This is a genomic window from Waltera intestinalis (genome assembly GCF_009695995.1).
GTDB lineage: Bacteria > Bacillota > Clostridia > Lachnospirales > Lachnospiraceae > Acetatifactor > Acetatifactor intestinalis.
Window position 1 is genome coordinate 1 of the sequence record NZ_VUMU01000006.1, and the last position, 55653, is coordinate 55653.

Consider the following 55653-nt stretch of genomic DNA (forward strand, 5'->3'; position numbering starts at 1 on the left):
AGTGACATTGCAACAATATTAGTATTAATATTTGACGTGACTTGCTTAACAACTCTATATATGTTGCTACCATCAATCCATTTACCGCATATTGTTTCTTCCGTTGAATAAGTTAAATTGCCATTTAACTCAGCAAAACCTGCATCAATTCTCTCTTCCAGATTATTCATTGTGTCTGCATCAAAAGCATCACCTTCCTCGGATACTGTTCCCTCGTTTCTGGTAACTGTAACGATTTCTGAGGATCCATCCTCTTTCATCAGCGTTCTCCTGGTCGGGAATTCCGTGGTCCTGTTTTTCCATATCTTTTTAACCCACTTTGTAATCTCTGCCATAATCTGTCCTCCTATAAAAGTAATCCGATTGTGTCTCCGGCATATATCTCATTGCCGGCGTAGTAACTAAATTGTGCGCTTACAACCTCATACACATCATTTAAGATCTGTTCGATTGCATTGTATGCCTGCCATGTGTTATACGGCAGTGCCGGTACCTGCGGTGTATCTGCATGTACACAATATGCTTCTCTTATTGCTGTTACGTTTGATGATAGATTGCCAAAATAGCTTGCTGTCGGTAGTGCAGGTACATTATTAACATAACTGGTTCCATCCAGTTCCAGCACATCTAATAGTATCTGTATATCGTTTTCAATTCGTAACAGATCAGATGTGTTCAAGCACCCTTTCAGACCCGCCAGATATTCTTTCTGTTCTTCTGGTGTCAGATTAGTCCATCCAGTTTCTCGCAATCTCTGTGCATACTCTACATCCGCCTGTGTCCTGTCCGTCACCGGAGTTATCCACTCATATGGGTAACTATATGCTGATGCATTACTGGTGTACTTTGCTCGCGCCTTTCTTTTTTGTGTCCTTTTGTTGTAATAAGGATTTATAGGCCTCAGGTCCATCAGATCAGCCCCCTCTCGCCTGCATAAATTTCTCCTGTGTATGCCGGATCCGTCACCACAGTGCTATATCCTCGACACTTGGCTACCGCTATGTATCCTCCAGTGAGATCAACATTCTGGCTCTCAATCAGTGTTGTGGATGTGCTGCCATTCATAGATTCAATATTTACCCAATTTCCTACCTGTTCTTGTTGTTCCAGGTACTTCATGTCCACCTTTTTCCTTAGTGCATAATAGCTCAATAAGCTATCTGCTATTGCAGGCAGTTTCTCCGCATTATACAGCGTACAGTCCGTAAATTTCTTCAGGCTTTCCGTTTCCCCAGCTTCCAACAGTGGTACATTTTTCTGATATGTAAACGCTGTATTTGCATATTTCCGTCCGGAGATCACGCACTCACCTGCTGCCTCCATATGGATTATCAGATAATTTGTCTTTACCATCCGGATGGTTCCCGCTGTGGCTGTAATGCTCTCCGGCTTATACGGTTCCGAAAATGTTATCCTGGTATCTCCCGCCTGCAGGCTGCCCTTATAAATGTCCGTAGTTTTATCTTCGATTGCATAGCTTTTGCACTCTATAGATACTCCTGAGATATATTGGTCCAATGATACCTTGGTATGTCCGTTCAGTTTGCGGTTGGTTCCAACCGTAGATGACACATAGCGGTCTGGTTTATATACCTTAATGGTATCGCTCCGGCTGTCATCCGCCACTGCCCCGCAAGCAAAGCATATTCTCTGCAATGCCTTCCGGCACGTCTGTATCCCTAAATAACCAGTCAGCTGTATCTTTGCCACATCATCGTCTATGCTATACTTCGTAATCCCTGCTGCCGCAAATACCTCCTGCAGGATGTTTCCCGCCAGCTCATTTATGTATATCCGTCCATCATAAAAGGTGTATTTATCCATCAGGCCTACACCGTCGATGAGTTTAAATGTTGCCACATTTTTTGCAAAAGAAAAATCATCCACATAAAATGCCCCGATAGGAATCCATTCTCCGCCGCGGTACTCCGTGAGGTTTACTTCTTGTGTCTTCTGGATGGACTTCCATGCTCCCTCTTCGTTACCGATGTCAAAATCATTATTCACATCTACGATAGACAAATCTGCCTTATTGATAGGTATCGTAGCAGAAGTAACATCTATATCCTCCTGCACCTTCCCTGTCTTGATCATATCCTTATCCCATACGATATATTTGCCATAAAGAATATACTGCAGTTTAACATATCGCTTCGGATATGCAGTCCGAATAAACTCTATCTCGATTCTGCCGTAATTCTGTACCGGATTGTTACATACATAAACCAGGCTATCCGGATAGAATGTCTTACTGATCAGTTTTGTGCCGGAAAGTGTATACCAGATAACCACCAGTTCTGCCGGAGGCACATCTATAAAATACAGCGTGATTGCCGCCGATGTATGCTGTGCAGTAAACTGGATCCGCAATTTAGGGTTACTCTCAAATGTGCAGTCGTCCCGTGATTGTTCTTCACTCCAGAATGCAATGTCTTCCGGCGCATCCGGCAGGATGCTTTTCTCCCCGGACAGCACAAACTGATTTAACTCTGTTGTTCCATAGTCTTCCTGCAGATGCTCTGCTTCAAACAGTTCGATATTTCCTATGGACTGGTTATCATCCGTAGAAGGAGACGCATCTGACAATGCCGTGACGTCTATAAATTTCATTTCTGCCTTGCAATATGTCCTCATGTCTCCCCCCTACGGTGTCTTATATGGCTTCTTTGATGTCATCCGCCAAGATAATCCTTTATACTGTGCCCCAGTCTCCAACACCATTTCCACCTCATCCTGAATGCTGGAAAAATATCCGCAAAAATCGAATTGCTTACTGGCATCCGGAAGAGTAACATGATGGAATCTATTCTCACAATCTGTAATGTGCTCAATCAAAGCATCATACAGTTCCGGATCCTCAATCGTACCAATGGATATCCTATAATTCTTGTACAGTCCGATGGTCTCAATATGCGTATCTCCATCTTCTGTTCTCTCTGCAAAATTTTCCAAAAAGTCCAATGTCCTCTTGATAGATATTAAAGGGATGTTATATGTAATTCCATCTATGATCAGACCCTGCGTATATTTCCTTTCCATATTTCATCCCTTCCTATCCTTCTGCGATTCCTAACCGTACTTCTTCGTTCTGCAGGTATGGTAAAAATAGTCTGCCGCATGTCTCTCCGTCCAGGATCAAGGATGCATCTACTGTGCCTCCACTCGTCGGCATGCGATCCGCAATCTTATCAGCAAGTGCATCCATCCAGCCAGTATTCTTTTCCAAAGGCAATACTGCTTCGCGTCCAGCTTCTCCAATCTCCGCCAGTGTAGCCCCCGTGGTAATTCCTCCGTTAGCCAGTCTGGGCAATGTAACACGAGGCACCTCCGGAATATTAAAACCTCCGAATGATTTTCCACCAAGACCAGGTATCCAATCAGGTACATCAAACTTGATACTATTGATCGACTGCACCATTCTGTTAATTGCATCTACCAAGCCATTTGCCATTGTTTCTGCTATGGACAGAATTCCATTAACTATATCCTTAAAGATCTGCTTTGCATCTTCCCAGAGTTTTTTCCAGTCTCCACGAATCAGATCTCCCAGAATTGCGAATACTCCTTTGATCACTTTAATCATTGTCGTAATTACATCTGCTATGATATCAACTGCCAATTTGACCTGTTTCCCAAGATCCTCCAAAATCGGTTGTAACATCGGAAGCACATTTTCTATAATCCACTGCAAAGGAGCCTTCAGATAATTGTCCCAAAACAGCTGTATATATTCTATCAGTACTCCCAGTAGCTCCATAAATGCGTCAATCATCGGCTTAAGGTGACTCTGATAGGTGTCATCAAACATCGTCGCCCATTCTGCCAAGACAGGTTGCATATTGTTATTCCAAAATTCCAAAAATGCTCCCAGCAAATCCGATACTCCATCTGTAAAGTTGCTAACAAATGGTGATATGTAATTACTATAGAGTGCATTGAATCCGCTTCCAACCTGCCCGACGATATCTGATACGGTCCCGGAGAATACTGCCAACACATCTATGATACCTTGTACTGCCGTTGCAATATCATCCTGGTTATTTACAAACGGATCCAACAGCAGGTGTAAAATATCATCTGCAAACTGTGCTGCGATAGCAGATACCGATAAAAAGACATCCGAGAACATCTGGATCAGATTTGCGGTCAGCTGTTGTCCGGAATCACTTCCAAACGCTGAAAAAATCAGTGCGAACGCTGCTGCCGCAGATGCAGCCAATAACAAAATATCTGCTCCGATATCAAACATCTGCGTGAGATGCTTCTTGATATCGTCTTTGTTGTCATCCAGGTACTTCTTAATTCCCCCGGTAAGGTTCTGCGCGATGGTCGCACCTATGCTGACAAAGGATGCCGCAATTGTCCCCAGGCTGGTGACGAATGTAACAGCAAAATTCCCTGCCGCATTCTTCACAGAATCCGCACTGAAGATATCTATAAAGCTGTCCTTTATGGATGCCAGGTTGCTACGAATATTCTGAACCTGTCCATCAATTCCAAGCTTTTCAAAGGCTTTCTTCCAGCCTACCGAAAACTCTTCTTTGATCTGCTTTGCAAGATCTTTGACTTTTCCAAGTTTGGAAGCCATCTTATCGCTGACCTGTACTTCTTCGTACATACCAGCGGTACTGCTGCCGCTTCCCCCGGAATCGTTTTTCTGTAATACATTCAGGTCATCGAAAGCTGCCAGTGCTCCTGCTGCCTTTTTGGCAACACCGGATGTCTTTTCCAAGGATTTTGCATAATCGACCTGCTGCTGTTTCGCTCTGGTCCATGTACTCTGCCCACTGAGCAGAGCAATAAACTGATTCATGGTGTTGATTGCTTTTGTCAGCCAGTCACACAGCCTTGCCAGCGCCGGTGTCACCATCGATACGATAGGTGCCGCAAGCGTTCCTAGCGCCGCATTCAGAGTGGCGATAGAACTTTTCAAGGAGGACATTCTCTCGTTGAAACTCCCGGAATACTTTGCCATGTTCTGGATGCCTGTCTTAAAAGATTCCACCATTGCATTAAATGCTTTTGTAATCCAGTTGAAAATCAACAGAGAAAGTGCAATCCCCTTTAGACGACTGAGCAGCGTAGACATAAGTCCCGCAGATTTCTTAGCTGACTTTCCGACTTTCTCAATCTGCTTTGCTCCGGATCCTACCTTTTTCTGCTTATCAATAATCTCATCATGTTTTTTACTCAGAATAGCCATTTCGCGGTTGGTGTCACCCAACTGGTCTGACAATTTTCGATATTCTTCCGTAGCTTTGACATCTTTAAATGCAGTACCGTCTTCCTCCATTGCTTCCAGTTCACCTTTGGCATAAGCAATAGTATTCTCGAGATCCGCCATGTCATACTGCATATTCTTAAAAGTTGTACTGCTTTTCTTGCCACCAAGTTCCAGGAATTTCTCCATACGATCGTTCAGGCCGGATAGCTTGTCCTGCGCTTTCTGAATCTGCGTCTGAACTTCTTTATATTCCTCTGTGGGTATCTTTCGGCTTTCCATTTCCCGCATGGCATTCTCTAACTGCTGCGCCCTGCGGGCAGTCTTTTCCATCCGGTTTTCAAGCTGCATCAGCTGACTGGACATATCCGCATTTTCAATTTTCGTTTTAATCCTGATCTCTCCATCATATCCGCCAGCCATTTATACAGCCTCACTTTCTAAAGATTCCCAATGCTTCCTGTTCTGCTTTTTTCTTTGCTCTTATCTGTTCCATCATGGTATCATAGTCGTCGATCTTCTCTTTTTGCTCTATTGTGTACTCCGGTTCCGGCTGATCCAGCGCATAGATCTGCTGTGCATCCTGGATAGCCTTCTTCTCCGCATCCGTCTTGGCTTCATCTTTTTTCTTTCTCCGGATCTCTATCACCTGAAGAAAAGATGACTGCTTATGAGGCATATTCCAGAGCAACCCGCAGAACTTCCACCAGTGCATATCTTCTGTTGCGAGATCAATCCCGTAGATTGCCCGGAAGTCCGCATAAATGCGCCACTGGTCAATGTCGTAATCTATCAACCGACGCTTTTCCTCACTGGTCCCATGCCCGTCATGGTGCCAGCCGTTTGTGAACCACTGAATGCATTCGTTCGCGCTATTCCCCTGTGGCATAGGTCGTTCTGACTGCGTTTCCTCATCATAAAACATAAGTCCAAGGATAGCCGCCACCCGGTCATACTCCGTAAGATCAGGATCATATTGTGCCAATGATATCTGAATTCCTATGCGGTAATCACAGTTAACGTGGTATACATCTCCGGTTGATGGATCTTCCCATTCTTCCGGGAGCGGATCAAGCATGACGTTCGTCATTTTCTTCCACCTTTTCTTCCGGTGTTATACCGTTTTTTCACCTGTTCAAATCTGCGGCCAAACAAATTATTCATAACCGGAATGACCTGCTCCACAAACTCAAACAGCGCCGTCTCATCCGGTACGATATCACCATAGATGTTCTGAATCGTGCCTTCACCAAACAATTCATCCAGTGCAGCAATAATCTCTTTTAGATACTTTACGCGGATGTTGTTAATATCCAGTGCCACCTTGATAACATCACCGGTATCTTCTGTCGTAAGCTGATCTTCTGTGTGACTATCCTTCCAGTTCTGCATTTCTGCATCACATCTGGCAGAGATGCTGTTGAGCTGGTCAATGATATGTGCAAATCTGTCTGCTGTCTGTGCATCTGCCACATTTATCCGAAGCACGGCCACTACCTGATCATCGTCCTCATCTCTGATTGCAATACTTTTATAGCCTGTGCTTAACTTTACCTGTTCCATAATTACCATCCTTTCAGAAATGGGGCAGGACTGAAAGGAACCTGCCCCATTATGCTAATTGTTCATTAACACCTACTTTATTTTACTGCGTATCTACACTGGCTTCCTTCGGTGCCCAGGTGAATGTACCATCCTCGGATATAGTAATAGTACCCTGTTCCACATCCCCATTGCCATTGATCTGTATGGTAGAAGTAAGGTTGTCCCCACCGGCTCCACCTACGCTGGAAGGGCACACTGTTACCGGTACTCTGATACAGTCTCCGGTTTTATTGGTAATGTCCGTCTTGAAGTACCTGTAATAATAGGTATTACACTCTTCTCCAGTCGGAAATTTCTTCAACAGATCATCAATTGCCTTCTGCATATCATCAGACAGGTAATCTCTCTGTGGAGACATGGATAAAGCATATCCCTTAACAGAGTTGCTGGCACTCTTCATGTTGACATACTGGGTAGACTCTGTATTCGGTCCCCAGTCCTCAGTGATCTCCTTGTAACCGTCACCCATCTCTACAATTTTGGGAGTTTTTCCACCCATGAGAGATCCGATATCCATCAGAGAGACCATGTTGGTTCTATCTTTTGCCATCTCGCTTTTCCTCCTTATTTTTTATAAAAATACCGCAGCTGCATATTCACTGCGTACGTCACTGTATTATCATCCTTTGCCGCTGCAAACACCGGGGATGTTCTATCGATGTATTCCAGTTGCATTCTGGAATCACTGAACGTGATCCCGCTCTCCTCCAGCCATCCTGCCAGCTGCTCCAGCATCGTCTGATCATCTATGTTTGCCCGGTTGGTATCCGCAGAACATTTGTAAGCTATCTGGAACGGGTACTGTGCCTCATAACTGCCGCTCACATACCGTTTGAGGTATACGGCACCCTGCATCGGGAACAGTCCGATAGATCTGTCCTCATTGAGATTGCTCCATTTCACGGTGCTGTTGTCGGCGGTAAAGCTTTCCGGATAATCCGGATACCCAAGGACCAGTTCCAATATGCCTTTCTGCACGCTGGTCGCATCCTTAACCGTCAGTAATTCCTGCTTTTCTTCCATCATTTTCCTCCTATTTCAAAGTGAGGTAATATATCTTCGTAGCTGTCCACAGACGTGATCCGGTATGTGCCATAATAGTGATCTCTGAAATACTCATACACCCTGCTGTCCGGCAGAGTTGCACCGGTGCAATTTCCCTTTACGAAGAAATCTTTCTCCGGGGAAAATGTCAGGTACCGTTCTTTTTCCTTCGCAGAGAGCAGTTCCCATTCCTTCGGATCCTTGTACGGCTTCGGCAGGTTCTGATAGGACATGTACAGGGTGACCGCTGCCGCTTTGTCCTGTCCACTTTTCGACGCTGTCACACTGTTCTTTTCCACAAGATCTGCTTTTTCAAGTACCGTAAGATAATATTTTTCTTCCTCTGTTTTGGGATCAAATGCCCGGTTAAACAGAGTAACTACTTTGTTATCCCAGAACATCATCCCACCCCCGCATACAGCAGTCCTGTTCCTGCCAGGTACTCACAAACCGTATCATAGAAGAGATGGTTCTGTGCTGTCTTGTCTCCCAACACCTTATCTATCAGAGTTTCATTGCTTCCGAAGCTGACAGATCTTCCGCCGGAAGACATGGACTTAATATTTGCCACAGTCTCGTCGTTGGCATGTGAGTTCTTGTAATCGATCTGATACATAAGATCTGCCAGGGCGCAGGTAGCCTTTTGGATTTTCTCTCCGTATTCGGCGACTGCATCCGCATCAATGTTTCCAAAAGTCAGCTGATCCAGCTTTGTGCTGGCACGGTCATTCCATTTTGGAAAAAGGGACTCCCCAATGGAATTCCCATAGTATTTTTTTGAGTAAAAATCATACGTAGTATATCCCACCAGCAAGTCCCTCCTTGTTTATGCGAAGTCAACCAGTAAATTGCTGTCCAGTTCCTTAATACCGTAGATAATATCGAAGGATACCTTATCCTGTTTATGGTCGGAATCGTAGTCCATTACCACACGAATACCCAGTCCATCAGCAGATGCGATATATGCATTCTTGTTGCCAAGAGGTAATTCCAGATTACGGGTTACCAATGCAAGGCCATTTCTGTGGAATCCCAGCGCATGTGCCTTGTTTACGACGAATGCATCCGCATCATTTACTGCAGCAGGGATATTCTGATCTACTTTCAGCGTTCCGGCTCCAGCAGATAAAGTGCAATCCTCGGTAACAGTATAAAGATATCCATCTACAATCAGCTGATCACCCTTTAAGATGGTTCCGGCTGCTGCCTTTCCATCAGATACTGTAAACTGTGTTGCATTTTTAACTCCAGTCACCTTGTAGGCAGTTGCTGTACCTGCTGTTGTGTTCTGATTTTCGGGGCAGTTCTGAGACATATAGGTCTCACAGGTATACACTTTTCCGATTTCCGCTTCTTTCAGTGCCTGGGAATCCCCCTTGTAACACTGCTTCGCAAAATTGTCCAAAGTGTTGTACTTGTACAGTGTGGTGGGCGGCAGTACCAGTCTCCGGTTTGCTCTGGGTGCTTTTGCCTGATCCAGTTCTTTACCTACTCCTGCTATATCATCAATCTTGGGTGTCGCAGAAACGCTTGCTTTTCTTGCTGCCTTGGAAATACCAACAGCCAGCAGATCCATATCTACCTGCTGTGCCAGTGCTTCCATTGCCGGAGTAATCACCTGTGTGCTGAAGTCCTTAATGTCTAAGGTCAGTTCTTTCGCTCCCACATTGACTGTGATGTCGCGGAATCTGTCCATCTTTACGGTTACAGACCCTTCTGTGATGTCCTGTGCCTCCGTCTGTCCCGTGAAGTTCTTTGCGACGAATGTTGCCGGTTTCCTTACGGTGATAGTATCACCTACTTTTACAAATTCCTTGGAATAATCTCTGTGTACGAGATTTGCCATTGTCAAATTGCTCTGCAGCACCAGGAGTGCTTCATTCGCAATGATCTGTGGTGTTAAAATTTTGTTCGGCATTATTTTTTCCTCCTATTGATTCTGATTCCTCCACTTTTTATAAGTTTCGAAATCCATCTTTTCAGGGTCTCCTGTGATCTTTTCTGTATCACTTCCACCCATCGGTTGTGTAAACTGGGCCTGATTGTCTTCATCCTGCTCTTTCTGCTCATCCACAAATGCTCCGGAATCATTTTTCTTTGCTTCTTCGAGCAGATCACTAAATCCGATCAGTTTACCGTTCTTAACTGAAACACTTGCGGTAATCTCAGCCATAATGGACTTTCTCGCAGATTCTGATGTGAATTTCACATCTTTCATTGCTTCAGTCAGCAGATCTTCTTTCTCTCGCGCTGCAATCTTCGCATTATAGTCCTTCTCTGCCTTTTCTGCTTTCTCCTTCCACTCATCCCGTTCCTTTTTGATGGCATCCATGTCCTTTCCATCAAATCCTTTCAGAGTTTCCTCTGCTGTTTCTGCTCTGGTTTTCCATTCGTCACGATCAGTTTCCGCTGCTTTTACCTTCTTTTCGAGCTCAGCCTTAGAAAATAGTTCCTCACCCATGCTCTTTTTTACAGCCTCTTTCTGTTCGTCTGTCAGTTCCAGACCGAGTTTTTCCAGTTCGCTGATTACCTTTACCATGTTTCTACCTCTCTCTTTCTCTGTTTTTACTCCGGTCAGCCCGGCGCGATCGAGTTGCTATTTACCCCATAGCTGGCATTTTTCAAATTAAAAAGGCACGCCCAAAACAGGACGCACCTTAGCGGTCATCCTATAATTTTTGTAGGTTAGCGAGCAGACCTCTTGTCTGCCCGGTTGTGCTCTTTTTAATTGTCAATATAATTCTAACACGTTGCACTGCAAATTTTGTACCAATTTTTACACAAAATAAGAGAGCCTATTACTAAGCCCTCTTCTAAATTCAACATCCTATTTATCTATACGTTCCTCACGGATGGCTGTGCAAATCATAGACAATGATTCTGCATAACTGATAACTGTTTGTTTGTCCTCCTGTGAAGCATTTGATTTCAAAAAAGCCTGTACCTCTTCCTCCAGTTTAACACACTCTTCTGCACTCTTCTTAGGTGCCATAATTTCGTGACACAACCGTTCCGCCTCCGTCCAATTCTCCGGATGGCTGTTCTTCTCATTTGTCTCCCGTACTATTTTCATAAATTCATCAAATGTCATTGTATCACTCCTTTTAATGCTTGCAAAAATAACATGACATCATTGTACTCTGAGAATGTTACTCCCATAGTTCTCAAACTGTCATCTACTTTGTCTTCAAGCCACTGGTATCTCTCCGGCAATGGAATATTAAACAGTTCCTGTGCAAACTCCATATCTGTTCCATATTCAAATTTGCCGTTTATCGCCCTCAATATTGAAACCTGATCTGCATAACCTTCCACAGATGCTATTTTCATTTTTTCACAGATCGTCTGTTTCAGAAATTCTACCGATGCTTCCTCTATTGCCTGATTCTGGAAATACACATTTGCATCATAATAGCTTTCGGAGCAAGAATGTAACATTTCATGCCATAAAATACCATCATCTGCGGTGGCAACAAGTGCTATATTGCACGACCACTCTTTCATTCCTATTGCTTCACCGTCAATTAAAGAATCATGAACAGAAATAGTGCCACTCCACATTGACGCTCTATCAGAATATTGTGTAATTTCTCTCCTGATCTGTTGTGCTGTACTCTTAAATTCCTCTTCTGTTCTTTTAGTATACCCCACATTTTCTGCCTTTTCCATAGGTTCTTTTATGGAATTGCTGTAAGCTGTTGCCCGACCATTTGCAACAGATGCCTGCTTTTTCTTGAATCCTGCCACTTTCAGCCGCTCTGCCTGAGTCTGCAGATCATGTTCTGCACAGAAATGCTCATATGCCTGGTTCTGTGTCCGCAGCTTATATGCCAGCTTATCATACTGCGGCTGTAACATCTCTTTTACATCCGTTTCTGCCACTCCATCGATTTCCGCCTTTTTCATCAGTAATTCCCGCTTGGTCTTCCGGATGGCGCGTTCCATTCGACGCTGTTCCTGCTGCCGCTGGTAAAGTTCCTGGCTCTCGTGGATGTCAATCTTCGGCTTACCATCTGCATCCACGTAAGGATTCCGGAGTGACGGATCCCACGGCTTATGCGAATGTCTGCAGTTATACCCATGCAGGCCTAAAGGATTCACAACGGTTCCCTGTCCGCTGTCAGGATCTATGGTATACCCTGTCGCTTCCAGCAGATTTTCTATTCCATCATCCCTCCCAACAATTTTATAGACCTTGCCCTGCCAGTGATCATGCGATCTCAGATCTTCCGGATGCTTATCATCGTGTCTGGCACCCATATGAGCCGATACCAGGACATATTCTATCCCGCCCTCTGCTATGTACTGATTCGTTACCTGTGCCGCCGTCTGATTCATCGATGTCACAATGCAACACCGGACTGCTGCCTCCAGTGACCTGGTTGCTCCTGTCGGATAATCAATCGTCACTCCTTTTTGTGCATACCGATCCAGCACCTCGCACACTGCACTGCTATATGACTGAAAACCGGTTGCCACTCGCAGGTCCACCTCATTCAGCAGATTCAGTAGATCTTTCTGCGACTGCAGCATGGTTGTCCTGGTCAGATTATTCAATTCTCCGAACGTTTTCTGCATCTCTGCATTCATGGCAGCTATCACAGCATTGTTTTGCAATGGTGGTGTCACAGTCCCCAATTTACTCAGCACCTCTTCATCATCAGAAAATGATGTCATTACACTCTCTCGCAGGATCCTGCGGACCTCTTTTTGACTCAGGCCGGACAATTTTGCAATTTTCTTTACTATCTCATCATTATGCAGTCCCAGCTGCTGTAATCTCCACAGTTCTCTGTCTGCTGTCCCGGAGATCTCACCATTTTTCAGTAAACGCATAGCTATGTCCTGCAGAATCCAATCTTCCAATTCCTGGTACAATTCCACAAGTTTATCTGATTTTCCATAAAAATAATCCGGTGTCAGCATTAACCTTTTCCTGCCTCTCTCTTTACAAGATCCACCCATTCTGATCCGTGCGCCTGCTTTGCCCGCTCAAACCAGTGATCTCCGGTTCCCTCTGTATGATATTGTAAAGGTCTACCCGTCGGCTCCTTTTTCTCATACTTGTCTGCAAAAGATCTACCATCTGATGTGAGATACAACTCTCCTGTATACTGGTAGTGCGCATATGGTGTGTTGTACGCTATCTCGCCACCATAAATCCCTTCCGGGTAGTTCACACTTCCGCGCAGTGCCCCCTGGGAAAATGGAATATATTCATCACAGTCAGCCACCACCTGCATATTCAACAACTTCTGTGCATTTGCAATGTTCTGGTCCAATCTGTCGGTATTTATTCGGATATCAATGCATCCGATAGTTTTTCCATACTGCATGTTTTATCATCCCTTATCCTTATAAACAATTCCTGCGGTCCTATCAAATCTTTTTCATCACAGTTCGGTCCTACTGGATGCCCTTCTAAAGGGATAAATCCTCCCTTTGCAAATTTAGGTAACTGTAACCTAATTGCTTCCTCTATAATCTCATTCGGTATTTCATTCATTCCCTATCACTCCTCGTCAAATAACCCTTTTTTGTCGTCTCCGCTTGCCTCTGCCACTGCTGCCTTAGCTTCCACCTCTGAATATCCCTCAAATCTCACAAGATACTGCCATTTCGGTATATAACCACTGTTTGCAAGCTGGAGGTTTCTCTTTCTATCCTCTTCTTCGTTATAGGTGATATCCCCGAAGTCATACTGTGTCTCATAATCTCCTGCCGGTTCCAGATTGTACAGATCTGCAAATACTGCCTGCGCATAGAACAGATCATCAAGTCCTGCCTGCATGGCATCCCGGACATCTTTGATCAGCTGGATGGTTCTTCTGTCATCCGACTCCACCTGTGTTGCTGTCACCATCCCTGTTTTTTCATCAATTACAAAATACCCATTGGAAAATCCACACTTTACCCCGATAATAGATAATTGCTGATTGATTCCTGCTTTTCTGATCTCTGTATTCAGCTGAGGAATAATCTCATGATAATAATCTGAATTTTCCCCGTTAATTGTTCTCACATATTTAGGCAGATTTAATTTCTGTCTGATTACATTTCCTTTTTCATCCTTTTTGGCCGGGAGCTGCACCACTCTCTCATCCAGCAAAACCATCTTACTACTGTCTTCGATCTCTTCTGCATTCCTACTGTAGGCGATATCAAGGTCTCTTAACTCTTCTAATGCCTTTGAAAATGCTGACATTCCCAGCGGACTTCTCCGATCAATCCTGTTTACAGACGGCATTCTGAGCACACCAAAAAGCATAGAGTTGATTTTTCCACCGTTCTTTTTGGAAATATGCACATCAGGCTGCAGTGAAGACCATTTTGTATACTTCAGTTCTATCTCTTTCCCCAGCTCTCCGGCATTTTTACTTATGAACGCTCTGTTTGATACAACGTAGTACATTGTATCTGTATATTTTTCTGCCTCTGGCATCTTTACCCTGGCAGAAAGGAAACGGTGATACTCCAGTTTTGTATAATAATCTTCTCCGCTCTGGTACTCATCCTGGAATACAATACCGTAAATTTTTCTGTTTCCATCTATTGCCGTGATTTCCATCTGATCCGGTGTTACAAGATCCACTCCCGTTCCATTCGGCTTCAGAATAACCGTTCCAAAAGCACACATTGATTCCGTCCACTCCCTGATATGATCTTTCACACAGGTGTCCCAGAAATCTTTCATGTATTTTGCCCGTCTGCCATCAAAGTTGACATCAATTGCCAGCGTTGCGAGCCTCGCTATTTCTTCACATATAAACCCTGCAAAATTTATTGTTCTGATCCCGTTTTCCGGATCCAGCCATTCCGGTTCTCCATTATAAATATTCATCCATTTCTGGATTGCATCCTGCATCGCTCCCGATGTGATACCTGTTACCTGAAACTTGTCCTTGATTTCTGATTTGAACATACTATTCCACCATCCTTTGATTGCTGATATGATTCCCATTTTTGTTCCACCGCCTTAAATTAATCCTCTGTTATATCTTCGTGCCACTGTATAGATAAAATATCTGATCAGGTCCATGTGATGATCATTCTCTTTTATTACACGATCCTCTCCCACAGCTTTGTCATCCCAGGCATACGCTCCAAATTCTTTTTTCGTTTCCACGCAGCTATCATGAATCTGTAGCATCCCCAGATTCAGATACTTAGTTACCTCCTGGATGCCGTTAAGGACATCGTTATTTCCGTCCGTACAGGTATATTCTCCGTATTTCTGTATGGTTGCCTTCATGGCTGCTGCCGATGGATCAATTACTATGGATGTTATCGGGAAATCCCCGGCAACATCTTTTATGATCTGATAATACGCCTCATTGTCCAATGTGACTTTTTTCTCCCGCCCGGAATAATGTCCCTCTCGCAGCATCCTTACTCTGCCACTGTCCTGCAGTTCCATGAGACCCACTGCAAAAGGATTCATTGTGCCATAATCGATTGACAGATAGTACGATGCCTGTCCAGAATACTCACATTCTCCGTGGAAAACGTTGCGCTCCTCGTTAAACATTCCGTACACGAGTCCCTCAGCAATTACCCACAGTCCAAGAATGTATCGTGAGTAGAATACCCCGCTGTACATTGCCTTATATCTGTCCTTGATTTCCTTTGTAAGAGACAGATTATCGTCCATCGTAAAATGGAGATAGATCAGCTTTTTCTTTTCTATGTCATCAATCCAGTTTGTTTTAAACCAATGGCTGGGAGAATCCGGGTTACAGTTAAACCAAAACTTCGATCCACTCACGGAGCATCGACCGGTCGCCTGATTGACGAATGATTCCGGCATTAGTGCCACCTCGTCGAAGAACATTCCGGCAAGAGTAATACCCTGTATCAGATCCTGTGATCTCTCATCTTTACCACCGAATATGTAGAAAAAATTTGTCACATCCCCTTTTGATATGACGATCATGTTGTCAGATCTGTGATCTGATACCTGATATCCTCTACTCTTCAGCATTAGTTTCAGCCAAAACAGCACATTTCTCCGGAAGGATCCTATGGTCTTTCCTGCCATTCCAAGGTTTTGCATATTGAAGGTGGACATTGCCCATATTACAAAACTCAGTGACATGCACAATGTTTTACCTGATCGAATAGCTCCGTCTGCAATAATTCCCTCTTTTTCCCGGACAGGAGAATCTTTACACCACCATGTAAGTACCTTCTTCTGCTTTTCTGAAAATGGTTTGAACTCGAATCCCTTCTGGCGATACCGTACCAGCATTTTTGTGGCATTCTTCCATGCATTTTCCCTTACTTTTTTGACTCTCCTGTCAAAATCCGTCCAATCAACCATCTTCCGACCACACTTCCTTTGCAGATGCATTCAGCATATCAAGGAAATTATCCTGTTCTGATTCATTCTCCTGCTCTTTTCCTTTTGTCTGCATTTCCAGTCTTATGAGTTCCAGTTCGAGCTTACGCTTATCAAATTCTTTCCGATGCTTGTCATCCGGATTCATCTCAAAGAATTTCGTCAACCAGTTTATAGCCTTCTGACGATCCTCTATCTCAATCGAAACTCCATCTTTTGTCTCTTTCACTTTCTTTATCAGCTGTGTGTCCACAAATCTGGAGTCTCTTGGATACACTCTCATTTCATCGTATCTCGCAATATCTCCAAAATCCGCAAAAGCAATTCTCATCTGTAATTCAACGATGTCGCTTTCATCTGCCACGATCTGCTTTCGCTTGATTTCTTTCAATCTACCAATTTCTTTTTTTATACAAGGTTTTACAAGGAGCTTATAGCCCTCTGCATTGGCTACATCATAACTGCTGGCGTATGCTTTTAGATAACTCTGCGTTGCATTAAACGTCCTGGCATAATATACGCAGAACAACTGCTGTTCCGCGGTAAGCTCCTCGTTCTGAAAAGTCTCTTTCGTCCCATCATCTGCTTCCTGTTTTTTCTTCCCCTTTTGACAATCCGAACGTTCGCTTTTTGATGCCGAACGTTCGCCATCCCAGTTATGAGTACTTTTCCACCTTCTGACAGTCCCAGGAGGTACCTGCAGATTGGCAGCAATGTCTACCAGTTTCATCCCCTGCATGTACATCTCATATGCTTTTTCACTTATCGGATTCCTTTTTGCTGCCAACAGATCACTCCCTTTCTAGGTAATCCCTATACCATGATTATAATTCACCTTTTCTTTTAATTTGTACCATTTTACAGTAACGAAAAAGAGAGGATCACTCCTCTCCTTTTTCCTGCTGCCTCAATATCCTCTCTGCTTTTCTTCTTTTTCGGTAAAAGCAGTTACGGCTTATGGCAATAACTCCATATTTTGCTTCCAGTTTGTCATATGATCTGTTGTATTCAATGGATTCTGCCAGAAGATCTGCCAGGTATCCATCCACAGATACACACACTTCATGGATTTTTTCCCTGTTCTGTGGTCTTTTATCCATTGCTCTCCTTTCTGATGACTGCTGCCTCGTATGATCTTATGCCAACCTGGTTGCACCGGTGCAACTTGTCATGCTACTCTATTGTATTTGTGCTGCATTTCTTCAATATCGTCGATCAAATAATACTGTACTGTCATATCAGGCTTTGCATGGCCCAGTAATTTACTCACCAGCAATACATCACCCGTCTTACGATATAACACGCTGGCAAATGTCTTACGATACACATGCACGGTTGCTGTTATCCTGGTTACTCCTCCCCTGACTGCCATCTCCTTGGCCAGCTTTTCTATGCCATACTCTCGCATCCGATTGTACGGTGCTCGGTCTGCCAAAAATAACGGATCCGTCCCAGGCCTGTCCCCGATATAATTTCTCAGCGCCATCACAGCTACCGGAGTGAGCATTCCTGTGCGATATGTGTCCGTTTTTTCTGCGTAAATTGATACCTGCTTATTTGTCAGATCAATATCTGACACGTTGAGGTAAGAGATTTCACCTACACGCATGCCGGTACAAATCATCAATTCAAACAATGCCTTCTCCTTTGGCGTTTGCAGCGCATAGCGGATAGTTTCAACTTCCTCATCTGTCAATCGTACCTTCTTTTTCTTGATCTGCTTAACCTTATCTACTCCGTCAACAATATTATCCTGGATATGTCGCTTCTTAAATGCTCAGGAAAAGAATGTGCATAAGTACCGGTATATTGTGGATTTATAATTGTGGCTGATGTGATCACGATAGGATCTAACAGCAAGGTAATCTGTGATATCCTGCGCTGTCACATATTTATAATTCTTGTTCACAAAGTCAAAGAATTTCTTTATGATTCCAATATAACTCCTGATAGTTCCGGCATGGAGTCCTGCTGCCACGCCGTCTACGCAATACCTTTGCATTAACCATTCATTGTCATGCTCCATAGTCATAGGCAGCTGTTTGATTTCTGCCAACTCGAAATCCTGCATTTTAACATAAAGAGTGATTTTCATGCGGTCAATCTGCTCCTTAGTCATAAAACTGTCCAGTTCATACGCAACTTCATTAATCAGGTCTGTCTTTGTCATAGGCTGTACCTCATTTTCTAATTGCCTGCCAGCTGATCATATGGTATGATACTGGTAAGCAGTTGAGCGGTAGATGATATCTTTGGACGGATGGTCTACCGCTATTTTATTGGCATCGATTGCAGGCCCCTCTGCAGCTGGAATTTCAAACGGTGTATTATGTACTTATTACACTTTTACAAAATTATCTTTTCTATCACTCCTTTCATCTCCCTGGAATGTCCCGGGAATGCCGCACAGATATGTACGACACTCCCAGATCTTCCGTAGTACGTTATGTACTACATTCCGAAATACTTCCGAAACCAGAAACAGTCATTCCAGTTATGGAGCCGGTCGCAAACAGGATCATTAGTATCAGCGTAATTTTTCACTGTTACTCCCTCTGCCATTTCATCTTCCCAGATATCCGCTTCGCGCTCGTAGTTGTCCAGGTCTACATTGCTGTCATCGTAATTAGGATCCAGGTCTTCCATTCCGTGTCTGTAGTACTCTTCTTTTTTCATTTGCATTTCCTCCCATAGGTTTTCATTTTTGCAAGACGTATTTGTCTTACATATGGATATGTCAAAAAAAACCGTAAAGAAAAGCATTTTTTGAAAAATATTTTTATTTTTTCAACTTTTTCGTATTTTTCTTACATAAATATTTTTTGGGTTAAATTTCAGTTTAGTTATTTACTTCTTACTGGTAATCCTGTTTTCAAATCAAACTTATAACACGCTTCAAAACATCTACATTTATCATCCATATCGTGTAATTTCTTATCAATATTGCAACCGAGCATTGCATTTCTCCCCTCTATTCTTTCTGAATGTTTGCAATGGCAACAAGTATTTTGTTTATTATTCATCTATGTTCACTCCTTCTCTAAATCCTAAGTTACACATATTTCTTATGTGCCTGTTCCAATTCCTGCTCCGATATATCCAGATAGATCTGTGTGGTCTCTATGCTCTCATGTCCCAGGATCTTAGATACCTGCTCTATCGGCATTCCTCTGCGCAGGGCAAATGTGGCTCCCGTTCGACGGAATCTATGCGGATGCACCTTTTTCACATTACTTTTATTTCCAAGTACCCGCAATCTGCTACCCAGTGTGCTCTTTTCAGCGTGACCGCTTCCTACCAGCTCCGGTACTTTCCACCAGTCATACAGTTTTACATGATATTTCTTACATTCCGCTGTGAAACCACTTCCCGGTCCTACTTGGATGCAACAGTTGGGGAAAAGATACTCATTATTGTCGTTCCTCATGCTGAGATATCTTTCCAGGTGTATCTTTGCCCTTGCATTGATGTAGCAGATTCGATCCTTGTTACCTTTTCCATGCACCAGCACACTCTCATGATCCGGTGATATGTCCTCAATTTTCATCTTTGCCAGTTCCTCTATTCTGCACCATGTGGAGGACAGCATTTCAAAAATGCACATTAACCTGACATCGTCGCCAATGTTCAATCTCAACTGCTCAATCTCAGCCTCTGTAAATGCTGACTTTTTTATCTTAGGAGTCTTGATCTCATCTACCTTGTTCATCGGATTTTTCAATAGATATTCTTCTTTTACCATCCACTGGTAGAATGAAGATATTACCCGGAGCATATTCTTTTGATATACCTTACTGACATGATCTCTGACCTCTTTCGTTGCCAGATACAATTTGATATCATCCGAAGTTATCTCCATAGGTGATTTCTGTGTCTCACGGAAAAATCGCCCGAGCTCATCTCTGTAGTGTCTGATGGTATTGTCCGTCCTGCCTGCCACCCGCTTATTGATCAAGAATAGGCGGACATATTTTTCAATGTCATTCTCATTTACCACCGCCACTTCTGTGCATCTCTCTGTGACTTCGTATTTATCCAGTATAATAATCAGTCTGCTCTTAAGTGCATCCGCATCTACGCCATTGCCGATCAGCAGCATCATGATATCATTCATCAATTTGTCTCTCATATCAATACTCCCATCTGCCCCGGCGTAATAAGCATATGTGATTTTTCTGTTGTCCGCGGATCATAAGGAGCATGCAAAGTGTCTCCCTGGACACATATGGCTTTAATTCCTAACAGACTCAGCTGGAGGTAACACATATACACGCCCTTCCAGTCAAGGTCCTGAGCTACCACCTGTAGCTTTCTCTGATAATCAATGCCCTGATCTCTCATTCTTTCTGCCACAGCTATGATCATTCCACCGCCGCCACAGCTCGGCTCACTAACGCGATAAATACCATGTTCGTCTGGTTCCAGCAGTGCCAGGTTGGCACATGCCTGGCTTAAATGGTATGGTGTAAAAAATTGCCCTGCCGCCTTACTTCCCATGCCTGATTCCATGTAAATCTGTCCCAGTACATCTGCCATAGTTCCTTCTAATGTTTCCACCAGTAAGTCAAACATTTCTACCAGCTTCTCTCTCTCTTTATCGTTGTATTTCTGTATGGTGGCTCTGTATTCATCTTCTCTTCTCTGCCATACTTTATCATGGATCATTGCAAGAGAGTTGCTGATTGCCAGTGCACTGCACTTTGTCCAGTCCGTAAATACCTCATATGCGGAGTATCTTCCTGCCATACTGTCTATAATTTTGATAATATCTTTCTTACGATCCATAGCATCGCCACTTCCTTTTCCGCAATAGTTTAACTAATGTCTGATATCTCCTGGATTGTCAAAACATAATACTGTTTTCCCGGTTCTGCTCCCCATTCCACTTTTCCGGTGCCAGTCCTCAGAGAGCACTTTGCTACAAAAGAGGGGCTGTTGCCAGAGTAGCCGTTCCGGAACCGGATCTCCCGGATGGCGGAGCCATTAAACGGTTCTGCTTTCCACAGATTTGCAAATCGCACCTGATAATATGGCGTCATTTCCCGGTATTCTTCCTGCTTCTCGCCAGATAAGATCATATCAAACCATTTTTTCTTGATCGGTAGTGTCAGCATGACTGCTTCCTCCTTCCCTTCCATTCCAGTCCCATCGTTGTGAGTTCTCCGTAAGAAAAGCACCTCTTAAGTCCTGTTTTGCAATCGCGTGTCTGGACCATGTATGGATAAATTGCGGTTACCTCGTATTCTCTGACCTCGCTGATAAATCGGTGTTGTCCCCGTCCGCGTGTCTCCAGCGGCTCCTCTATGATCTTGTGTTCTGTTTTGATGATAGTGCCTATATGTATGTTGCGGATGCGCGGCGCAGGATCCGGCAGAAGATTGCCGTCCCAGTCCTTATACTGCATTGTAGTCTCCTTCCTGGACGACTGCTGCCTCTTGGTATCAGCGGCCGCCCCGTGGCTTCGTTTACAGTGTCTATTGTGATTCACTTTATCCAAAAGGCTTATTGATTTTTCTGGGCTGCCAGTGCTTTCTGTACGGCAGCATAGTAATTATTCACTCCGGCGATCAGGATCTCCGTCTCGGTCTTTGCCATTTTTTCGGCGCAGTATTCCAGTCGCCGCTTTTCCTCCGGCGTCATCCGGATGATCTTGCTTATTGTTCTGCTTTTCATCTCTGCGCTCCTTTCGTGTATATACAAATTTGTATATACATCATCCCCACTTGTTATAGGTCAGGGCATCCTCGCTCCAGTCCGGATAATGGTCCTGCAAATACGCTCGGAAGAGTTGCAGCATTTCCTCCCGTCTGCCCTTGTTTCCGTTATCCAGCATCTCATGGTGACTCTGGCAGCCCAATGCACCATTCTGCGGGATCCCGAGACCACCCCGGGAGCGCGGTATGTAGTGCATGATGCTCTGCAGCTGCTGTCCGTACCAGGTGACGTCCTCCATGTGATATCCCATACGGCAAAAGATGCACTGGTACAGATCCCGCTCCTTGATGCTCTGACGAGAGGCGGCATTAAACTCCCTCGCTCTCGCCTGTTTCGACATCTTCGACATTCTGCCCGCCTCCTTTGCTGAGTTCTTCCAGGCGGTCCAGATAGCCGGAGATATCAGACAGCTGCTGTCTGGCGGCAACGATCAGATCCATCTCGACATATCGTACCAGGTTCTCCACGCTGCCACGGATGGACTGACGATAAGCTGCGCGCTGGTCTCCTTCAGATGGGCAATATTGCGGAAAGTCGTTTTCAATGTCTGTCTGTCCCGGTACCTGCTCTTCCGTACCCATGGTGTCGGTATTCTGTTTCTGTTCAGATTCCCCGGAGCATGAGTCAGTTACCTGTGTTTCCGGCTCTTCCGGTGCCGGATCCGGTGCGGCTCCCGGGATGGTCATCTGCTCCGGCTTCTTTTCCGGTTCCTTGGGCTTTTTCTTCGGTTCTGTGTTTGCTTTGGTCACACGGGATTCCTTACGCTTTTCCGGTTTCTTTTCTTTCGGAGAGTCGGTCGGTTGCACCGGTGCAATTTCCGGTTCTTCCGGAGTCAGGTCCTCGCCATAGAGTTTCTTGTACTGCTCCTCAGGACTGCTGCCTCCATCTATGAGAGACCGGACTGCATCACAGATCTGATCCTCTGTGTATCTGCTCCGCTCCAGCGTTTTCAAATTCACGATGGTGGCTCCATCAGAATTTATAATGATCTGTGTCCTGCGCTCTCCCGGGATCCGGACGGTGTACACCGCATCCCCTTGCGGTATCAGTGCATCCATAATTGATGTGCTACGCGGATACTGTCCCTTATTGCATATTTCCCACAACTTCCGGAAGAGTTCTTCCTGTTCCTTACCCAGCTGCCAGAGGTTTCTTTTCAGTGGCGATCCCTCCGGCGGAAGCATAGGCTTGTCCGTGACGGCTGCTGCCTCTGCCCGCTCGATTTCGACTTCAATGTCAGATACCTGATTTTCAGCCTTTACTTCTGCCTGGATTTCCTTAAGTTCTTCTTTGGTCAAGTTTTTAGGCAAAACCTCATTTATCTCATCCGGGATGGTCAGCATTACGGCCAACTTGGAACTTCCAATCCCCTGGTACTGCTGTTTCAGCTGTTTCGAATTACCACCTTCCGAAAAGCGCCTGTTAATATTGATAAACCGGTTTGCCTGGGATGCATCCACGCCGTACTCTGCATAGGCAAATTCCTCCATGTTTTTATATCCGCTGGATCTTAATATGTCCGTTTCTGCTGCCTCTCTCAGCAGGTAGCCGATCAGCACAAATTTCTCTGCTGCCTGGGTAAATGCTCCGTCCAGCTCCTGCTTATACTTCCTGTATCTTTCTTCATAGCTTATGATTTCTCCCATCAGATTACCTCCATCAGATCTTCTGCCAGTCCTTTCAGGACCACAGTATTATTCTTTGCCTTCAGTTCTTCTATGTTCTTCTGCCGCAGGATCTCACTCTGTGCGGCATATTCATGATCCTGTTTGCTCATACGCTTGCGGATCACCTTCTGCCACTCCCTCAGGAACGGCTTGATCTCTTCTATGCCCGGTTCCTCGTCGTAGGCTCCCCTGTGCTGGCGGATGGTACCGCCCGGCTCCACCTCTATTGTATAAAAAGGCTTGTCCGGGGACGACTGCTGCCGCAGGAAGCAGATATAGGTCTCTCTGCTGACAATCCGGTCAAAATACCGTTCTGTGTTGCCTACGCAGTGATGCAGTGCCATGCCCTCTGCCGTAATCTCCATAAAATTCTTTGGAACCAGAATGCAATAGCTGTCGTTCTGATATTCAAACTTCGCACTGATCTCTGAGAGAATATCCTCATATCCCGGATACTTCTCCCTCATCTCCTGCGCCTGTCTTGCCGCTTCTCTTGCATCCCGCTTCCGCTGGATCTCTTCCCTGTGCAGTTCCATCTCTGCATTGACTTCGTCATGCCGGCGCTTTAATTCCCGGGGACGGTACACCAGGGCATCATCCATATGTTTTCCCAGTTCTTTTGCCATGCTGAGGTAATCCTCGTACTGATCCCAGACTCCCGCTATGGTTCTGCTGGGATAGCTTTCTTTTTTCTGCCGGTTGATGTAATTCATTAACTGTTCCGGTGTCAGGTATTTTCCCGCTTCTGACCGCAGATAATTATCCGGTTCTATCTTATTTTTTTCTGCCCAGGACAAATACTGCTCTGACAGCTTCCTGTTGTTGAGGTCTGACCACTGCAGCCAATGCAGCATACATATTCCGCCATCTGCCTGTCTGAGACGGTTGATCAGCTGTTTGTCCTCTATCTGCAGGATCTCCTCTGCATTTTCTCCGGATACATCAATCGTGCTTCCGGAATATCCGCCCCAGTAGGTGATGCATAGTGACAGTTCATTCAGCAGACGATAAAATCGCCCTTTGGCCATATATTCCGCAATCCCCGTAAACTCCTTATTGCTCTCCACCATGAGACCGTTATAGTGCGCTTTTATTCCCATCTGGGCAAGCTTCGGAAATACATCTGTCCATGCCTCATATGCCGTTCCATGTAATCCGGCCTGAATACCTTCTGTGTCCGGATACAGGTAGGCGCTGTGCCATCTTCGGTTGCTGTTGTTTCCGGTGCTCCATCCCGCCCAATACAGATTTCCGTAATAATATATTTTCATGATTTCTTTTTTGGTATCCCGAAGCATCATCAGTCGGATATGCTCATCCAGGTCGGTGGTTCTTGTTCCGGTTCTGTCCCACTCAACCGTTACCTTAAAATGCCGCTCTACACCCTGCTTTTCATCCACGTTATGGATCATGGTGAGCCAGTCTGTTACACTGATGATATCTGCTTTCTTATTCACGGTCAGGAGATGTCCGCATAGAGGACAGGTGATCTGCTTCCTGTGTTTCACCGGTACACCTGCTGCCTTCTCCGGGAAATCTCCGCCGCATGCCGTGCAATGGCAGGTCTTTTGCTGTTTGTCATAAAAGGCATACTGCAGATCACCTACTATCTTCTCTGTGATCCAGTCATGTACCTCTTTTCCCGGATTCGGACACTTGCTCATCAGTTTCCGTATGCGCTCCTCTTTGCTGTCTCTTGCCCGCTCCCTTTTTTCTGCGTTATAATCTGTTTCCATCTGCTCTATACGCTGCAGCACATCTTTTACCCAGTCTTTCTCTTTTTTGGTAATAGCATCCAGGTCACGGATCTGCTCCTGTGTCATCCACGCTTCGTCGCGCAGTTCGGATCCCCAGTAATACCTTTCATAATTGTCTGTGCAGCTGTTGATATTCGTTACCTTCTTTATGCCGGTATCCGGGAAATACGTGCCGTATTCCCATGTTTTCAGGTTTATCGCATGACGGCAGGTATTATTTCCGCCCTTCCACACATCCAGGATCAGGTAATTCTCCGTCGTTTGGAATGTTATATGCTTAGTTCTTTTTGCATCCGCCGGTATCACCGGTGCCCTGAGTATCTCTGTCCACTTCATGCCTGCTGCCTCCTCTCTGCTTCCGCCAGGGTGTCCAGCGTATACCAGATGCCCGGCAGGATGTTCTTTCCGTCCACATCAAACAGTTTTGCTGCGACAATCTTTCCGTTCTGTTCTGCGATCAGTCCCAGGTGGGCTCCGATGCATCCGCTTACTCTTGGACTACTGCCTCTTGCTATTGCGATTCCATCCGGTATTTTAATGTCGGCTGTCTGTTCTGCGACACACAGCATATGTCCGCTTTTCTGCCACCCATTTCTCTGTGGATGATGCAGCATGTACAGCATGGCTTCCCTGGCTATGTCACGGTTATCCAGTTCTTTCTTCAGTGTCAGTCTGGTGCATGCGATACGCGTATTCGTTCCGTCCTCTGCAATATCTCCTACTGCGGCTGCTTTGAAAAACCTGTTTCCGCGTCCCAGAGAGTAGTAGCCGATACAGTCAAGTACATACTCGCAGGCATGGAGACCGGTATCACCGCACTTTGATTTTTCTGCCGTAGCCGGTACACCCAACTGATACTGGAATGTTCCCTGTCCCATCGTGCAGGTCATGTCATTGTTCGTTGCCTTGTATACGATCATTTCTTTTCTCCCATGTAATAATCCAAGATGATCTTTTTCAGTTCATCCCTGCCACACATTCCGATCTGACCAGCACTCTCCGGCAATCCTGCTTCCTTTGTGATCCTCCTGTCTATGGTTACCCGGTTCTTTGATGCCATTTTCAGTCCTGCTGCCAGCACATCCAAAAGCTTTTTATCCGGATTAAATACGGCATTGGCCAGAGCTGCACCGTCCTCTTCCATGTGCTGTGTCGGATATTCCATCAGCATCTGGACCACAAAATCTTTCCAGTCCTTCATCTGGCTCTCCAGCTTCAGGTCCTCTGCTTCCAGTTTCAGCTTACCGATTGCTGCCATTGTCTCATTGCACAGAGTATCCTCTGCATCGTCGCTGTCCATGTAGTCCTCGGCATCCTCTTTCTCCAGTCCGTTCTCTGTGGCCAGTCCGATCAGCGCTTCCAGGTCTCCCTCTTCCTTCTGGGCGGCTGCTGCCCTGTTCAACTCCTCTACGGTATTAAATGTTCCAAATTTCTTCTCCATCTGGTCTCCTTTCCCCGGTTGCACCGGTGCAACTCCCGAATTTTTCTCGGTAGTTCAACCGTACAAGCATTGTGTACGGTTCACTTTTCTGTCAAATTGTTATATTTTCCATGTTTTGTTGACATCAACAAAATCGTCTCTAACATGAGTACTCTACTCATGCTGTCAGCTTTTCGGAACTTCTGTGAAAATGTCTTTTAATGCTCTCTTCAGTGGCATATTAAAGCGCATCCACTCTGCATACTCATGTTTCTCACCTTCCACCAGCAGGATATGACCACCCTCTTCCACATCCTGCAGGAGCATTTCCCACAAGATTGCATTTTTTACGTGATTTCCTTTAGCGCTCTTCCATCCGTCCCGTCTCCACTTCTCCGGCCAGTGCTGCTGTATGGCTGCTGCCACATTGCTACACTCGGTGTGGATCACCACCGTGCAGGCATAGTTGAGACGCTGCAGTGCATCCCGGATAGCGTAGAGGACGGATGCGCTCTCTGTGGTATCGTCATACTCTGCGATCTGCGGAGCAGCTTCGTAGTCGCTGCCATTCTTACGCTTGGTCCTCATGATGTACATTACCCGTCCGGAGCCCTTCGCAGATCCCCGGAGAGTCGTGCCTATAAAGATATCCACTACTTTCAATTCATTTTCCAATTTATCAACACCTCCTTACCCTGTTCGGCGGTTTCTTCCGCTCCTGTGTTTTTAACCTGATCAGTGTGTAACTCCTGTATAAAAATCCCGTAACCGGATTGATGCCCTCATGGATCCGGGCTATGTAATATCCCTTGGGTGGTTTTACTTCCGGCTTCCAGCGGACCAGCTTGTCCGTCTTAGGCTCCGGAAGCGGCATATTGCGGCTGGTATTGTAGGAGGCCTCCGCAATTCTGGGCTTGCCCGGTGTGCCGTCCGTCTTGACCTCCGCCGTGTGCTCGTCCTTGGTCAGGTAGTCTGCCAGCTGCTCCATATCATCCCCGTTAAACTTGCTGTGTCGTATCTCCGCCACGTAGGTGCCACCCTTTGTCCATGCCTTGGTTACGATAGCCGCTGCATCTCCCTCCGGTGTCTGCTTGATCGCAAGATGAATGTGCCAGGCTCCCTTGGTACCGCGTTCGATGTTGCGGATCCAGTAGAGCGGTGCTCCTCTCAGCCGATAGATCTTTCTGACCTTTGCCATCGCCTTCTGGAAGTCCTTCAGTGCTCCTTCCATATCCGGTGGTCGGTTCTCCGTCGCATAGGTCCATGTGATAAATAGGTCGCCCTGGTCAAAGTACTGTATCAGTCTCCACCGGCACAGCCTCGCCTTATTCCTCCTGTTGATCAGCCTCACCTGTTCCTTCGTTGGCTTCTCCTTCTTCTGTCTGGTCTTACCATTCCCCCCATAATTCCCATCATGGTACTCTTCTACATCCAGTACATCCCCATGCCTTAGCCTTATTTTCTTTCTCTTAACCATATCTCTGTATCCTAACTTTAATATCTTTATCAAGTGCGCAGGGGCTTTCGAAAGCCCCATTTTTCTTGACTTTTTTAGTCCACAGAGTTACAATTATCTTGTCTATATAAGTAGCTCTGTGAGCTGGCCGGCATCGCCAAATGCCGGCTTTTTTATTGTTCTGCGTAGACAGGCTCTACTATGTAATTATCCGGTGACCAGTAGTACCGCTTTTTGCCTGTCAGCAGGTACTCCACGCCCTGGATCTCCCTGTCGTAGTACTCCACTGTGCGTTTAAAATCTGCCCTCTCACGCTGCAGGCGGTCCAGTATGACCTGGATGGCATCATCGGTGATTGTGATATACCGGATGCCCTTCATCATGACCAGATGTGCATTCTGATACTTCCGGAGGACATACGGGAAAACCTCCTGTGCCTCATGGTCAACTAGCATCATTAATGGCTCTGTCGGGGTCTGTTCCAGCCTCTCCATAATCTCCTGCACTCTCTCGTCTTTCACGCTTTCCGCCTCCTCTCAGCTTCGCTATCCTCAGCTCCATAATTCGTGCCCTCCGGCGCTTTTCCTGCCATTTTTCTGCCTGTTCCTCGCAAAAAAGGCAAAAAATAAAAAGCATAGCCGCCAAACCCATGATCATGGCGATCTGCTCTCCTACTTCTGTTGTCTTAAATACCGGTTCCAGGAGCAATGCCCCGAGGAGCGATATCACAATATCTTTATACATACCTTTGCCTCCTTGTCCCCTATGGTTACCTGCATGCGTGTCACTTTCAGTATCTTAACCAGTGCCTCTACTGTAATAGCCTGATCACCTTGTTCCCAGCGGCTAATAGTTTGGCGTGCATATCCCGTCTTCTCCGCAAGCTGCTCCTGCGTCAAATTTTGTGATTCCCTTGCATGTCTGATAAAAGCTCCTAACTTCTCCCTGCTCATATGCCCACCTCCAATATCTGGCATCTCATATCATTAATCTCGCAGATTTTTCTCTCATACATATCCTGCAAAGTCTCAAAATACAATAACAGTGTTTTTTCCTGCATTTCGTTTACCGTAATAAACTGCACTCCATCAAATTCGTAATACTTTGCTTCCGGGATCATCTCTTTGACACGCTCATACGTCTGCTCAGCAAGCGGGCGATTGCAGGCTGTCCAGTATGTTCCCATATTTTTATTCCACATAATCTCTTCCACGAAATGCTCTGTATCTGTATACATGCTCATTTTCTTTTTCCTTCCCGATCACGCTCTCTGCGTGGCCCCGGTGCTGATCTACCCGGGTACCACCAGAAAGAGGGCAACATACCATCATAGCAGTGGATGATATGCCGTCATATGGTGATGCAGCAAGATGCACCGCGCACAAAGCGTGATCTATAATATGATGCTTGTCCCCATGCCCTCTACGTGGTGCCCAGCCAGGGGAGGACTGGACACACACGCTAATTGTGTAAAAGGGGAGTGTGGTGTCGGGTAACACCACGTACAGGGCACGGATACCTGTGGTTACAATAATTTCTGTTGCAAAAGTTTTGCCAGCATTTCCTCCGGCAGATCCCCACCAGCCAGTTCTCCGACCGGAGCATCTATGATCTCTGCCAGATCCCACAGATCTCTCAGCCGCATGGATCCCGGATCCTCGATCCGGTTCATCAGCGTTCTTACCTGCACATTCTGCTTCGCGGCGATCTTGTCCTCCGGCACTTTGCTCAGTTCTATGTGCCGTTTGATTCCCGCCCTGGCCCTGGATGCATAATTCTTTCTGGCTGCTTCTGTTTTTAAAAGATTGGTTTTCGGCATCTTTTCACTTCCCTTCTAACTCAAATGCCTTGGTGTCCTCGTCAATGTCATCACGCTTCAGCAGAGCATATAATCTGTCGATTCTCTCCATTCCTGCTGCCTCCTTCCCTACTGCGGATCCGTCACAGTCCACATTTTGTAAACTAGTAAGGTAAAAAAATATAGTCTTTGGGAAATCCACAAATTGTAGAATAAAGAGTCAAATCCGCCTCACTCATCTTTACCTTGTTGTTCTCCCAATTGACTATTGTCGCTCTGGAAACATGCATCCTATTTGCAAGTTCTTCCTGGGATAATCCGGCATTTACTCTGACTGCAGGCAACCTTATCTTTAAATGTTGTGCCATTTATTTTTTACCTCCTTCTCATCATTTCTTAACTCATGGCTAAATAATACTCTACATTTTGTGGACTGTCAATACATTTTGTAAACTTTTTTAACTTTTTGGTTGTGTTTATGAAAACTTTGGACTATAATAAAGCCATAACATAGAAAAGAGGTGACCCTGATGGGAGTAAACCAATTTGCAGAAATGCTAAAATATTATTTGATGCTTAATGATAAAACGCAAAAGGATTTGGTTAACGATCTTGGATATGATAAATCCACCGTCTCCAGCTGGTGTTCCGGCAATAGAGTGCCTAAAATAGATGTAATTATTGACATCGCGAAATATTTACATGTTAATGTTGGGGATCTCATAGAAGACAATCGAGGTAATGAAGGTCACAATATTAATGATGATAATTTAGAACAGATATGTGAATTCTACAATATTTTAAATCCGGAGGGAAAGGCAGAGGCGTTAAAACGAATATCAGAATTATCCCAGATCTTGCAATATTCCGCTAACCATAAAGCTGTTGCTATTCCAATGGCGGTTCCATACGATACCCTCTTGGCTGCTGCTCGCAATGATCATGCCGATGATCCTGATGAACAGGCAAAGATGCAGGATGATATGAAACTTCTGAAAAGACCTGAAAAGTAAAAGGATGATGTGAATTGACCTATGAAAACTTACTGCAGGAAGCTGCCGATGAAAATGTATATGTAATAGAAGATGCTCCGTTCCAATCCCGGGCAGATGGGCTAATCCGTAATGATGTGATTGGTATTAACCGGACCGTACGGAGAACAACGCAGAGAGCATGCGTACTGGCGGAAGAACTGGGACATTACCATACTACTGTTGGAGACATTATCGATCAATCCTCTGATGCTAACCGTAAACAGGAACTCCGGGCACGTCTCTGGAGTTACAACAAACTGATCGGATTACACGGCATCATCTCCTGCCACAAGGCACACTATACTACCTCTTATGAGATGGCTGATTACCTGGGTGTCACGGAGGAGTTTCTGCAGGAAGCTCTGCAGTGCTATCGGAGCAAATACGGTCTGTGTGTGCAATATGATAATTATGTTATCTACTTCGACCCGGTTTCCGTGTTGGAGCTGATATAAATACTAATATGAAAATGGGAAATTATATGAAAAAGAAAATTTGTACTCTGTTAATTGCAACATCTATCTTTTGTACTGCTTGCGGTGCAGCTCCTGCAGATGTATCTGCTACCAGTGAACCTGCCACAGCCGAAACCGCTGCATCAGAATCTGTAGATACTACTGCTCCGGAAGATATGACTGCTGCCGTAGAATCTCTAAACGAGACCATCCAGGCTGAAATCGACAGCATCGCAAGCAACTATTCTCCGCAGGAAACCACAAAATCTCTGAAAACCCTGTGCGAGTACCTGGAATCCTCTGATCTTGTCAGTGGTGAACGAATTGAAATGGCCGGAGAAATGATTGGAGCTATCAGTGGTGTGAAATATACCGATTGCAATGTCGAGATCTACGAATATGACACCGATTCCGATAAATATAAAAATCTGGTATCCACTGGAAAAGTAATGCTTGAAGGTTTCAATGTTGATATCACTCCCTCTGCCATCCATAATCAGTATGTTTTGATTTGTGATGACGCACCTAACAAGGATGCTCTTATCGATGCCTTTAATTCACTGGATTAGTTGCACCGATGCAATTTACAATAAAAAATCAGCCCCAGCGTTGGCGCGCCAGAGCTGATCCGATTACCGGGTAAACCGATAAATCACCTTGAACAAGTGCATTTTATCATTTTCCCGGTGAAATTTCAACCCACCGGGCATTTTTATGCCCATTTTTAGGAGGATGATACTATGGCAAAAGCACATAAACTTCCAAGCGGAAACTGGAATTGTAAGGCCTACAGTCACTCAGAACCAATTTATAATCCGAATGGCTCCCCAGTTATCCTTTCTAATGGTAAGCAAAAAATGCAGAGGATCTATGAGTCCTTTACTGCTCCCACCAAAAAGGAAGCCGAATTTCTCGCCGCACAGTTCCAGCTTACGAAAGCCGAAAAACTAAAGCAGCAGGCAGATGAGCAGAACAAGACTTCTGCCGAGAAAAAGCTGGATATGACTCTGTATGAGGCCATCAGCATATACATTGAGTCACGTAAGTTACTTGGCCGGTCTCCCACTACGATCCAGGAGTATGAATGCACTCAGAAATATGGTTTCCAGGACATTATGGATATGAAGCTTTCTGATCTCGATGAGGAAATTCTACAGGAAGCCATAAACATGGAATCACAGCGTATGTCCTGCGGACGAAATAAGCGAAAGCCCATCGGTTCTAAACGCTTAAAGAATGAGTGGGGGCTTGTTGCAGCTACTCTACATAAATTTCACAAGGCACTGGTCTACTCTGTGGAACTTCCGGAAGTGCCGGACCGTGTCCCGGATCTGTTGTCTGCTGAAGAACTACTGCCCGCCGTCAAGGGTACCGAGATTGAACTTGCTGTGCTTCTTGCTGCCTGGCTCAGTTTCTCTATGTCAGAGGTCCGTGGACTTACCAAGTCAAAATCGATCTCTGGAGACTATATTCGAATCGTTGAGGTTGTCGTAGACGTACATGGGCGCCCCGTGACCAAGGAAATCGCTAAAAATAAATACCGCAACCGTACGCATCGGATTCCACCCTATATAAAGCAGCTGATTGATACCGTCCCAGGAGATGTGTTGGTTCCATTCAACGGCCGCCAGCTATATCACAAATGGATCAAGTTCCTGGACAAGCATCATTTCCATCACATGACCTTCCATGATCTCCGGCACCTGAACGCTTCCGTTATGGCATGGTTGCAGATCCCGGACAAATACGCTCAGGAGCGCGGCGGGTGGAAATCAGATAAAGTAATGAAGAAAGTATATACTCAGACTTTCCCACAGGCCAGAATCGAAGTGGATAATACAATCGATAATTTCTTCGATGGCATTGTTGATCCGGGTTCCGAAACTTTTAATTATGAAAAATATAATGCCTGGAGACTTTTGTTTGATAAAAAGGATACTAAAGAGAATCGACGCGCCTTTTTGGAATGGATGCAACATGAAATGCAACATGAAAATTAAAAACCCTTGAAAAATCAAGGGTTTTTAAAAGCGGGTGATGGGAATCGAACCCACGTATCCAGCTTGGAAGGCTGGTGTTCTACCATTGAACTACACCCGCATGTTTATATATGAAGCAGGGCGGCCATTTTAATAAATGGTGTCCTGCGAAATGCCCAGAACCGGAATCGAACCAGTGACACGAGGATTTTCAGTCCTCTGCTCTACCAACTGAGCTATCTGGGCCCGCGACTTAATCCTTCTTGCAATCTGTATTTCATGACTGCTCTGCGTCACAACAATCGTAGTTTACATAAATTCCGATCAAATGTCAAGTGGTTAATAGAAAAAAAATTAAATTTTTGCAATTATTCCTCTATCTCCTACAAATGTTTCGGTTAGTACTCCCCTTGTTGGCCGTACCATTGTAACAACAGCTCCACTACCCGGTTGTAGCTGATCATGCCGTCCGGCACTCCATTCAGCTTCAGTGAAGCATCCGTCAGAGTATCTGAGACACTGTCCACGGTCTCCGTGTCCACTACCGCTTTTCCGTTGATCCTCTCCCATTCCGCCTCTGTGACGAAGATATTGTCCTCCCGCACCTGCTGCAATACCTGCAGTGGACGCACTGCCTCCCTGGCTGCCGCATAGCTCTCAGGATCCGCCAGTCTCGTCTTGTACAGATCATTCGCCACATAATTCAGGACACTTAAATATCCCGAGTACTGAAATGCAGCATCATCCGACTCCACACAGGCGAGAAATGCAATAAAATTTGCCTCATCCTCGTAGATATATCCCCGGATATGTGCCAGTTCATGGCACATAGTCGCCGGCTTCTTCATGATAGACATAACATCATTATAATTTGCTTCCATGGAAAACGGAAAATAGTACCCGCACATATACATCTGACACATAAAATCCGAGAAAAACATAGCCTTCGGTCTCGGATAATAACCATCCAGCTGGGCATAGCTTTTCCCAAGGTTCTGCATCGCATCGATGGCTTTCCCTGCCATATCCACCGCATTCCCCTTGCTGTCCACACCTCCGGAATATACCACGGCGCCGCTGTCATCCCGCTCCATCTCCATGCTCAGTGCATTGCAATGGGACACGATATCGTTATAAATCATGAGCAGCTCCTCTGTCCGCTCCTGCAGCGTCACATCCTGCTGCCCCTCTTCCTCTCCGAAATACTTCTCCGAAAAGGTAGAACCATGATAGATCATCGTACAATTCAAAGTCATGATCGTAAACACGAATAGCAGCACCCATGCAAAAAACCGAAAATACCTCTTAACACCGCGACAATACTTTGCCGAATGCCTGCATCCCGGAAAGATCATACTGATTCCCAGCAGAACCGCTGATATTACAACAGCGATCCCCGCCACGATCATCCATTCTCCCACAGAAAACGGGAAGCTTCCCGTGATCCTGCCACAGGTATTGACCCAGATAGGGAAAATATAAGCAATATAAGCATCGCTGAAGCTTCTGCTGTTCCAGGCAATGACCTGAAGCAGCAAAAGTACTACAACGATGCTTATATATATCAGACGACTCTTCTTAACTTTTTTCTTACTCTCCATGGTGCTCCTTAGATAGCATTTTTTCCCACTTTGATCCGCGTCTTCTTCCAGATACCACAGCGGTACAGAACATACAGGATCAGGGAAGAGATACCGTTACTGATCACCACGGAATACCAGACACTGCGCACGCCCATATGCAGAATGCTCTCGCAGAACCACAGCGTCACAAAACGGAATACCCACAGTCTCGTCACATCGATTACCATGGTCACTTCCGTATGTCCGGTTCCCTGGAACAGCCCGGAGGTCGTATTATATACTCCGTTGGTAAAGCACCACAGTGCCATCACGCTCAAAAAGTCTGCTGCCATTCCCACGACCGCTGCATCTTTGGAGAAAATACTGACGATCGCCGTGGAGATCATATCTCTTGATAAGATCATACCACCAATGAACAAAAATACAACTGATATCCACATCGAAAAGCGATATCCCTGCTCTGCACGCTCCGGCTGTTTTGCTCCCATATTCTGTCCCACGATAGTCGCAGTCGCTGAGCCGATGGCGTTGGAAGGCAGAGTGATCAGACCATTGACCTTGTTACCGATACCGTAAGCTGCCATCGCTTCCGTTCCATAGACAAATACATTTTTACTCATGAGCAGAAATCCGAGCTGCATGGTGCTGCCTCCGATAGCGGTAGGCAGTCCGACCTTCAGGATCATGCCCAGTTTTTCTCTCTGCAGCTGCATATACCTGCGATTCAGGCAGATGTCATTTTCCGGTCTGCACAAAAGTATAAATGCCACCGTAGCAGGCACCGCTTTTGCCAAAAGTGTCGCCAATGCCGCTCCGGCGGTGCCCATATCCAGTATGATCATAAAAAACGGATCCAGGAACAGATTCAGCGTAATGCCTCCCAGGTTCAATAACATAGGTCTCACCGTATCTCCCTGCGCCTGATGCACCGCAGAGAATATGTTCACCATATACAAAAATGGCATATCCCAGATGACTACCCGCAGGTAAACTCTCGCATAGTATGCCGTGCCTCCGTCAGCACCCAGCCAGTTCACGATCGCCGGTGTCCCCAGAAAGCATAACGCTGCACAGACTACCGCAAACCCCATGGCACAGATAAATATCTGATTTGCCATGGATCTGGCATCCTCTTTTTCCCCCGCACCGATATACTGTGCAATGAGAACTGCTCCCGCCACCGTGATCCCGCTGCCGAAATTCGTGATGATATTCTGCATCGGTGTTACCAGATTGATCGCTGCCAGCTGCTCCGTGCCAATCTTCCCCAGCCAGTAAGTATCTGTCAGATTATACATGGTCTGTAAAAAGCTGTTGATCACCACCGGGATCGCCAGAGATAATATTGCACGGATCAGATTTCCATGCAGGATCAGATCCGGATTATACTTTTTTGCAGTCTTCATTTCTGTTACTCCTAAACCTTTTTACTACGCTTTATTATAAGTCAAGTTTTCAGTGATATCCATGAGATTTTTAGGGTTATTGCATATAAAACGCTTATTTTTTGTCATACATATACATCAAATCAAACGTTGACGCGCTGAACGAGTTATCTTATCGGACTAAAAATCCCTCCCGCGGTGATAACACCACGGAAGGGATCTTATTACTTTTATCATAATGACTGTATTTATTTGATCACAACATTGTTCCAACCATCGGAAGGAATCAGAGAGATGTAGGTCTTACCGGTATTAACCTCGATCTCCTCGCCGGTCTTCGCATCATAATAATGTGTGATCGCATTCTCGGAAGACTTGGTCCAGTTCACTTCGATCGCCTTACCCTCGGTGATATAGTAACCGGAGCGTCCGGAATCGATCGCATTGTAGATCAGGTAACCTTCGCCCAGATCTGCAAAAGTGGTATCCTGCAGGATAACGTTCTCAAAGGTCAGCTGCTCGCCGCTTGCTGCATCCTTGTGCGCAGAACCATACTCATAATAATCATAGGTTCCGGTCTCTTCGTTGTACTTCAGAGTAGAACCGTTATGCTTAAAGGGAAGCTCAATAGTGGTTGCACTGATCGCATCATTTCTGTCAGCAAAGGTAACCTCTGCATCTGCGAACTTGAAGTGAGGTCCCTGATAATAGTCATTGTAAGTCGTGGTATATCTGGAGCTCTCAAAACGCTGCTTCAGACCATCATAGGTCTTGCCCTTCTGGGTATTGGTGTACTTATCGTAAGTGATATACTCGGTGAACTCTGCTGCCTTACCGTTGCTGTAACGGGCAAAGCCGCCGCTGAAGTTCGCGGAATAATCCTTTGCCACCCAGTCATTGATGAAGAAGGGGCCACCATCATGACACAGAACTGCGTTCCACTCTGCTGCCAGCATGAAGTTGGTAGGGCGGGCACTACGAATACTGCCCAGCTGCTCGATCTTATCCCAATCCTTTACCACTACCATGAAACGGGTAATTCTGTCGTTCAGGGTACTGTTCATGATCTCATATACTACATCTGCATCTGCCACACCGAAATGAGGAAGTGCGGTCTTCTCGTTATCTACCATTACGGCGATAGGGCGCTGATCCTTCAGGCTCTCATCGATCCATTCATTGGTAAGCTCACTGCGGTACATACCGTCATGATTCTCATTGACTTCCTCTGTTGCACCGGGCTGTTCAACCTCCTGGATATCAGTAGCAATAGGCTCTGCTTCCACAGTCTGGATAGGGGAAGAAATAGGTTCTGTGTTTCCACATCCTGTCAGAACACCTACTGCAATCAAAATTGCTGCAAGTACTTTCTTTTTCATGAATGCTTCCTTTCATCTGTTTGTTCTAACCGGTCATCCGACCGACACTCTAAGATACATTGTATCTCGAAAGCCTTATGTTTGTCCATTCAAATTTCTTAAGATTTTCTTATTCTTTTTCGGTTGATTTCTCGCGCAACACTTCTTCAAACCGATCGATGGGTACCGGCTTGGAATAGTAGTATCCCTGCTGCCAGGTAGATCCAAACTGCTCAATATAGTCGCTGACTTCCTTATTCTCAATACCCTCAATGCAGGTCTCGGTATTAGTCCTCCTGGCATAATCCACGATAGACTGCACCATGGCCTGATTCTGAGGTTTTTGCTTAATATCACGGATGAAGCTCATATCTACCTTCAGTTCATCAAAAGGAAGCTCCAGCGCCAGACTTAAGGAACTGTTGCCTGTTCCGAAGTCATCCAGTGCGATCTTGATCCCCTGGGAATGGAAAAATTCTACCTCTCCACGCAGGAAATGAATATCCAGATCTCTGCATCGCTCTGTCAATTCGAGGCAAAGCTCCTCCGGCCTCGCACCGGTCTCTTTTAAAATATTCATAACAGCATTGCGAAACTCTCTGCGCTCCAGCTGTGCCGCCGCCACATTGACATTGACGAAAAAGCCTTCCGTCTCCTTGCGCAGCTTCTGTACATCCGTAAGTGCTGTCCGAAGGATCCAGTTCCCCAGATCAAAAATACAGGGATCCTGTTCCAGCCACTCCATGAACACACCGGGAGACACCATCCCGTAAGGTTCCAGTTCCCAGCGGAGCAGCGCTTCCATTCCCCGGATCTTGCCGGTCTTCGTATCGGCAATCGGCTGATAGAACATACGGAAGCCTTCAAAGTTATGCGTAGCACACTGATGGATCACACCGATCAGTTCAAACTGGTTCTCGTCACTGCCACAGACCTCATCATTAAAAATCACCAGCTCTCCATGATGCTCAAGCCGGGAATGGTTCAACGCGTAAGTCAGACGGCTGCGGACCGCATTTGTCTCCTTCATATAAGGTTCCATAAATATTGCGCCGGCAGATACCTTCAGAGGGATCTTTTTCCCTTCTACCTCTGTATTCTCAAAAGTTTCTACAATCTCATCGTATATCTGCTGCAGTTCCGCTTTGGATACCTTTTTAAAACTGATCACAAACTTCGCACCGGAGAGCCGGTATACATATCCTTTTCCCTTTAACAGGCGCAACAGCTCCTGTGCCGCACAATTCAGAATCTTATCCGAAAAAGCAGCACCGTACATAACATTGATATGACTGAACTGATCCAGTCCGATCTTCAGCAGTGCCCCCTGTCCGCTTTCCTCCAGGAATTCCCTGATCTCCCGATCCAGCGCCGGTTCCGTATGCAATCCGGTGGTCGCATCCACCTCGTCGGAAATACCGTAGTTGTTATATCGTATTACGATCACAAAAGGCTTTCCATCCTTATCATTCAGCATTTTCGCCCTGGCACTGATCCGGTTGTAGGTGCTTCCGTCACTCACCCGGTATTCCCAGGGCTCGTCCATATTTTTCCCGGCAACTCTCTCCCGGAATCCCCTGCGGAAATCCTCCAGATCATCCGGATGGATCGATCTTTTTGATTGTTCTCGTCCGCGAATGGTGTAGTTCTCCTGCATACCAAAATATTCCATCGCCTTCTCGGACCACCATGTCACGCCGTTCCGCAGATTGGTTATGGATATGTAGGATTTTTTTGCCAGGGAAGTAATGGCTTTTACAATATCCGGGAACAGGATGTCCACTTCCTCCCAGAATTTCTGTTCATCATATTTATTGATACTCATGTCTCCTCCCGGCACTTTCTTCTGTATGCCCACAGTCTCTTAATAGCATCCCTATTATGAATTATAACATATCGAAATGATGTTTACGATAGGATAATGAATATAAATTTTTTATGAAATAAAATATCTTATGATTGACTTCGAAAACTATCTGTAATACTATGCAATATAGCGTTTATTTCAAATTTGAAATATTCATTTTTGTAAAAGGAGCCTTCGAATGAATACTGATATCGAATTCGTGCAAAAATTCAATCTGGCTTACAACGCCATGTGCAAGCCTCTGTGCCAGCAGTTAAAGCTGCCACAGACAGCTTTTGATATTCTCATGTTCTTCGGCAACAATCCGGAATATCACACTGCCAGTGATGTCGTGGAGATCCGCCGGATCAAGGCGAACCTGGTGTCCGTCAATGTGGACAAGCTGGTGCGTGAGGGATATCTGGAACGCAGAGAAGCTCCGGACGATCGTCGGAAGACTCTGTTGTTCTGCACGGAGAAAGCTCAGGATGTCATCGAAAAAGGCCGCATGATACAGAGTATTTTCAAAGATACTCTGCTCGACGGCACCGATGAGGCAAGCAAAGAGATCTTTTTCCACATGCTTCATGTCATGGAAGAAAATATGGACAATATCCTGAAAGGAGCTAAATAAATGCAGATTTTAATCACAATTCTTGTCACTTTTTTCGCCGGCATGGGAGCCGGCCTGGGCACCGGTTTCGCCGGAATGAGCGCTGCTGCCGTCATCAGTCCCATGCTGATCACTTTCCTCGGCATGGATCCCTATATGGCTGTGGGTATCGCCCTGTCTTCGGATGTCCTCGCCAGCGCAATATCTGCCTATACTTATGCGAAGAACAAAAATATTGATATCAAAAACGGTCTGATCATGATGGGAAGCGTGCTGGTATTCACCGTCGTAGGCAGCTACGTATCCAGCCTGGTGCCTTCCGCTACCATGGGGAATTTCTCCGTGTTCATGACTTTCCTGTTAGGTATCAAATTCATCGTCCGTCCCGTAATGACCACCAAGGAAGCCATGCAGGGCGTCTCCGCGAAAAAAAGAGCCATCCAGTCTCTGGTATGCGGTATGCTGATCGGCTTCATCTGCGGTTTCGTCGGCGCCGGCGGCGGTATGATGATGCTGTTGATCCTAACCTCTGTCCTGGGTTATGAACTGAAGACCGCTGTAGGAACCAGCGTCTTCATCATGGCATTTACCGCATTTACCGGTGCTGCCTCCCATTTTGCCATCGGCGGCATGCCCGACTGGACGGTATGGATCCTGTGCGTTGTATTTACCCTGATCTGGGCGCGGATCGCTGCACTTTTCGCCAACAAGGCGACCCCCAAGACCCTGAACCGCGTCACCGGTGTGATCCTGGTGGTGCTTGGCATTGCAGTTATGTGTTTTAACCTGTTAGCCTAGCTGATTTCCTATACCTTGTGTATTTTCCGGCGGAGTGGTCGTTGCATTGCTCCGCTGATTTTCTATGATCTTGCGGATTTCCGACAGATCCCTGGCAAAATAAATGCCTTCCTGTCTCTCCGGCGAGGACAATCCCTTCTCCGTCATATGTGACAACAGTGCTTTCAGGCTGTCATAATAGCCGTTAAGATTATAGAGGATGCAGGGTGCCTCCAGATGCTTTAATGACACTTTGGACATCACTTCGGCGATCTCTTCCAGCGTTCCGGTTCCGCCGGGAAAAGCAATAAATACATCTCCCAGTTCGATCATTTTCGTCTTGCGTTCTGTCATGTCCTTCGTGACGATCAGCTCCGTAATGGCATCATACTGGTATTCCATATCAATGAAAAACTGCGGCTCCACGCCGATCACCTCGCCGCCTGCCTGTAATACGCTCTCCGCGATCTCTCCCATGAGACCGGATTTGGATCCACCGTATACCAGACGGTTACCGCTTTCACCGATCCAGGTTCCCAGCTCACGCACAGCTTTCCTCAGAGAAGGATCATTTCCTTCATTTGCTCCCAGATATACTGTAATGTTCATCGTATTTTCCTCCTGCTTCCAAGTATAAGGGCTTTCCTTTCTTTTGACAAGGCAGGAGCTACCGGCACAAATGTGAATGACGTATCTGTTGCATTAATTCAGGCATAGTACATCTGCTGTCCGGATTCTTCTTTTACATAAGCAATAAATTCTTCAGCCACATGGGACAGGGTATGATTTTTATTCCAGATCAGCGCATAGGACGCATGGGCATCGGGATGCTCCACTTCCCGCACACAGACATCTTTGTCCCGGATCAGGGAAGAAATGGATGCCGGATAAATCGAGATCCCGACTCCGTGCAGACTCAGCTCATAAGCATTCATCATATGAGCGATGCGCCCCCGGATCACCGGTGCATGCCCCGTTCCCTCGAACCATTTGTCGATCTCTCCCTTACGGGACTCTCGGGAAGGGATCAGCAGGTCGTAGGGTAACAGTTCCGAAGGCTTCACCGGGTCATTTTCCTCCGCGTACAAGGGATGTCCCTTGGGAATTACCGCTACCCAGGGTTCCTCATAGACCGGCAGGACCTCGAATTCCTCCGTATTGTAGGGTGCCGTGATCATTGCGATCTCGCACAATCCCTTCGTCACACGATTGTTCACATCATCCGTATTCCCATTCCACAGATTATACTGCACATGGGGATGTTTCTGCCCGAATCCTGCGATCCATTCCGCGAAAAGTCTGGGGCCGCAGCCCTCTACCGACGCAATGTATAATGTCCCCTGCAGTCCTTCCTTGCGCTCTCTGACATCCTCCTCCGACCGGTTCACCAGGTCCAGGATCTGATTCGCATACTGCAGGAACAGCTCTCCCTCTTCTGTCAGGGACACTTTATGGGGCGTCCGAAGGAACAATGTCGTCCCCAGCTCCGCCTCCAGATCCTGGATCTGACGGCTTAAGGGTGGCTGTGCGATCGCCAGCTGCTCTGCGGCTTTCGTGAAGCTTTTCTCCTCCGCCACTGCCTTGAAATACCGGATATGACGCAATTCCATACTTTTCCACCGGTCCTTTCTTTCACGTTCTTGCTATACCTTTTAGGTATTATTATACTTTTATTATATGTATTTCACATTATAAGCGCAATATGGTAAATTATAATCATCAAAAGGAAGTCAGGCCTGACCCCTTAAGCGTAACAACAAAGTCAACAGTTTATTTGTCTTGGAAAGGTTAAGGGTGAATATTATGAAGAAGATCATGGAAAAGGTTAACGAGTTTTTTGACGAGTATTACAAGAGCTTCGCTGAAAAATTCTGATAGAAGTGTGTTTTTCACGCTCATATACACAGAAGAAAACAGCAGATCTGGCGGGATCTGCTGTTTTTCTATGGTCATTTTCCGTTTTCTCCAATGCGTGAAGTACACAGAAAAACCGCTTGCTGTTTTTTACAGTAAGCGGTTTTATAAGATTATTTTTTCATAAATTAATCGTCATTCTGCATGGCATCATAGCCTTCTTCGCCGGTTCTGACTTTGATCACATTATTCACTTTATAAATAAAGATCTTGCCGTCACCTACATGTCCTGTGTAGAGTACTCTCTTGGCGGTATCCACCACTTCCTTCACAGGAACCTTAGCTACTACAACCTCTACTTTGATCTTAGGTAATAACTGCATCTCGATACTGCTGCCCCGATAGTATTCTTCCGAACCTTTCTGCATACCACAGCCCATGACCTGGGATACCGTGATACCGGTAATGCCGATCTTGTTCAGCTCCTGTTTCAGTTCCTCGAACTTGCTCTGTTTCATGATGATTTCCACCTTGGTGATCGGAGAATCCGAAACCGTAGGATCTTCACTGGTCTTAAGCTGTGCCTCAAGAATCGTTGAATTATCATAGGTCCTGTTTTCCGCCGGCATATATCCGTGACTGTCATTGACAGACAGAAATCCATCATAGGCACTGGCCAGACCATGCTCCAGCTTATCCAGCCCGGCAATCTCTTCCTTGGTCGGAACACGCAGTCCCATGGTATTCTGAATAATCTTAAAGGCTGCCAGCATGAGAAGCCCGCTGATGGTCATCACACATACCGCGCCCAGAAGCTGTATCAGAAACGGCCGAATACCTCCTCCGTAGAACAATCCGTTCTCCTGTGACAGAAGTCCGGTCATCAATATTCCCAACAGGCCTCCTGCTCCATGTACTCCCACAGCACCTACCGGATCATCCACATGCAGCTTTTTATCAATAAATTCATTGCTCAATGCCATGAATACACCTGCACAGATACCGGTAATTGCTGCGCCTACAGGAGTTAGTACATCACAGCCAGCGGTCACGGATACTAATCCGGCAACCGCTCCGTTGATGGTAACGGATACATCCGGTTTCTTATAACGGATCCATGTATAGGTCATAGCTGACAGTGCCGACAACGCTGCTGCCAGAGTCGTTCCTGTGAAAATTTTGCCAGCCTTGATGCCAAGTTCCAGAGAATCAATTCCCTGGGTAGACGCTCCATTGAATCCAAACCATCCGAACCACAGAATAAACATTCCCAAAGCTGCCAGAGTCAGGTTATGTCCCGGAATCGCTCTGGATTTCCCCTCTTTGGTATATTTCCCGATACGGGGTCCCAATACATAAGCACCTACCAGTGCCGTCGTGCCACCAACAATATGCACTACACTACCTCCGGCAAAATCATGGTATCCCAGCTGATGTAAAAATCCCTGCCCCCAGATCAATCTGCCACACAGGGGATATACCAGAAGTGATACGATCGCGGAGCTGACACAATAGGCGGAGAACTTGGTACGCTCTGCCATAGCTCCCGATACGATAGTTGCACTGGTACCGCAGAAGCACATTTGAAACACCACAAACACAAAGAATGGAATTCCATTGGCCAGAACGCCATTTTCCACATGAATGACCCCGGTTCCGCCATACATGATCCAAAAGCCCACCAGCCCGAAGACCGGTGCTGCGATACAAAAATCAACGATATTTTTCATTACGATATTACCGGCATTTTTAGCTCTGGTAAATCCGGATTCCAACAATGCAAATCCTGCCTGCATAAAAAAGATCAATACTGTGCCAAACAGTACCCAAAGCGTGTTTGTAACCGAATAGGCATACATATGCAAACCTCCTTTTTTCTAAAAAAGATATCTTATACAGGGTTACATTCCCGCCCTGCCACAAAACGTTTCTCGATACAACTGCTGTCTCCCAGATAGACAAATCGTTCCAGTCTCTCCAACGGATCATGTTCGATTCCCGTCTGAATACTTTCATCATTGATGATCAGGACATCAAACGCATATCCTTCCCTGAAACATCCGGTCTTCCCGAAAAAGTTTTCTCCGGTCAGCGTTGCCATGGAGAAACTTTCTGCGAAAGTAACCGGCGCAGCTTCTTTATGATAGAACCAGTACAGTTTGGAACATTTGATGGTATCCACGATATGTTCCCGCATATTCACAGAATGAGAGCCCCCCATATCGGAAGCGATTGCCACATCCAGACCTTTCTCCAAATATTTTCTCAGAGGCATGATGCCGCTGGCCAGATCTGCATTGGACATGGCACAGTGGGCTACCGTGATCCGCTTTTTCTGAAGCAATGCGACCTCTTCCTCCGTCATATGAATGCAGTGAGCCATCACCGTCTTGCCGGGTCGCAGCAATCCGTAATAGTCATAGACATCGGCAAAGCTTTTCCGCTCTGGATGCAGTTCTCTCACCCACGCCACTTCGCTGAGATTTTCATCAAGATGACTCTGTACCGGCAGATCGTATTCCTGTGCCAGCCGTCCCAGACCTTCCATCAGCTCAGAAGTGGTACAGGGTACATAACGGGGGGTCAGCATATACTGCACCCGGTCATCGGTGCCTGGTCTTGTCTCCTGCATCCACTGCACCAGTTCCTCAGTCTCCCGGAGGGAATCTCCTGTCGTCTCCTGTAATTCCGGAATGGAATTCCGATCCATATTTACCTTGCCTACACAGGCGCGGATTCCGGATTTACGTAGCAATTCTATCAGAATCCGGGTGGCTTCTTTGTGTCTGCTGCCGAAGATGACCGCACTGGTGGTTCCCTGCCTTATTAGCTCATTCACAAATCTCCGGTATTCTTCCTCTGCGAACTTTGGATCGGCGAAATGGGCTTCTGCGGGGAAAGCATAGGCATTCAGCCACGGCAACAGTTCCATGCTGAATCCCATTCCTGCGTTGCACCACTGGGGTGCGTGCACATGCATATCATGAAATCCCGGAATAATTAATTTCTCGCCGTAATCCGTGACCGGATATCCGGAATATGCTGTCGGAAGTTCTTTGTAAGTCCCGCGGATCACGCCATTCTCCACCGCCAGATATCCATGTTCCAGGGCTTCAAATCTGCCCCTCTCAGGGGTATGAATGATATTTCCTCTGTATAGTTCCATAACGCTACCTGCTTTCTCGGAAATAAGCGACACCCAGACTCTCCGGCTCTCCCACAGTACGTTTTTTATTAAAGGCACCCAGACACATGATCAGGCTTGTCATGAGATAGGGTAACATATCAAAGAAATACTGAGAAATCGGCAGGCTGTATTTCTGCAGATAGATTCCCAGAATCGTCAGGATGCCGAACAGCATGGCTCCCAGGAAATCATTTTTCACACTCCAGTTGGTGAAGATAACCAGTGTCACGGCAATCCATCCTTTTCCTCCTACGATATTATTCTGCCACGTAGGAATCGTCACCAGACAGATATAAGCTCCACCAATGCCGCATAAGAATCCGGATATCAGAACGCTTAAATACTTATACTTCGTGACATTGATCCCCAGCGAATCCGCGGTTCCCGGATTCTCACCGATGATTCGGAGATTCAGTCCGGCGTTGGTCCTGCTCATGAAGATCGTAACCGCGATCACCAGAATATAGCTGAAATATACCAAAATGTTCTGTTGGAAAAAGATAGCACACGATAACACGCCGTATTATAGTGATCTGCCCGGTCCTACTTTGAGCAGAGCACCCATCCCCAGAAGATGATAAATCCAAGTGGCGGAAATATCAGCGATACTAAAATTGCAAGGATCACGCAAATTGCTGCAACAACTCCGGAACAATCAAAACTGTGTCCATAATTTCTGTTGTCACAGTTGCAATAAGGTCCTTCACAATGGCTGTCATGGTGAGCATTGAAATCATATCCGTTATTCATAAATCCCATCCTTCCTTAAAACTAAGGCTTTGTTTGTTAGTATAAAAATAGCACAGTTATTATCCTATAAAGCGGACTTATAAGTGTGCTATTTCCAGGTCAGTTACATTATTTATTTTCTCCGATCCATCCGCTGTATATTGTTTTTCTCTGCACGGTATGTACTATTTTTATGTAAAATCATCTTCCTTTTCTATTTTTTCCCCCTCTCCAAACAAAAGATACCTTAAGGAAATGTCAAGGTAGCCGGCTATCATTTCCAGTTTCGCCAGATCCCGGATTCCGCATCCAGGCTTATTGTTTTCTAGCGCACTCAGATCTGGTTGGTACATCTGCAGATCTTCAGCCATTTTCTTCTGAGAAACTTTCTTTTTCAATTTCCTTGCTTCCCTGATACGAGAGGCGATAATATCATAATCAATCATGCTATGATCTCCCTCTGTTCTAAAAGAAACTCTCATCCTGATACTGTTTCATAACCTTGTGAAACTGCTCTGGATAATGGACTTTAAACCACCCTAATTTCATGTTCACGATCATATAAGAAACCGCATGGGCCTTGGGGAAAAGATAATATATCTGTTCACAGGACCAGATGAACCACTCCTCCGCTCCACTTTGTATCAATAGCTTTTTCCAGTTCGACCATTTTGTATTTCTACCACGCGAAGCGATTCCCTTTCTTACTGCTTCACTAATCTCAAATGCAGTTTTCCGGTCTATTCCAAGGTTTAAGCAATAATGAAATACATCATCGCGGCTTCCTATTAACTCTTTGCTACCAAAGTGCTTTTTTTCTACCAGTACTTGTCCATTTTCTTCCCAACACCCTGTTCCATGGCTGAGTGTGAATATCTTTACCAAATCTTCAAAGCAGGAAGGTTTTAATATTTTGACAATTTCTCTTGTTTTTTCCGAATGAAACTCCGGCAGATCCTCACACTTAGTTATTTCTCCATTCTCATCCGGAGTAAATAGCTCTAATACTTCACTGGCATTCACCGGTACTTCTGCCAAATCCATCCCAGTCTGTTGTGCCAATCTAAGTAACATTTCTTGAGAATCATTTTTTATCAGATCAAGTTTTATAAAAGAGTGCGACATAAAATAATTCTCATAATATTCAATTATTGTTCCATCCGAAGTCATGGATAATGGACAAATACTCCGGTAGTCACAACCACTGGGAAATAATATCATTCCACCGGGATGCTTTTTTCTACACTCGAAATTTCCTTCCAGTTTTAATATCATTTCATTTGCTTTATTCTCAGGAATATAATGTCCCGTGTCATACGCGTAGTCTTCTAACAGAACTTCTGCCATTGCATGAGATATTGTCATAAAAGCGCCTACTCTGACGGCTGTTTCCACTCCGGGTAATGTTCCCGGTATTTGAAGTATCTCCTCATGTCTGCTCTCAACGACATTGATATCAATGTCTATTTCACGATCATTTCCATTTCCAAAAATAAATTCCGCATCCAGCCCGTATTTTAATGGATCCACTTCACTGATTCCCATAAGATACAGCACAATAGATCCAGCTGCTGATCCTCTTAGAGAAATATCACAGCTCCTAAGATTACATTGATTCAATAATTTCTTTACTAACAGAACATAGCTTTCCATTTCCGTCTTATGTAATGCTGCCAGTTCTATCTCCAGTCTTTCCTCTGCTTTTTTTCTTCCCGCTTCCGTAGTATATCTATTACTTAGATTTTCGTAGCAATCATTGCGTAGGATTTCTTCAGCATTTTCAAGTTTCGGAAAATATTTCTTTTTCGGAATAATAGGCACCGCTTCACACATACCGGCAATCCGGTGCGTATTTTTAATAACTATTTCTCGCGCCTTCTCTTCCGAAAGATAAGAAAAGGCTCTCAACATTTCTTCCGTGCTTAGGAAACGATAGTCTTCTGTACTTTTTTCCTTTTTGCGCCAATGGCTGATAACCTGATATGCCATTCGGTCCGCAGGATCAATATAGTGTGCATCGCTGACTGCTACCACTGGGATCTTTAATTCCTCACATATCTCAATGATTTTCAAATTGGCCAACCGGTATTTTTCAAAAGGAATGACCTCCACATAATCAAATACAGACAATGCTTCCTTCAGAGTTTCTGAAGATGCATTCTCCTTAATCATCTTATAGATAATTCCGTTTTCTACTCCGGAGCCGATAAGCAGTCCCTCTCTGTATTTCAGTACTTCCTCCCACCGATATATAGGAAACTCTTCTATACTGGCATTGTCAGATACCAGTGCATACAAATTTTTAAGTCCTTCAGCATTTCTTACCAAAATGCTGATACTATACTTCGTATTCTCTCCATTCACTACCGGCATTTCCATCCCATAAATAGGCCGTATTCTATACTTTCCATATCTTAGAACCGTTTCAATTTCCGGAAAGCAGAAAATGCTGGAAGTATTCGTTATCGCTACTGCCGGTATTCCCCTCTCATCCAATTGCTTTATGACCTCTCCGGCATATAAAGTGGAATCTCCACCTTCCTTACTATGAATATGAAGTTCAATTCTTTCACCTGAATCCATACCCTCTACTCCTTTATAATGATATTTTTCATCTGCAATATTGCTTCTGCCATGCTCGAACAATATCATTATAGCCTACCTCTTTCCAAAATCGGATAGTTCATTTTCTATATTTTATCCTTCCATTTCAAGCATCAGATAAGCATAAATAATCCAGTGTTTCTTTACGTTCTTTTATATCACTCAAAAACCAGTGTTGAAAAATCAAACATATTTCCAATGGAATTACCAAGCGGTGTCGGAATCATAACTTCCCTGATCTTCTCCAGTACCTCCTTGATCTTCACCGGATCCTGATACACCGAAAGCAGTCTTGCTGTATTCCTTGCATCATCCAACGCATCATGTGCATGACCATTAAAATCAATTCCAGCCAGTTCCAGTGCTTTCTGTAATGAAATTTGGCGTTCAAATCCCAGATAATCATCTATGGTACGCTGAAAATCCTGCCAGGGAATATCTGTTATAAGTTCTTCCTCTTTACTCGGTCTATACTCCTTCAGGATCATTTCATGCGTTATCTGGGCATAATCAGAATCGCTCCATGCATGGATCGTAAATTCTTTTCCGGTTCCCAGGCACCAGTCTGTAAACATATGAAAGGCCTCTGAAAAAGAAGGTGCATTTTCCACCATTGAATAGGTAATTCCGGTAATCTTCTCCACATCAGGATGTATCCTGTCGCTATACTCAGGTTTTACGTAGGTGCGAAATGCTGCTATCTCCGTCAGATTATCATCCATCAGCACTGCTCCGATCTCAATAATCTCCTGACGCCAGATCGCTCTTGCAGGATGTTTTTTCCCTATGATATTCATTTCAAGATCCACAACAATATGATTCATATATCGCTCCTTTTCTTTCGTATCATCAACTAAACTCTGTTTCTTCTGATGCTATAAAACTAGCATTTTTTGTGTCCTATATACCGTACACATAAAGTGCTATTCTCAGTGTAAATCAATAAAAAGCAAGAGATTTCACACAATCCGAGAAAGGAAAACTACTATGATTTTTTGCAAACTGATCTACTGGATCAACAACCAGCTTCATCACCGGACTGGGTACCGGTGCTTCTGTCCTACCTGTCCCTATTTCACAGAGTGCAGGCAGGAACAGACACAAATGACAACGTAATGGCTTTGCTGTATGATGAGGAGGAATACACATGGAAAGTAAAAAGACCTCTTTTTGGATCACGTATCGAGATTCGGAATCTTATCCCACCGCTTCGGATGCTTATGGAAAGTGGGTATGTACATTTTCTGACAGATCAAGGATTGCCCGGATCTGCCAGGATGCAGTAGCTGAACACATCGTACCCGAAAGCAAGTACACGGATGCAGACGCGGGACAATGCTGTTTTTACTTAAACGGAACAGATCTTGCCTCGCAGGAAAGAATTTTAGGATACCTGATCTTAAACGGAGTGATTCCTGAAACAGTTTATGGAAGACTTGACAACATCCCTTTTGAACTGGAGCAGCGTACTGGCGGGGCTTCGCCTGTCCCGTTCTGTCTGGATCACTTTATAAACCTCTATACCGGAGAATTTATTATTTAGAGATAGTGTCAATTATGTTATACTGAAATCAATATATTGTTCTATTAAAAAAGGGGGAATATTTCACATGAGCATACAAGATCGTGACTGGTATTGGGAAGATTACAAGAAAAAAGAAACTGATTATGATGGTGACTTCAGTCTACATAGCAAGAAGAAAAAGGAGTCGGTTCCTCCATCCACACCTTATTCTTCGGTAGCACAGGATATCGTTGTAGTGCCTCGCTTTTGCCAAAAATGTGGTTATAAATTTGGTATAAAAGTTAGAGAATATTGCATTCTTGATTATTCTTATGAATGCCCTAAATGCGGGCAAAAAGTATACGTTACCTTTCATAAGCCGATCAACATTGCCAACCTGTTAAAGCTCACCCTAAAAGTATTGACTTATATGATTGGATTCGCAAGCATCTGCCTTCTGATCCTTGTCTTTCTCTCACAATTTTAATATTTTATATAAAACAAAAACTGGCAGACACACATAACTTGTATCTGCCGGTTTTTTATTGATTATTTTGAAAAGCACTGAGGGATGCCATGATGCCCTGCATCGCAGATTCGTCGAAGCCTATTAACGGATCCTCTTCCATTGTCTGCTCCTTCGGCTCTGTTTCCGGCGATAAGGAAGCTGCTTCTGGTTGCACCGCAGGTATCTTCCCATCAGCACCCTGCTCACGCATGATCTGTAACACAATGCTTTTAATTGTTTCATAATCATAGGACACTGCCCCACCTGTTTGCGGTACTTCTCCCTTCTCTTCCAGTGTCCTGTAAGTAAGAACCGCTTTTACAATGTACTGTGCCTTTTCCCGTTCTAGGGAATTAAGGAACTCTGCAACCTGGATATGTTCGGGGTTATTCTTACGGAATCCTATCGTCATCACATACGGATTTTTCTTTTCTGCAGCCATGGCAATCACCTGCCACTCTTTTTCTGTACCTGGTACAAAATTTCATATCCTTTTGCATTTGCACAGATATCCTCTACAAAAACACATTTTCCGATCTTGTCCGTATTCTCTAAGTATTCCCTGAGTAATTTCGCTCCACCGCCGATAAACACAATGCATCCGGTTTTTAGATCGATTCCTCTCTCTCTGAATGCCCCCAGGAAATCATCGACATACTGCTTTGTCATCTGCTTTACCAGTCTGATTACGCTGTCGCTGTAATCACTGTTTTTGCCAAGAATAATCGTATCAATGTCCGTATCTTCTAAGAGCATATCGAAATCGGAGCTTACACGGGAGATAATCCGGTTATACAGCGTAATGACACCTTTTTCCAGGGAATCGCATACTGACAGATCCGGTCTTCCCTCCCGAAGTAGCAGATAATCCAAAGTGAATCCACCGATGTCCACGGTTACCACACGGTTATATGCTGCAATCTGCGGATAGATCGTCATTGCTGCAGCATAGTCCTGGGGGAAAACGGCCGCTTTTGTGATCTGCACCAGGTACTCTCTTTTGTTAAAGGTAAACCGCTGTACACCCGGTCTTACAAAGTACTGCCCGAACTTCTCATAAAGTGCCCCATAATGTTTCGGTGGCAGTCCCACCGGAAGTTCTACCTGATATACAGTATCCTTCTGCGGCTGCGTACGTCTTTCCAGTTCTTTCCCGATGCCAAACAGGGTAAGGATAAAAAATCTGTCATCAAGGGTCTTGTCCCTCATATAAGGGATGCGTTCTCCCGTAAGGGAATAGTATTTCCCATTGTATTGCAGGCACTCTCCGAGCACTGGTTTTAAGTTACTCTCCACAAGGCCGGAAGTAAATACCTCTTCTGCTGTTTTCATGTTGCGGTTGCCATGATCCAGGGGGATCGTAATTTTCTGATATGTCATAATATCATCTCTCCTTTACGTGTTCTATAATTATATATACGTATTAGAGGTCTGCTTTCTTACAGGATTCTAAAATTTTCTTGAATGAATGCCATAATTTTTTCGTATGCTGGATGAGTGCAGATGTGTTATGATAACATTAAAGTTAGATACGATATTATATAGATATATGCGATGCGATTATATGATTTTTTATCTTTATTTATCCTGATACCAAAGTTACCATCTTAAGTGATAATTCTATATTGGCAGAAACCTGTCCAGGCGATGTAACACAGAAGATATTGAATTGCCGTTTTATAATAAATTGCAGAGTAGAGAATAATCATCTGATCATGGCGACCGAAGTAAACCTTTTAATAGATGACTAAGGATATTATGCAAACCGTTTTGATAGGAATAATACTATGATGAATACTGAACGAATCTCTAAAGATTATGACCTTCCCAATGAGGAAACAATAGCTGCCATGAAAGAAGTAGACGAAATGCGTAAGCATCCTGAACAGTATCCATCCTTCACTTCCGTTGATGGGATGCTTGACGCGCTCTTAAAAAGTAAAGATTCTGACGAAGTTCACTCCCCAAGATAATTTTAATCATACCCATAAAAAAAAGAGCCTCTTGCCATGGGCCTAGTGCCTCTGATACATCATCAGATCCTTTGGCTTAACGTCCGAAACGTACATGGAGCCGGCTCTTTTTTTATTTGAGTGCCACATGGTTCCTGCATGGGTCCCTTACCCACCGCAACCAATTACCTGTTGTGCACGTGACAGGAATTACACTCTTGATATAAATATACCCTACTTTACTTACTGTGTAAATATACCGTAAGTATAATTCGCTTGTCACATTTCCTTTTCTCTGTACCATGGATTTGCTTTACGTGCATACAATTTCACTCCGTACTTCGCATAATTCGCATCCACATTTTTCTATCAGTTATTTCTCACCTTTTTCATTTAATTCGTCGCATCTCTTTTCTGCCTTTCTTTTCGGATGTCCAAACAGAATCAATTTCAAAATATTCATCCCCATTGCAGCAACAGCAGATCACTATATACACCATTTTCATCCTGTCTACTTCCTTCCCAATACAAAAGGGATAGGGCAATTAAATTTCCCTAAATTTGGACTTACTAATGGAAACCAGGTAATCATCCACGCCTTTCACGTTTTCTGCCCAGTTACCGTCTGTATCGGTATCCCAGGTAAGCGTCTTACCCTGAAGTCCAAGCTCCTTGCAGATCTCAGCCAGCTTATTGCAGCCACGGTTGATATTATCCCGTTTGATCTGCTTTTTCTCACAGGGAATCCGCTGCTTCTTCCAGTCCTTACGATAGTAGGGACATTCCTTACAGTTTTCACTGTAATCTCCCTGGCAGACCGGTCTAAGCAGCTTGTCCATGTCATAGGCTTCATAGAGGAACCTGGTTCCCAGCTCTTTCATCTCATTTAAGACTGGCATCAGGTTTGCTGACTGGTTGACTCCGGGAACACACAGGAAGGTTCTTCCGGATAACGCATGGGCCAGATCTCCTTTTAATGGTCCTTCCGTAACAAATACCGTCTTATCTCCCGGCTTTCCCACGAAATGCACAGGGCTTCCGGAAGTCGTCCCTCCTTCAAAGTTGACGCTGGACAACCAGATATACTTTCTGCCATCGTAAGGGTGATCCAACCGAATCTGTACGCCGGTAATGAGTCCATCCGGATTTTTCACCGGGATCATAAAACCGGAGGCTTTTCTGTTAAAATAGATCGTCCATTCTCCGTCCTTATCCCTGTAAAATCCCGGAACGCCTTCTACCGTGCATCCTTCCTCGATCAGTCGCTTGGTAAGCTTTTTATAGCCATATACCGGAGTACTCTTATACCCATTTGCTTCGATCTGTTCTTCCGTGAATCCACGCTTTAACAGACTGTCTTTGTGACAGTCTGCCAGGATCAGCATCTCAAACAGCCTGGTATAAGTCTTATGCTTTACGGCATCCTCCGCCATTTCGGCATTTGTGATCTGCGGCTTGGTGCTTTCTATCTCTCTTCTATGGATCTGCTCTCTCTTAAATGCACTTCCACCGGTAGCCTCAATGATCTCTTTTCTGGCGGTCTGGAGATCTACCCCGTATGCTTTCGCATACAGATTTAGCATTCCTCCGCTCTCACCGCACCGGTTACAACGGAATACATTCTTCTGAAAGTTCAGATTCATTTTCCCTTTGTGGTCGTCACAAAGCGGACAGTCCACATCCAGGCTTACCGTATTCCGGTGTCTGATCCGCAGATTCATCACACTTGCAACGTCACGAATCGTAAATGGAAAATCCTGCATTGCTGTACCTCTCCTTTCTATCGGCCCCACAAAATGTGGGGCCCTATATTTTAGCAGGCAGGTGCAAGTGCCTGATCCAGCAGATACTTTGCTGCTGCACGAAGCAGGTTATCAGGACCTTTATAGGAATCCACATACCATTGTAAGGATCCAGGCTTCTCTACTGCAATCTGCCCCAGAGTCTTACCCTTGTAACATCCGGCAGAAACTACCACCTTTACCGCTAAATCTCTGGTAAGCTTTCCGTAGATGTCATTTACCGGCATATCCCTTGTAATGCCAACTGTGGACTCCGGAGCCACATTATTTTGCATGAACTGCTCCTGTGGTGTCTGCTCTGGCTTCTTCATAGGCTGCTGTGCTGCCTTGGGCTGCGGTGCTGCCTTGGGCTGTGGTGCTGCCTTGGGCTGCGGTGCTGCCTCTTTTGAAGCCTCCTCCACCTGCATGATCTCATCCGGCATCGGGATATAATCCTCAATTCCACACTGTCCCGGAATCATA

General features: G+C 45.2%; 71 protein-coding genes and 2 tRNA genes (1 of these 73 only partly in view). 10 read left to right on the plus strand and 63 right to left on the minus strand.

Annotated elements, in window-relative coordinates:
• The 44 genes from FYJ59_RS06425 to FYJ59_RS06635 form a co-directional block, all read right to left on the minus strand.
• On the minus strand, positions 1–335 hold a 335-nt coding region (locus FYJ59_RS06425), incomplete at its 3' end, for a hypothetical protein (protein WP_154496008.1).
• 11 nt (positions 336–346) lie between these two features.
• Positions 347–793: a hypothetical protein gene (locus FYJ59_RS06430; RefSeq protein WP_154496009.1), complete on the minus strand. Its 447-nt coding sequence runs from the start codon at positions 791–793 to the stop codon at positions 347–349.
• A gap of 116 nt (positions 794–909) precedes the next feature.
• The gene (locus FYJ59_RS06435; RefSeq protein ID WP_154496010.1) at positions 910–2610 is read right to left on the minus strand and encodes a hypothetical protein; all 1701 of its coding nucleotides are present in this window, start codon (positions 2608–2610) and stop codon (positions 910–912) included.
• Between the two features lie 33 nt (positions 2611–2643).
• Positions 2644–3039 carry a hypothetical protein gene (locus FYJ59_RS06440; protein ID WP_154496011.1) on the minus strand — a complete coding sequence of 132 codons (396 nt, stop codon included), beginning with the start codon at positions 3037–3039 and terminating at the stop codon, positions 2644–2646.
• Positions 3040–3052: 13 nt separating this feature from the next.
• Positions 3053–5644, minus strand: coding sequence for a hypothetical protein (locus tag FYJ59_RS06445; RefSeq protein WP_154496012.1), 2592 nt, complete (start codon positions 5642–5644; stop codon positions 3053–3055).
• Positions 5645–5654: 10 nt separating this feature from the next.
• Positions 5655–6311 carry a Gp15 family bacteriophage protein gene (locus FYJ59_RS06450; protein ID WP_154496013.1) on the minus strand — a complete coding sequence of 219 codons (657 nt, stop codon included), beginning with the start codon at positions 6309–6311 and terminating at the stop codon, positions 5655–5657.
• Complete coding sequence (locus FYJ59_RS06455; RefSeq protein WP_154496014.1) at positions 6308–6784, minus strand: RNA polymerase subunit sigma; 477 nt, start codon at positions 6782–6784, stop codon at positions 6308–6310. The genes FYJ59_RS06450 and FYJ59_RS06455 overlap by 4 nt, the downstream gene beginning before the upstream one ends.
• Positions 6785–6866: 82 nt before the next feature.
• Complete coding sequence (locus FYJ59_RS06460) at positions 6867–7376, minus strand: phage tail tube protein (protein ID WP_154496015.1); 510 nt, start codon at positions 7374–7376, stop codon at positions 6867–6869.
• 14 nt (positions 7377–7390) lie between these two features.
• The gene (locus tag FYJ59_RS06465; protein ID WP_154496016.1) at positions 7391–7849 is read right to left on the minus strand and encodes a hypothetical protein; all 459 of its coding nucleotides are present in this window, start codon (positions 7847–7849) and stop codon (positions 7391–7393) included.
• Positions 7849–8274, minus strand: a complete 426-nt coding sequence (locus FYJ59_RS06470; protein WP_154496017.1) for a hypothetical protein — start codon at positions 8272–8274, stop codon at positions 7849–7851. The genes FYJ59_RS06465 and FYJ59_RS06470 overlap by 1 nt, the downstream gene beginning before the upstream one ends.
• Positions 8271–8678, minus strand: coding sequence for a head-tail connector protein (locus FYJ59_RS06475; protein ID WP_235897939.1), 408 nt, complete (start codon positions 8676–8678; stop codon positions 8271–8273). The genes FYJ59_RS06470 and FYJ59_RS06475 overlap by 4 nt, the downstream gene beginning before the upstream one ends.
• Positions 8679–8696: 18 nt before the next feature.
• Positions 8697–9788: a P22 phage major capsid protein family protein gene (locus FYJ59_RS06480; protein WP_154496018.1), complete on the minus strand. Its 1092-nt coding sequence runs from the start codon at positions 9786–9788 to the stop codon at positions 8697–8699.
• 12 nt (positions 9789–9800) lie between these two features.
• A complete protein-coding gene (locus FYJ59_RS06485; RefSeq protein WP_154496019.1) occupies positions 9801–10409 on the minus strand; it encodes a phage scaffolding protein in 609 nt (202 codons plus the stop codon).
• Positions 10410–10697: 288 nt separating this feature from the next.
• Complete coding sequence (locus tag FYJ59_RS06490; RefSeq protein ID WP_154496020.1) at positions 10698–10961, minus strand: hypothetical protein; 264 nt, start codon at positions 10959–10961, stop codon at positions 10698–10700.
• A complete protein-coding gene (locus FYJ59_RS06495) occupies positions 10958–12796 on the minus strand; it encodes a phage minor capsid protein (RefSeq protein ID WP_154496021.1) in 1839 nt (612 codons plus the stop codon). The genes FYJ59_RS06490 and FYJ59_RS06495 overlap by 4 nt, the downstream gene beginning before the upstream one ends.
• Positions 12796–13206: a minor capsid protein gene (locus tag FYJ59_RS06500; RefSeq protein ID WP_154496022.1), complete on the minus strand. Its 411-nt coding sequence runs from the start codon at positions 13204–13206 to the stop codon at positions 12796–12798. The genes FYJ59_RS06495 and FYJ59_RS06500 overlap by 1 nt, the downstream gene beginning before the upstream one ends.
• Positions 13164–13376, minus strand: coding sequence for a hypothetical protein (locus FYJ59_RS06505; RefSeq protein ID WP_154496023.1), 213 nt, complete (start codon positions 13374–13376; stop codon positions 13164–13166). The genes FYJ59_RS06500 and FYJ59_RS06505 overlap by 43 nt, the downstream gene beginning before the upstream one ends.
• Positions 13377–13382: 6 nt before the next feature.
• Positions 13383–14831: a phage portal protein gene (locus tag FYJ59_RS06510; protein WP_154496024.1), complete on the minus strand. Its 1449-nt coding sequence runs from the start codon at positions 14829–14831 to the stop codon at positions 13383–13385.
• A 15-nt stretch (positions 14832–14846) separates the two neighbouring features.
• Positions 14847–16190 (minus strand): PBSX family phage terminase large subunit, encoded by a 1344-nt coding sequence (locus FYJ59_RS06515; protein ID WP_328597215.1) that lies wholly within the window; start codon positions 16188–16190, stop codon positions 14847–14849.
• Entirely contained in the window at positions 16183–16995 is an 813-nt protein-coding gene (locus FYJ59_RS06520) for a terminase small subunit (RefSeq protein WP_154496025.1), read from the minus strand. Before FYJ59_RS06520 ends, FYJ59_RS06515 begins: the two co-directional genes overlap by 8 nt.
• Positions 16996–17089: 94 nt before the next feature.
• Positions 17090–17308: an ABC transporter ATP-binding protein gene (locus tag FYJ59_RS06525; protein WP_154496026.1), complete on the minus strand. Its 219-nt coding sequence runs from the start codon at positions 17306–17308 to the stop codon at positions 17090–17092.
• A gap of 68 nt (positions 17309–17376) precedes the next feature.
• Positions 17377–17904 carry a tyrosine-type recombinase/integrase gene (locus tag FYJ59_RS06530; RefSeq protein ID WP_154496027.1) on the minus strand — a complete coding sequence of 176 codons (528 nt, stop codon included), beginning with the start codon at positions 17902–17904 and terminating at the stop codon, positions 17377–17379.
• 81 nt (positions 17905–17985) lie between these two features.
• Complete coding sequence (locus FYJ59_RS06535) at positions 17986–18378, minus strand: hypothetical protein (protein ID WP_154496028.1); 393 nt, start codon at positions 18376–18378, stop codon at positions 17986–17988.
• Between the two features lie 281 nt (positions 18379–18659).
• A complete protein-coding gene (locus FYJ59_RS06540) occupies positions 18660–18884 on the minus strand; it encodes a hypothetical protein (protein WP_154496029.1) in 225 nt (74 codons plus the stop codon).
• A gap of 167 nt (positions 18885–19051) precedes the next feature.
• The gene (locus tag FYJ59_RS06545; RefSeq protein WP_154496030.1) at positions 19052–19231 is read right to left on the minus strand and encodes a hypothetical protein; all 180 of its coding nucleotides are present in this window, start codon (positions 19229–19231) and stop codon (positions 19052–19054) included.
• 29 nt (positions 19232–19260) lie between these two features.
• Positions 19261–20337 (minus strand): tyrosine-type recombinase/integrase, encoded by a 1077-nt coding sequence (locus tag FYJ59_RS06550; RefSeq protein ID WP_154496031.1) that lies wholly within the window; start codon positions 20335–20337, stop codon positions 19261–19263.
• Positions 20334–20993 carry an N-6 DNA methylase gene (locus FYJ59_RS06555; RefSeq protein WP_154496032.1) on the minus strand — a complete coding sequence of 220 codons (660 nt, stop codon included), beginning with the start codon at positions 20991–20993 and terminating at the stop codon, positions 20334–20336. The genes FYJ59_RS06550 and FYJ59_RS06555 overlap by 4 nt, the downstream gene beginning before the upstream one ends.
• A 29-nt stretch (positions 20994–21022) precedes the next feature.
• Entirely contained in the window at positions 21023–21322 is a 300-nt protein-coding gene (locus FYJ59_RS06560) for an ASCH domain-containing protein (RefSeq protein WP_154496033.1), read from the minus strand.
• Positions 21316–21612 carry a hypothetical protein gene (locus tag FYJ59_RS06565; RefSeq protein ID WP_154496034.1) on the minus strand — a complete coding sequence of 99 codons (297 nt, stop codon included), beginning with the start codon at positions 21610–21612 and terminating at the stop codon, positions 21316–21318. Before FYJ59_RS06565 ends, FYJ59_RS06560 begins: the two co-directional genes overlap by 7 nt.
• Positions 21613–21710: 98 nt before the next feature.
• Complete coding sequence (locus FYJ59_RS06570) at positions 21711–21881, minus strand: hypothetical protein (protein WP_154496035.1); 171 nt, start codon at positions 21879–21881, stop codon at positions 21711–21713.
• 40 nt (positions 21882–21921) lie between these two features.
• On the minus strand, positions 21922–22272 hold the full coding sequence (locus FYJ59_RS06575) for an HNH endonuclease (RefSeq protein WP_154496036.1): 351 nt from the start codon (positions 22270–22272) through the stop codon (positions 21922–21924).
• Positions 22232–23569, minus strand: a complete 1338-nt coding sequence (locus tag FYJ59_RS06580) for a hypothetical protein (RefSeq protein ID WP_154496037.1) — start codon at positions 23567–23569, stop codon at positions 22232–22234. The genes FYJ59_RS06575 and FYJ59_RS06580 overlap by 41 nt, the downstream gene beginning before the upstream one ends.
• Complete coding sequence (locus FYJ59_RS06585) at positions 23569–25683, minus strand: PcfJ domain-containing protein (protein ID WP_154496038.1); 2115 nt, start codon at positions 25681–25683, stop codon at positions 23569–23571. The genes FYJ59_RS06580 and FYJ59_RS06585 overlap by 1 nt, the downstream gene beginning before the upstream one ends.
• Positions 25680–26267 (minus strand): DUF7666 domain-containing protein, encoded by a 588-nt coding sequence (locus FYJ59_RS06590; RefSeq protein ID WP_154496039.1) that lies wholly within the window; start codon positions 26265–26267, stop codon positions 25680–25682. Before FYJ59_RS06590 ends, FYJ59_RS06585 begins: the two co-directional genes overlap by 4 nt.
• On the minus strand, positions 26264–26788 hold the full coding sequence (locus FYJ59_RS06595) for a hypothetical protein (RefSeq protein ID WP_154496040.1): 525 nt from the start codon (positions 26786–26788) through the stop codon (positions 26264–26266). Before FYJ59_RS06595 ends, FYJ59_RS06590 begins: the two co-directional genes overlap by 4 nt.
• Before the next feature lie 165 nt (positions 26789–26953).
• Positions 26954–27442 carry an RNase H family protein gene (locus tag FYJ59_RS06600; protein ID WP_154496041.1) on the minus strand — a complete coding sequence of 163 codons (489 nt, stop codon included), beginning with the start codon at positions 27440–27442 and terminating at the stop codon, positions 26954–26956.
• Between the two features lie 4 nt (positions 27443–27446).
• A complete protein-coding gene (locus FYJ59_RS06605) occupies positions 27447–28244 on the minus strand; it encodes a rolling circle replication-associated protein (protein WP_154496042.1) in 798 nt (265 codons plus the stop codon).
• A gap of 152 nt (positions 28245–28396) precedes the next feature.
• Positions 28397–28744 carry a hypothetical protein gene (locus FYJ59_RS06610; RefSeq protein ID WP_205839474.1) on the minus strand — a complete coding sequence of 116 codons (348 nt, stop codon included), beginning with the start codon at positions 28742–28744 and terminating at the stop codon, positions 28397–28399.
• Positions 28668–28967, minus strand: a complete 300-nt coding sequence (locus tag FYJ59_RS06615) for a hypothetical protein (RefSeq protein WP_154496044.1) — start codon at positions 28965–28967, stop codon at positions 28668–28670. Before FYJ59_RS06615 ends, FYJ59_RS06610 begins: the two co-directional genes overlap by 77 nt.
• Complete coding sequence (locus FYJ59_RS06620; RefSeq protein ID WP_205839475.1) at positions 28949–29176, minus strand: helix-turn-helix domain-containing protein; 228 nt, start codon at positions 29174–29176, stop codon at positions 28949–28951. Before FYJ59_RS06620 ends, FYJ59_RS06615 begins: the two co-directional genes overlap by 19 nt.
• Positions 29173–29466 carry a hypothetical protein gene (locus FYJ59_RS06625; protein WP_154496046.1) on the minus strand — a complete coding sequence of 98 codons (294 nt, stop codon included), beginning with the start codon at positions 29464–29466 and terminating at the stop codon, positions 29173–29175. Before FYJ59_RS06625 ends, FYJ59_RS06620 begins: the two co-directional genes overlap by 4 nt.
• A 282-nt stretch (positions 29467–29748) precedes the next feature.
• A complete protein-coding gene (locus FYJ59_RS06630) occupies positions 29749–30042 on the minus strand; it encodes a hypothetical protein (RefSeq protein ID WP_154496047.1) in 294 nt (97 codons plus the stop codon).
• A gap of 4 nt (positions 30043–30046) precedes the next feature.
• A complete protein-coding gene (locus FYJ59_RS14225; protein ID WP_268878529.1) occupies positions 30047–30175 on the minus strand; it encodes a hypothetical protein in 129 nt (42 codons plus the stop codon).
• Positions 30176–30185: 10 nt separating this feature from the next.
• A complete protein-coding gene (locus FYJ59_RS06635; protein ID WP_154496048.1) occupies positions 30186–30389 on the minus strand; it encodes a helix-turn-helix transcriptional regulator in 204 nt (67 codons plus the stop codon).
• Between the two features lie 162 nt (positions 30390–30551).
• Here FYJ59_RS06635 and FYJ59_RS06640 point away from each other — a divergent pair, with 162 nt between their 5' ends.
• The 4 genes from FYJ59_RS06640 to FYJ59_RS06655 all read left to right on the plus strand — a co-directional run bounded on the left by FYJ59_RS06640 (position 30552) and on the right by FYJ59_RS06655 (position 33510).
• Positions 30552–31034 (plus strand): helix-turn-helix domain-containing protein, encoded by a 483-nt coding sequence (locus tag FYJ59_RS06640; RefSeq protein ID WP_154496049.1) that lies wholly within the window; start codon positions 30552–30554, stop codon positions 31032–31034.
• Between the two features lie 14 nt (positions 31035–31048).
• Entirely contained in the window at positions 31049–31510 is a 462-nt protein-coding gene (locus FYJ59_RS06645; protein ID WP_154496050.1) for an ImmA/IrrE family metallo-endopeptidase, read from the plus strand.
• A 26-nt stretch (positions 31511–31536) separates the two neighbouring features.
• Positions 31537–32079, plus strand: a complete 543-nt coding sequence (locus tag FYJ59_RS06650) for a hypothetical protein (protein WP_154496051.1) — start codon at positions 31537–31539, stop codon at positions 32077–32079.
• A 171-nt stretch (positions 32080–32250) separates the two neighbouring features.
• The gene (locus FYJ59_RS06655; RefSeq protein ID WP_154496052.1) at positions 32251–33510 is read left to right on the plus strand and encodes a site-specific integrase; all 1260 of its coding nucleotides are present in this window, start codon (positions 32251–32253) and stop codon (positions 33508–33510) included.
• Between the two features lie 29 nt (positions 33511–33539).
• Here FYJ59_RS06655 and FYJ59_RS06660 read toward each other — a convergent pair.
• From FYJ59_RS06660 to FYJ59_RS06685, 6 genes are all read right to left on the minus strand, one after another.
• A tRNA-Gly gene (locus FYJ59_RS06660) sits at positions 33540–33610 on the minus strand.
• 52 nt (positions 33611–33662) lie between these two features.
• Positions 33663–33735 (minus strand) — tRNA-Phe (locus FYJ59_RS06665).
• A gap of 152 nt (positions 33736–33887) precedes the next feature.
• Positions 33888–35090 carry a DUF3810 domain-containing protein gene (locus FYJ59_RS06670; protein WP_154496053.1) on the minus strand — a complete coding sequence of 401 codons (1203 nt, stop codon included), beginning with the start codon at positions 35088–35090 and terminating at the stop codon, positions 33888–33890.
• 8 nt (positions 35091–35098) lie between these two features.
• A complete protein-coding gene (locus FYJ59_RS06675) occupies positions 35099–36478 on the minus strand; it encodes an MATE family efflux transporter (protein ID WP_154496054.1) in 1380 nt (459 codons plus the stop codon).
• 227 nt (positions 36479–36705) lie between these two features.
• Positions 36706–37836, minus strand: a complete 1131-nt coding sequence (locus FYJ59_RS06680) for a DUF3048 domain-containing protein (protein WP_154496055.1) — start codon at positions 37834–37836, stop codon at positions 36706–36708.
• Between the two features lie 109 nt (positions 37837–37945).
• A complete protein-coding gene (locus tag FYJ59_RS06685; RefSeq protein ID WP_154496056.1) occupies positions 37946–39640 on the minus strand; it encodes an EAL domain-containing protein in 1695 nt (564 codons plus the stop codon).
• Positions 39641–39860: 220 nt separating this feature from the next.
• On the opposite strand from FYJ59_RS06685, the gene FYJ59_RS06690 reads away from it, so the two are divergent.
• Together FYJ59_RS06690 and FYJ59_RS06695 are read left to right on the plus strand one after the other, a co-directional pair.
• Complete coding sequence (locus FYJ59_RS06690) at positions 39861–40295, plus strand: MarR family winged helix-turn-helix transcriptional regulator (protein WP_118551564.1); 435 nt, start codon at positions 39861–39863, stop codon at positions 40293–40295.
• A complete protein-coding gene (locus tag FYJ59_RS06695; RefSeq protein WP_118551566.1) occupies positions 40296–41072 on the plus strand; it encodes a sulfite exporter TauE/SafE family protein in 777 nt (258 codons plus the stop codon).
• Here the strand turns inward: FYJ59_RS06695 and FYJ59_RS06700 are convergent.
• The 9 genes from FYJ59_RS06700 to FYJ59_RS06740 form a co-directional block, all read right to left on the minus strand.
• A complete protein-coding gene (locus FYJ59_RS06700) occupies positions 41064–41660 on the minus strand; it encodes an LOG family protein (RefSeq protein WP_154496057.1) in 597 nt (198 codons plus the stop codon). The genes FYJ59_RS06695 and FYJ59_RS06700 overlap by 9 nt on opposite strands.
• A 98-nt stretch (positions 41661–41758) precedes the next feature.
• Complete coding sequence (locus FYJ59_RS06705) at positions 41759–42661, minus strand: LysR family transcriptional regulator (RefSeq protein ID WP_154496058.1); 903 nt, start codon at positions 42659–42661, stop codon at positions 41759–41761.
• A gap of 432 nt (positions 42662–43093) precedes the next feature.
• Positions 43094–44764, minus strand: coding sequence for an ammonium transporter (locus tag FYJ59_RS06710; protein WP_154496059.1), 1671 nt, complete (start codon positions 44762–44764; stop codon positions 43094–43096).
• Between the two features lie 32 nt (positions 44765–44796).
• On the minus strand, positions 44797–46071 hold the full coding sequence (locus tag FYJ59_RS06715) for an amidohydrolase family protein (protein WP_154496060.1): 1275 nt from the start codon (positions 46069–46071) through the stop codon (positions 44797–44799).
• 4 nt (positions 46072–46075) lie between these two features.
• Positions 46076–46609, minus strand: a complete 534-nt coding sequence (locus tag FYJ59_RS06720; protein ID WP_328597216.1) for an ABC transporter permease — start codon at positions 46607–46609, stop codon at positions 46076–46078.
• A 26-nt stretch (positions 46610–46635) separates the two neighbouring features.
• On the minus strand, positions 46636–46842 hold the full coding sequence (locus FYJ59_RS06725; protein WP_118547776.1) for a hypothetical protein: 207 nt from the start codon (positions 46840–46842) through the stop codon (positions 46636–46638).
• Positions 46843–47012: 170 nt separating this feature from the next.
• Complete coding sequence (locus tag FYJ59_RS06730) at positions 47013–47267, minus strand: helix-turn-helix domain-containing protein (RefSeq protein ID WP_154496062.1); 255 nt, start codon at positions 47265–47267, stop codon at positions 47013–47015.
• Between the two features lie 19 nt (positions 47268–47286).
• A complete protein-coding gene (locus FYJ59_RS06735) occupies positions 47287–49473 on the minus strand; it encodes a PHP domain-containing protein (RefSeq protein WP_154496063.1) in 2187 nt (728 codons plus the stop codon).
• 110 nt (positions 49474–49583) lie between these two features.
• Complete coding sequence (locus FYJ59_RS06740; RefSeq protein ID WP_154496064.1) at positions 49584–50249, minus strand: 3'-5' exonuclease; 666 nt, start codon at positions 50247–50249, stop codon at positions 49584–49586.
• Positions 50250–50412: 163 nt separating this feature from the next.
• Here FYJ59_RS06740 and FYJ59_RS14230 point away from each other — a divergent pair, with 163 nt between their 5' ends.
• The 3 genes from FYJ59_RS14230 to FYJ59_RS06750 all read left to right on the plus strand — a co-directional run bounded on the left by FYJ59_RS14230 (position 50413) and on the right by FYJ59_RS06750 (position 51416).
• Complete coding sequence (locus FYJ59_RS14230) at positions 50413–50541, plus strand: hypothetical protein (RefSeq protein WP_268878530.1); 129 nt, start codon at positions 50413–50415, stop codon at positions 50539–50541.
• A 31-nt stretch (positions 50542–50572) separates the two neighbouring features.
• Entirely contained in the window at positions 50573–50968 is a 396-nt protein-coding gene (locus FYJ59_RS06745) for a hypothetical protein (RefSeq protein ID WP_154496065.1), read from the plus strand.
• Between the two features lie 67 nt (positions 50969–51035).
• Positions 51036–51416: a hypothetical protein gene (locus FYJ59_RS06750; RefSeq protein ID WP_154496066.1), complete on the plus strand. Its 381-nt coding sequence runs from the start codon at positions 51036–51038 to the stop codon at positions 51414–51416.
• A 55-nt stretch (positions 51417–51471) separates the two neighbouring features.
• On the opposite strand, the gene FYJ59_RS06755 is transcribed toward FYJ59_RS06750, so the two are convergent.
• Positions 51472–51879, minus strand: coding sequence for a hypothetical protein (locus tag FYJ59_RS06755; protein ID WP_154496067.1), 408 nt, complete (start codon positions 51877–51879; stop codon positions 51472–51474).
• 5 nt (positions 51880–51884) lie between these two features.
• A complete protein-coding gene (locus FYJ59_RS06760; RefSeq protein ID WP_154496068.1) occupies positions 51885–52817 on the minus strand; it encodes a ParM/StbA family protein in 933 nt (310 codons plus the stop codon).
• A gap of 407 nt (positions 52818–53224) precedes the next feature.
• Between FYJ59_RS06760 and FYJ59_RS06765 the strand changes: the two genes are divergently transcribed.
• Positions 53225–53410, plus strand: coding sequence for a hypothetical protein (locus FYJ59_RS06765; RefSeq protein ID WP_154496069.1), 186 nt, complete (start codon positions 53225–53227; stop codon positions 53408–53410).
• Between the two features lie 524 nt (positions 53411–53934).
• On the opposite strand, the gene FYJ59_RS06770 is transcribed toward FYJ59_RS06765, so the two are convergent.
• Together FYJ59_RS06770 and FYJ59_RS06775 are read right to left on the minus strand one after the other, a co-directional pair.
• The gene (locus FYJ59_RS06770) at positions 53935–55152 is read right to left on the minus strand and encodes a DNA primase (RefSeq protein WP_154496070.1); all 1218 of its coding nucleotides are present in this window, start codon (positions 55150–55152) and stop codon (positions 53935–53937) included.
• Between the two features lie 50 nt (positions 55153–55202).
• Positions 55203–55653 carry the 3' end of a hypothetical protein gene (locus FYJ59_RS06775; protein WP_154496071.1) on the minus strand. It continues 536 nt past the right edge of the window, so only the last 451 of its 987 coding nucleotides appear in the window; its start codon lies beyond the right edge, outside the window; its stop codon occupies positions 55203–55205.

Bases quoted from the DNA above. Each gene is read 5' to 3' on its own strand.
- FYJ59_RS06435 (WP_154496010.1), bottom strand. From the start codon at position 2,610: ATGAAATTTATAGACGTCACGGCATTGTCAGATGCGTCTCCTTCTACG.
- FYJ59_RS06440 (WP_154496011.1), bottom strand. From the start codon at position 3,039: ATGGAAAGGAAATATACGCAGGGTCTGATCATAGATGGAATTACATAT.
- FYJ59_RS06445 (WP_154496012.1), bottom strand. From the start codon at position 5,644: ATGGCTGGCGGATATGATGGAGAGATCAGGATTAAAACGAAAATTGAA.
- FYJ59_RS06450 (WP_154496013.1), bottom strand. From the start codon at position 6,311: ATGACGAACGTCATGCTTGATCCGCTCCCGGAAGAATGGGAAGATCCA.
- FYJ59_RS06455 (WP_154496014.1), bottom strand. From the start codon at position 6,784: ATGGAACAGGTAAAGTTAAGCACAGGCTATAAAAGTATTGCAATCAGA.
- FYJ59_RS06460 (WP_154496015.1), bottom strand. From the start codon at position 7,376: ATGGCAAAAGATAGAACCAACATGGTCTCTCTGATGGATATCGGATCT.
- FYJ59_RS06465 (WP_154496016.1), bottom strand. From the start codon at position 7,849: ATGGAAGAAAAGCAGGAATTACTGACGGTTAAGGATGCGACCAGCGTG.
- FYJ59_RS06470 (WP_154496017.1), bottom strand. From the start codon at position 8,274: ATGATGTTCTGGGATAACAAAGTAGTTACTCTGTTTAACCGGGCATTT.
- FYJ59_RS06480 (WP_154496018.1), bottom strand. From the start codon at position 9,788: ATGCCGAACAAAATTTTAACACCACAGATCATTGCGAATGAAGCACTC.
- FYJ59_RS06485 (WP_154496019.1), bottom strand. From the start codon at position 10,409: ATGGTAAAGGTAATCAGCGAACTGGAAAAACTCGGTCTGGAACTGACA.
- FYJ59_RS06490 (WP_154496020.1), bottom strand. From the start codon at position 10,961: ATGACATTTGATGAATTTATGAAAATAGTACGGGAGACAAATGAGAAG.
- FYJ59_RS06495 (WP_154496021.1), bottom strand. From the start codon at position 12,796: ATGCTGACACCGGATTATTTTTATGGAAAATCAGATAAACTTGTGGAA.
- FYJ59_RS06500 (WP_154496022.1), bottom strand. From the start codon at position 13,206: ATGCAGTATGGAAAAACTATCGGATGCATTGATATCCGAATAAATACC.
- FYJ59_RS06505 (WP_154496023.1), bottom strand. From the start codon at position 13,376: ATGAATGAAATACCGAATGAGATTATAGAGGAAGCAATTAGGTTACAG.
- FYJ59_RS06510 (WP_154496024.1), bottom strand. From the start codon at position 14,831: ATGGGAATCATATCAGCAATCAAAGGATGGTGGAATAGTATGTTCAAA.
- FYJ59_RS06515 (WP_328597215.1), bottom strand. From the start codon at position 16,190: ATGGTTGATTGGACGGATTTTGACAGGAGAGTCAAAAAAGTAAGGGAA.
- FYJ59_RS06525 (WP_154496026.1), bottom strand. From the start codon at position 17,308: ATGGATAAAAGACCACAGAACAGGGAAAAAATCCATGAAGTGTGTGTA.
- FYJ59_RS06535 (WP_154496028.1), bottom strand. From the start codon at position 18,378: ATGACAAAGACAGACCTGATTAATGAAGTTGCGTATGAACTGGACAGT.
- FYJ59_RS06540 (WP_154496029.1), bottom strand. From the start codon at position 18,884: ATGAAAAAAGAAGAGTACTACAGACACGGAATGGAAGACCTGGATCCT.
- FYJ59_RS06545 (WP_154496030.1), bottom strand. From the start codon at position 19,231: ATGAATAATAAACAAAATACTTGTTGCCATTGCAAACATTCAGAAAGA.
- FYJ59_RS06550 (WP_154496031.1), bottom strand. From the start codon at position 20,337: ATGAGAGACAAATTGATGAATGATATCATGATGCTGCTGATCGGCAAT.
- FYJ59_RS06555 (WP_154496032.1), bottom strand. From the start codon at position 20,993: ATGGATCGTAAGAAAGATATTATCAAAATTATAGACAGTATGGCAGGA.
- FYJ59_RS06560 (WP_154496033.1), bottom strand. From the start codon at position 21,322: ATGCTGACACTACCGATCAAGAAAAAATGGTTTGATATGATCTTATCT.
- FYJ59_RS06565 (WP_154496034.1), bottom strand. From the start codon at position 21,612: ATGCAGTATAAGGACTGGGACGGCAATCTTCTGCCGGATCCTGCGCCG.
- FYJ59_RS06570 (WP_154496035.1), bottom strand. From the start codon at position 21,881: ATGAAAAGCAGAACAATAAGCAAGATCATCCGGATGACGCCGGAGGAA.
- FYJ59_RS06575 (WP_154496036.1), bottom strand. From the start codon at position 22,272: ATGTCGAAGATGTCGAAACAGGCGAGAGCGAGGGAGTTTAATGCCGCC.
- FYJ59_RS06580 (WP_154496037.1), bottom strand. From the start codon at position 23,569: ATGGGAGAAATCATAAGCTATGAAGAAAGATACAGGAAGTATAAGCAG.
- FYJ59_RS06585 (WP_154496038.1), bottom strand. From the start codon at position 25,683: ATGAAGTGGACAGAGATACTCAGGGCACCGGTGATACCGGCGGATGCA.
- FYJ59_RS06590 (WP_154496039.1), bottom strand. From the start codon at position 26,267: ATGATCGTATACAAGGCAACGAACAATGACATGACCTGCACGATGGGA.
- FYJ59_RS06595 (WP_154496040.1), bottom strand. From the start codon at position 26,788: ATGGAGAAGAAATTTGGAACATTTAATACCGTAGAGGAGTTGAACAGG.
- FYJ59_RS06605 (WP_154496042.1), bottom strand. From the start codon at position 28,244: ATGGTTAAGAGAAAGAAAATAAGGCTAAGGCATGGGGATGTACTGGAT.
- FYJ59_RS06615 (WP_154496044.1), bottom strand. From the start codon at position 28,967: ATGTATAAAGATATTGTGATATCGCTCCTCGGGGCATTGCTCCTGGAA.
- FYJ59_RS06620 (WP_205839475.1), bottom strand. From the start codon at position 29,176: ATGAGCAGGGAGAAGTTAGGAGCTTTTATCAGACATGCAAGGGAATCA.
- FYJ59_RS06625 (WP_154496046.1), bottom strand. From the start codon at position 29,466: ATGAGCATGTATACAGATACAGAGCATTTCGTGGAAGAGATTATGTGG.
- FYJ59_RS06630 (WP_154496047.1), bottom strand. From the start codon at position 30,042: ATGCCGAAAACCAATCTTTTAAAAACAGAAGCAGCCAGAAAGAATTAT.
- FYJ59_RS06635 (WP_154496048.1), bottom strand. From the start codon at position 30,389: ATGGCACAACATTTAAAGATAAGGTTGCCTGCAGTCAGAGTAAATGCC.
- FYJ59_RS06640 (WP_154496049.1), top strand. From the start codon at position 30,552: ATGGGAGTAAACCAATTTGCAGAAATGCTAAAATATTATTTGATGCTT.
- FYJ59_RS06650 (WP_154496051.1), top strand. From the start codon at position 31,537: ATGAAAAAGAAAATTTGTACTCTGTTAATTGCAACATCTATCTTTTGT.
- FYJ59_RS06655 (WP_154496052.1), top strand. From the start codon at position 32,251: ATGGCAAAAGCACATAAACTTCCAAGCGGAAACTGGAATTGTAAGGCC.
- FYJ59_RS06670 (WP_154496053.1), bottom strand. From the start codon at position 35,090: ATGGAGAGTAAGAAAAAAGTTAAGAAGAGTCGTCTGATATATATAAGC.
- FYJ59_RS06675 (WP_154496054.1), bottom strand. From the start codon at position 36,478: ATGAAGACTGCAAAAAAGTATAATCCGGATCTGATCCTGCATGGAAAT.
- FYJ59_RS06680 (WP_154496055.1), bottom strand. From the start codon at position 37,836: ATGAAAAAGAAAGTACTTGCAGCAATTTTGATTGCAGTAGGTGTTCTG.
- FYJ59_RS06685 (WP_154496056.1), bottom strand. From the start codon at position 39,640: ATGAGTATCAATAAATATGATGAACAGAAATTCTGGGAGGAAGTGGAC.
- FYJ59_RS06690 (WP_118551564.1), top strand. From the start codon at position 39,861: ATGAATACTGATATCGAATTCGTGCAAAAATTCAATCTGGCTTACAAC.
- FYJ59_RS06695 (WP_118551566.1), top strand. From the start codon at position 40,296: ATGCAGATTTTAATCACAATTCTTGTCACTTTTTTCGCCGGCATGGGA.
- FYJ59_RS06700 (WP_154496057.1), bottom strand. From the start codon at position 41,660: ATGAACATTACAGTATATCTGGGAGCAAATGAAGGAAATGATCCTTCT.
- FYJ59_RS06705 (WP_154496058.1), bottom strand. From the start codon at position 42,661: ATGGAATTGCGTCATATCCGGTATTTCAAGGCAGTGGCGGAGGAGAAA.
- FYJ59_RS06710 (WP_154496059.1), bottom strand. From the start codon at position 44,764: ATGTATGCCTATTCGGTTACAAACACGCTTTGGGTACTGTTTGGCACA.
- FYJ59_RS06715 (WP_154496060.1), bottom strand. From the start codon at position 46,071: ATGGAACTATACAGAGGAAATATCATTCATACCCCTGAGAGGGGCAGA.
- FYJ59_RS06725 (WP_118547776.1), bottom strand. From the start codon at position 46,842: ATGAATAACGGATATGATTTCAATGCTCACCATGACAGCCATTGTGAA.
- FYJ59_RS06730 (WP_154496062.1), bottom strand. From the start codon at position 47,267: ATGATTGATTATGATATTATCGCCTCTCGTATCAGGGAAGCAAGGAAA.
- FYJ59_RS06735 (WP_154496063.1), bottom strand. From the start codon at position 49,473: ATGATATTGTTCGAGCATGGCAGAAGCAATATTGCAGATGAAAAATAT.
- FYJ59_RS06740 (WP_154496064.1), bottom strand. From the start codon at position 50,249: ATGAATCATATTGTTGTGGATCTTGAAATGAATATCATAGGGAAAAAA.
- FYJ59_RS14230 (WP_268878530.1), top strand. From the start codon at position 50,413: ATGATTTTTTGCAAACTGATCTACTGGATCAACAACCAGCTTCATCAC.
- FYJ59_RS06745 (WP_154496065.1), top strand. From the start codon at position 50,573: ATGGAAAGTAAAAAGACCTCTTTTTGGATCACGTATCGAGATTCGGAA.
- FYJ59_RS06750 (WP_154496066.1), top strand. From the start codon at position 51,036: ATGAGCATACAAGATCGTGACTGGTATTGGGAAGATTACAAGAAAAAA.
- FYJ59_RS06755 (WP_154496067.1), bottom strand. From the start codon at position 51,879: ATGGCTGCAGAAAAGAAAAATCCGTATGTGATGACGATAGGATTCCGT.
- FYJ59_RS06760 (WP_154496068.1), bottom strand. From the start codon at position 52,817: ATGACATATCAGAAAATTACGATCCCCCTGGATCATGGCAACCGCAAC.
- FYJ59_RS06765 (WP_154496069.1), top strand. From the start codon at position 53,225: ATGATGAATACTGAACGAATCTCTAAAGATTATGACCTTCCCAATGAG.
- FYJ59_RS06770 (WP_154496070.1), bottom strand. From the start codon at position 55,152: ATGCAGGATTTTCCATTTACGATTCGTGACGTTGCAAGTGTGATGAAT.